The 57,671-nt window shown below is 41.2% G+C and carries 52 protein-coding genes and 4 pseudogenes (1 of these 56 running past the window's edge); 29 read left to right on the top strand and 27 right to left on the bottom strand.

The window, feature by feature from the left end; translation table 11 throughout:
* Positions 1–290: 290 nt before the first annotated feature.
* Positions 291–479 (top strand): annotated as a pseudogene (locus tag FTV27_RS17245) (DUF6508 domain-containing protein); the annotation flags it as partial.
* A 27-nt stretch (positions 480–506) separates the two neighbouring features.
* On the top strand, positions 507–1,310 hold the full coding sequence (locus FTV27_RS13155; protein ID WP_249749055.1) for a GIY-YIG nuclease family protein: 804 nt from the start codon (positions 507–509) through the stop codon (positions 1,308–1,310).
* A gap of 69 nt (positions 1,311–1,379) precedes the next feature.
* Here FTV27_RS13155 and nadS read toward each other — a convergent pair whose 3' ends face one another.
* The 4 genes from nadS to FTV27_RS13175 form a co-directional block, all read right to left on the bottom strand.
* Complete coding sequence (gene nadS, locus FTV27_RS13160) at positions 1,380–1,652, bottom strand: NadS family protein (protein WP_180078947.1); 273 nt, start codon at positions 1,650–1,652, stop codon at positions 1,380–1,382.
* Positions 1,645–1,965: a type II toxin-antitoxin system RelE/ParE family toxin gene (locus FTV27_RS13165; protein WP_002126330.1), complete on the bottom strand. Its 321-nt coding sequence runs from the start codon at positions 1,963–1,965 to the stop codon at positions 1,645–1,647. The genes nadS and FTV27_RS13165 overlap by 8 nt, the downstream gene beginning before the upstream one ends.
* 109 nt (positions 1,966–2,074) lie before the next feature.
* The gene (locus FTV27_RS13170) at positions 2,075–2,704 is read right to left on the bottom strand and encodes a hypothetical protein (protein WP_180078948.1); all 630 of its coding nucleotides are present in this window, start codon (positions 2,702–2,704) and stop codon (positions 2,075–2,077) included.
* Positions 2,705–2,907: 203 nt separating this feature from the next.
* Entirely contained in the window at positions 2,908–3,489 is a 582-nt protein-coding gene (locus tag FTV27_RS13175; RefSeq protein WP_180095400.1) for a hypothetical protein, read from the bottom strand.
* A gap of 351 nt (positions 3,490–3,840) precedes the next feature.
* Here FTV27_RS13175 and FTV27_RS13180 point away from each other — a divergent pair, with 351 nt between their 5' ends.
* Entirely contained in the window at positions 3,841–4,578 is a 738-nt protein-coding gene (locus FTV27_RS13180; protein WP_180024816.1) for a sulfite exporter TauE/SafE family protein, read from the top strand.
* A gap of 3 nt (positions 4,579–4,581) precedes the next feature.
* Here FTV27_RS13180 and FTV27_RS13185 read toward each other — a convergent pair whose 3' ends face one another.
* The 4 genes from FTV27_RS13185 to FTV27_RS13200 form a co-directional block, all read right to left on the bottom strand.
* The gene (locus tag FTV27_RS13185) at positions 4,582–5,490 is read right to left on the bottom strand and encodes a LysR substrate-binding domain-containing protein (RefSeq protein WP_180078950.1); all 909 of its coding nucleotides are present in this window, start codon (positions 5,488–5,490) and stop codon (positions 4,582–4,584) included.
* A 115-nt stretch (positions 5,491–5,605) separates the two neighbouring features.
* Positions 5,606–6,910 carry a solute carrier family 23 protein gene (locus FTV27_RS13190; protein ID WP_078191643.1) on the bottom strand — a complete coding sequence of 435 codons (1,305 nt, stop codon included), beginning with the start codon at positions 6,908–6,910 and terminating at the stop codon, positions 5,606–5,608.
* Between the two features lie 297 nt (positions 6,911–7,207).
* Positions 7,208–9,892 carry a phosphoenolpyruvate carboxylase gene (gene ppc, locus FTV27_RS13195; RefSeq protein WP_180078951.1) on the bottom strand — a complete coding sequence of 895 codons (2,685 nt, stop codon included), beginning with the start codon at positions 9,890–9,892 and terminating at the stop codon, positions 7,208–7,210.
* A gap of 152 nt (positions 9,893–10,044) precedes the next feature.
* Positions 10,045–10,668 (bottom strand): TetR/AcrR family transcriptional regulator, encoded by a 624-nt coding sequence (locus FTV27_RS13200; protein ID WP_180078952.1) that lies wholly within the window; start codon positions 10,666–10,668, stop codon positions 10,045–10,047.
* Positions 10,669–10,819: 151 nt separating this feature from the next.
* On the opposite strand from FTV27_RS13200, the pseudogene FTV27_RS13205 reads away from it, so the two are divergent.
* Positions 10,820–11,653 (top strand): annotated as a pseudogene (locus tag FTV27_RS13205) (efflux RND transporter periplasmic adaptor subunit); the annotation flags it as partial.
* 61 nt (positions 11,654–11,714) lie between these two features.
* On the opposite strand, the gene tnpA reads toward FTV27_RS13205, so the two are convergent.
* Complete coding sequence (gene tnpA / locus FTV27_RS17370) at positions 11,715–12,113, bottom strand: IS200/IS605 family transposase (RefSeq protein ID WP_152873595.1); 399 nt, start codon at positions 12,111–12,113, stop codon at positions 11,715–11,717.
* 39 nt (positions 12,114–12,152) lie between these two features.
* On the opposite strand from tnpA, the gene FTV27_RS13215 reads away from it, so the two are divergent.
* The 4 genes and pseudogenes from FTV27_RS13215 to dnaJ all read left to right on the top strand — a co-directional run bounded on the left by FTV27_RS13215 (position 12,153) and on the right by dnaJ (position 15,620).
* Positions 12,153–13,370: an RNA-guided endonuclease TnpB family protein gene (locus FTV27_RS13215; protein ID WP_180047579.1), complete on the top strand. Its 1,218-nt coding sequence runs from the start codon at positions 12,153–12,155 to the stop codon at positions 13,368–13,370.
* Between the two features lie 121 nt (positions 13,371–13,491).
* Positions 13,492–13,884, top strand: a pseudogene (locus FTV27_RS13220) (efflux RND transporter permease subunit); the annotation flags it as partial.
* Between the two features lie 133 nt (positions 13,885–14,017).
* Complete coding sequence (locus FTV27_RS13225; protein WP_180003650.1) at positions 14,018–14,395, top strand: hypothetical protein; 378 nt, start codon at positions 14,018–14,020, stop codon at positions 14,393–14,395.
* Positions 14,396–14,501: 106 nt separating this feature from the next.
* Positions 14,502–15,620 (top strand): molecular chaperone DnaJ, encoded by a 1,119-nt coding sequence (dnaJ, locus tag FTV27_RS13230; RefSeq protein ID WP_111885156.1) that lies wholly within the window; start codon positions 14,502–14,504, stop codon positions 15,618–15,620.
* A 93-nt stretch (positions 15,621–15,713) separates the two neighbouring features.
* Here dnaJ and FTV27_RS13235 read toward each other — a convergent pair whose 3' ends face one another.
* The gene (locus tag FTV27_RS13235; RefSeq protein WP_180078953.1) at positions 15,714–17,357 is read right to left on the bottom strand and encodes a PglL family O-oligosaccharyltransferase; all 1,644 of its coding nucleotides are present in this window, start codon (positions 17,355–17,357) and stop codon (positions 15,714–15,716) included.
* 198 nt (positions 17,358–17,555) lie between these two features.
* Between FTV27_RS13235 and dapB the strand changes: the two genes are divergently transcribed.
* A complete protein-coding gene (gene dapB / locus FTV27_RS13240) occupies positions 17,556–18,377 on the top strand; it encodes a 4-hydroxy-tetrahydrodipicolinate reductase (RefSeq protein ID WP_078194102.1) in 822 nt (273 codons plus the stop codon).
* A 58-nt stretch (positions 18,378–18,435) separates the two neighbouring features.
* On the top strand, positions 18,436–19,080 hold the full coding sequence (locus FTV27_RS13245) for an START domain-containing protein (RefSeq protein WP_180066868.1): 645 nt from the start codon (positions 18,436–18,438) through the stop codon (positions 19,078–19,080).
* Positions 19,081–19,112: 32 nt separating this feature from the next.
* On the opposite strand, the gene FTV27_RS13250 is transcribed toward FTV27_RS13245, so the two are convergent.
* Positions 19,113–19,541: a hypothetical protein gene (locus FTV27_RS13250; protein ID WP_257224738.1), complete on the bottom strand. Its 429-nt coding sequence runs from the start codon at positions 19,539–19,541 to the stop codon at positions 19,113–19,115.
* A gap of 107 nt (positions 19,542–19,648) precedes the next feature.
* On the opposite strand from FTV27_RS13250, the gene FTV27_RS13255 reads away from it, so the two are divergent.
* Entirely contained in the window at positions 19,649–21,085 is a 1,437-nt protein-coding gene (locus tag FTV27_RS13255) for a PLP-dependent aminotransferase family protein (RefSeq protein WP_180078954.1), read from the top strand.
* A gap of 70 nt (positions 21,086–21,155) precedes the next feature.
* Here the strand turns inward: FTV27_RS13255 and FTV27_RS13260 are convergent, their stop codons facing one another.
* From FTV27_RS13260 to FTV27_RS13300, 9 genes are all read right to left on the bottom strand, one after another.
* Complete coding sequence (locus FTV27_RS13260) at positions 21,156–22,178, bottom strand: NAD(P)-dependent alcohol dehydrogenase (protein WP_180078955.1); 1,023 nt, start codon at positions 22,176–22,178, stop codon at positions 21,156–21,158.
* A gap of 24 nt (positions 22,179–22,202) precedes the next feature.
* Positions 22,203–22,772: a DNA-3-methyladenine glycosylase I gene (locus tag FTV27_RS13265; protein ID WP_180078956.1), complete on the bottom strand. Its 570-nt coding sequence runs from the start codon at positions 22,770–22,772 to the stop codon at positions 22,203–22,205.
* A 19-nt stretch (positions 22,773–22,791) separates the two neighbouring features.
* Entirely contained in the window at positions 22,792–23,037 is a 246-nt protein-coding gene (locus tag FTV27_RS13270; protein WP_180078957.1) for a hypothetical protein, read from the bottom strand.
* Positions 23,038–23,052: 15 nt separating this feature from the next.
* Positions 23,053–23,580 (bottom strand): M23 family metallopeptidase, encoded by a 528-nt coding sequence (locus tag FTV27_RS13275; RefSeq protein ID WP_218949567.1) that lies wholly within the window; start codon positions 23,578–23,580, stop codon positions 23,053–23,055.
* A gap of 67 nt (positions 23,581–23,647) precedes the next feature.
* Positions 23,648–24,694, bottom strand: a complete 1,047-nt coding sequence (gene mutY, locus FTV27_RS13280; RefSeq protein WP_180078958.1) for an A/G-specific adenine glycosylase — start codon at positions 24,692–24,694, stop codon at positions 23,648–23,650.
* A 156-nt stretch (positions 24,695–24,850) separates the two neighbouring features.
* Positions 24,851–25,210: an HIT family protein gene (locus tag FTV27_RS13285; protein WP_180078959.1), complete on the bottom strand. Its 360-nt coding sequence runs from the start codon at positions 25,208–25,210 to the stop codon at positions 24,851–24,853.
* Positions 25,211–25,261: 51 nt separating this feature from the next.
* Positions 25,262–26,002, bottom strand: a complete 741-nt coding sequence (locus FTV27_RS13290; RefSeq protein ID WP_180078960.1) for a dienelactone hydrolase family protein — start codon at positions 26,000–26,002, stop codon at positions 25,262–25,264.
* A gap of 193 nt (positions 26,003–26,195) precedes the next feature.
* The gene (locus FTV27_RS13295; protein ID WP_180011068.1) at positions 26,196–26,888 is read right to left on the bottom strand and encodes an FKBP-type peptidyl-prolyl cis-trans isomerase; all 693 of its coding nucleotides are present in this window, start codon (positions 26,886–26,888) and stop codon (positions 26,196–26,198) included.
* A gap of 54 nt (positions 26,889–26,942) precedes the next feature.
* Positions 26,943–27,656 carry an FKBP-type peptidyl-prolyl cis-trans isomerase gene (locus tag FTV27_RS13300; protein WP_078191625.1) on the bottom strand — a complete coding sequence of 238 codons (714 nt, stop codon included), beginning with the start codon at positions 27,654–27,656 and terminating at the stop codon, positions 26,943–26,945.
* Between the two features lie 418 nt (positions 27,657–28,074).
* Here FTV27_RS13300 and FTV27_RS13305 point away from each other — a divergent pair.
* Positions 28,075–29,240, top strand: a protein-coding gene (locus FTV27_RS13305; protein WP_180078961.1) for an IS3-like element ISAba22 family transposase whose coding sequence is annotated in 2 segments (ribosomal slippage) — positions 28,075–28,333 and positions 28,333–29,240 — 1,167 coding nt in all. Because the reading frame shifts where the segments join, the coding sequence is not laid out codon by codon here.
* 42 nt (positions 29,241–29,282) lie between these two features.
* Positions 29,283–29,531 (top strand): annotated as a pseudogene (locus tag FTV27_RS13310) (hypothetical protein); the annotation flags it as partial.
* A gap of 98 nt (positions 29,532–29,629) precedes the next feature.
* On the opposite strand, the gene FTV27_RS13315 reads toward FTV27_RS13310, so the two are convergent.
* The 4 genes from FTV27_RS13315 to FTV27_RS13330 form a co-directional block, all read right to left on the bottom strand.
* On the bottom strand, positions 29,630–31,072 hold the full coding sequence (locus FTV27_RS13315) for a capsule assembly Wzi family protein (protein WP_180078962.1): 1,443 nt from the start codon (positions 31,070–31,072) through the stop codon (positions 29,630–29,632).
* Between the two features lie 145 nt (positions 31,073–31,217).
* Positions 31,218–33,404: a polysaccharide biosynthesis tyrosine autokinase gene (locus tag FTV27_RS13320; RefSeq protein ID WP_180078963.1), complete on the bottom strand. Its 2,187-nt coding sequence runs from the start codon at positions 33,402–33,404 to the stop codon at positions 31,218–31,220.
* Positions 33,405–33,421: 17 nt separating this feature from the next.
* Positions 33,422–33,850, bottom strand: a complete 429-nt coding sequence (locus FTV27_RS13325; protein ID WP_005181218.1) for a low molecular weight protein-tyrosine-phosphatase — start codon at positions 33,848–33,850, stop codon at positions 33,422–33,424.
* Positions 33,850–34,953 (bottom strand): polysaccharide biosynthesis/export family protein, encoded by a 1,104-nt coding sequence (locus FTV27_RS13330; protein WP_180078964.1) that lies wholly within the window; start codon positions 34,951–34,953, stop codon positions 33,850–33,852. The genes FTV27_RS13325 and FTV27_RS13330 overlap by 1 nt, the downstream gene beginning before the upstream one ends.
* A gap of 316 nt (positions 34,954–35,269) precedes the next feature.
* Between FTV27_RS13330 and tviB the strand changes: the two genes are divergently transcribed.
* The 16 genes from tviB (at position 35,270) to galE (ending at position 53,346) form a co-directional block, all read left to right on the top strand.
* Positions 35,270–36,568 carry a Vi polysaccharide biosynthesis UDP-N-acetylglucosamine C-6 dehydrogenase TviB gene (tviB, locus tag FTV27_RS13335; RefSeq protein ID WP_180078965.1) on the top strand — a complete coding sequence of 433 codons (1,299 nt, stop codon included), beginning with the start codon at positions 35,270–35,272 and terminating at the stop codon, positions 36,566–36,568.
* A 28-nt stretch (positions 36,569–36,596) separates the two neighbouring features.
* A complete protein-coding gene (locus FTV27_RS13340) occupies positions 36,597–37,547 on the top strand; it encodes a Gfo/Idh/MocA family protein (protein WP_180078966.1) in 951 nt (316 codons plus the stop codon).
* The gene (gene wbpD, locus FTV27_RS13345) at positions 37,544–38,125 is read left to right on the top strand and encodes a UDP-2-acetamido-3-amino-2,3-dideoxy-D-glucuronate N-acetyltransferase (protein ID WP_168407453.1); all 582 of its coding nucleotides are present in this window, start codon (positions 37,544–37,546) and stop codon (positions 38,123–38,125) included. The genes FTV27_RS13340 and wbpD overlap by 4 nt, the downstream gene beginning before the upstream one ends.
* Before the next feature lie 2 nt (positions 38,126–38,127).
* Positions 38,128–39,213, top strand: coding sequence for a DegT/DnrJ/EryC1/StrS aminotransferase family protein (locus tag FTV27_RS13350; RefSeq protein ID WP_180078967.1), 1,086 nt, complete (start codon positions 38,128–38,130; stop codon positions 39,211–39,213).
* 3 nt (positions 39,214–39,216) lie between these two features.
* The gene (locus FTV27_RS13355) at positions 39,217–40,503 is read left to right on the top strand and encodes an oligosaccharide flippase family protein (protein ID WP_180078968.1); all 1,287 of its coding nucleotides are present in this window, start codon (positions 39,217–39,219) and stop codon (positions 40,501–40,503) included.
* 43 nt (positions 40,504–40,546) lie between these two features.
* Positions 40,547–41,767 (top strand): hypothetical protein, encoded by a 1,221-nt coding sequence (locus FTV27_RS13360; protein WP_180078969.1) that lies wholly within the window; start codon positions 40,547–40,549, stop codon positions 41,765–41,767.
* A gap of 10 nt (positions 41,768–41,777) precedes the next feature.
* Positions 41,778–42,875, top strand: a complete 1,098-nt coding sequence (locus tag FTV27_RS13365; protein WP_180078970.1) for a glycosyltransferase family 4 protein — start codon at positions 41,778–41,780, stop codon at positions 42,873–42,875.
* Between the two features lie 6 nt (positions 42,876–42,881).
* Positions 42,882–44,015, top strand: a complete 1,134-nt coding sequence (locus tag FTV27_RS13370) for a glycosyltransferase family 4 protein (protein ID WP_180078971.1) — start codon at positions 42,882–42,884, stop codon at positions 44,013–44,015.
* Positions 44,016–44,618, top strand: a complete 603-nt coding sequence (locus tag FTV27_RS13375) for a sugar transferase (protein WP_180078972.1) — start codon at positions 44,016–44,018, stop codon at positions 44,616–44,618.
* Positions 44,608–45,273: an acetyltransferase gene (locus tag FTV27_RS13380; RefSeq protein ID WP_180078973.1), complete on the top strand. Its 666-nt coding sequence runs from the start codon at positions 44,608–44,610 to the stop codon at positions 45,271–45,273. Before FTV27_RS13375 ends, FTV27_RS13380 begins: the two co-directional genes overlap by 11 nt.
* A gap of 40 nt (positions 45,274–45,313) precedes the next feature.
* Positions 45,314–46,483, top strand: coding sequence for a DegT/DnrJ/EryC1/StrS aminotransferase family protein (locus FTV27_RS13385; protein WP_180078974.1), 1,170 nt, complete (start codon positions 45,314–45,316; stop codon positions 46,481–46,483).
* A 140-nt stretch (positions 46,484–46,623) separates the two neighbouring features.
* The gene (locus FTV27_RS13390) at positions 46,624–48,498 is read left to right on the top strand and encodes a nucleoside-diphosphate sugar epimerase/dehydratase (RefSeq protein WP_180078975.1); all 1,875 of its coding nucleotides are present in this window, start codon (positions 46,624–46,626) and stop codon (positions 48,496–48,498) included.
* Positions 48,499–48,522: 24 nt separating this feature from the next.
* A complete protein-coding gene (gene galU, locus FTV27_RS13395) occupies positions 48,523–49,398 on the top strand; it encodes a UTP--glucose-1-phosphate uridylyltransferase GalU (protein WP_180078976.1) in 876 nt (291 codons plus the stop codon).
* An 18-nt stretch (positions 49,399–49,416) separates the two neighbouring features.
* A complete protein-coding gene (locus tag FTV27_RS13400; protein ID WP_160255779.1) occupies positions 49,417–50,673 on the top strand; it encodes a nucleotide sugar dehydrogenase in 1,257 nt (418 codons plus the stop codon).
* Positions 50,673–52,337 (top strand): glucose-6-phosphate isomerase, encoded by a 1,665-nt coding sequence (gene pgi / locus FTV27_RS13405; protein ID WP_180078977.1) that lies wholly within the window; start codon positions 50,673–50,675, stop codon positions 52,335–52,337. Before FTV27_RS13400 ends, pgi begins: the two co-directional genes overlap by 1 nt.
* Complete coding sequence (gene galE, locus FTV27_RS13410; protein WP_168382163.1) at positions 52,330–53,346, top strand: UDP-glucose 4-epimerase GalE; 1,017 nt, start codon at positions 52,330–52,332, stop codon at positions 53,344–53,346. The genes pgi and galE overlap by 8 nt, the downstream gene beginning before the upstream one ends.
* 57 nt (positions 53,347–53,403) lie before the next feature.
* Here the strand turns inward: galE and FTV27_RS13415 are convergent, their stop codons facing one another.
* The 3 genes from FTV27_RS13415 to FTV27_RS13425 form a co-directional block, all read right to left on the bottom strand.
* A complete protein-coding gene (locus FTV27_RS13415; RefSeq protein ID WP_180078978.1) occupies positions 53,404–54,774 on the bottom strand; it encodes a phosphomannomutase CpsG in 1,371 nt (456 codons plus the stop codon).
* Positions 54,775–54,862: 88 nt separating this feature from the next.
* Positions 54,863–56,452 carry a Tn7-like element transposition protein TnsE gene (locus FTV27_RS13420; RefSeq protein WP_180078979.1) on the bottom strand — a complete coding sequence of 530 codons (1,590 nt, stop codon included), beginning with the start codon at positions 56,450–56,452 and terminating at the stop codon, positions 54,863–54,865.
* Positions 56,445–57,671 carry the 3' portion of a TnsD family Tn7-like transposition protein gene (locus tag FTV27_RS13425; RefSeq protein WP_180041275.1) on the bottom strand. 315 nt of this gene lie beyond the right edge of the window, so the window shows 1,227 of its 1,542 coding nt (coding positions 316–1,542); its start codon lies off the right edge, out of view; it ends in the stop codon at positions 56,445–56,447. Before FTV27_RS13425 ends, FTV27_RS13420 begins: the two co-directional genes overlap by 8 nt.

Consider the following 57,671-nt stretch of genomic DNA (forward strand, 5'->3'; position numbering starts at 1 on the left):
CAATGGCTTTTATGGCTTCAGCTTTAAATTCTGCGGTGTAAGTCTTCTGTTTCTTGCTCATGGTAAACTCCTAATGAGTATGTATAGTTTACCAAGTTAAACCCTCCTGTTTTTTAAGCACACATCATTTTTATTATAAATTATTAAAAATTAGTTACATTGAAAAAACGATTATGACTACATATACATCTTTATTGCAATTAATAAGTGATTTAGAAGAGTTAAAATTAGATCAGAGCTTACCTATAGAAAAAATTGAAAGTCGTTTCATTGAAGCAATGAAAGATAAGATGGTTTTCAATTATCAAGAAGTTTTATCAAAATACGTAGAGATAAGTGAAGATATAATCGCTACTTTTGATCAAAATAAAATCCTAGCTTTTTTAACTTCGGTTATTCGTAATGAACGTTTTATAGAGGGTACTCTCTCTCATAGTTTACGTTCAGGATTAGTTTTAGTGGCATTAGAAAAATTAGCTGTATTAGTGAATACAAAGCATAAAGTCATGTTAAATGATATTTTACAAATCAAAAACTTAGATAATGTAAAAATTAGACTGAATGTTATGTTTGGTGGAAATTGGAATCCAATAGAAGTATTTAAAGATGGGAATATGGATGAGATTCTGAAGGGGCATTATTGGAACTATAGTTCCAAAAAATCATATAAAGATGGTCAAACAACTATAGGGCTTATCCGAATCAAACCAAATGAAGATTTATGGTTATTGATTCATGTTGGGAAAATTACAAAGGATCTGAATAAGTTCAATGATGTAGGCTATGAGTTTGAGGTTTTAGAACAATATCGTAAGTATTTTGGACGAATTATTGTTAAGTATAAAAATTCATCACAGACACTAATACGGAATGCTCTAACGATCATTAATGATTGTGAAATTCATCAAATATTGCCTGATGTTTTTGATAATGATCTTTTCCCTGGATATGAAAGTGTGAATGTCTCATGGCAAGAATTAACACGAGTAATTGATAAAGAGTCGTGGAAGACTGCACTACAAAATCAAAAAGCAGTGTATTTAATCACTGATATTTCGAATGGGAAAAAGTATGTTGGTTCGGCATATGCTGAGAATATGTTGCTTAATAGATGGCAAAATTATGTTAAAAGTAGACATGGTGGGAATGTTCAACTAAAGCAGCTTTCGAAGGAACACATTGAAAGTAACTTTAGATATTCGATATTAGATATTTTTAAATCGACAACAGATGATAAAGTTATATTAGGTAGAGAGAATTGGTGGAAAGATACGTTATTAACAAGGAAATTTGGTTACAATTCTAATTAGAAAATTAAAATAATACACATTATACGAAGTCAAAAAATGGGAGCTAAGCTCCCATTTTTAATGAATTTTTTAAATAAGATTAGGATGTGTATCTAAAATTCGAATCAATGTTGCAGCTGGTCCTGTTGGATAGCGTCGGCCTTGTTCCCAGTTTTGCAGAGTACGATGGCTAATGTGGAGACGTGCTGCAAATTCGCTTTGACTTAAACCAGTTTTTTCTCGCACTTCCTTAATATCTGGTAATTCAAGTTCGGTCGTTCGACTAGCTTGGATCTCTTTGCGCTTGATTGCTCCTGCTTCTTTAATCGAAGCAACTAAGTCATCAAATAAGTTGTTATCCATGAAATTGCTCCTTCACGAGTTGGCGCAGAATGGCGGTTTCTTTATCCGTTAGATTATCTTTTACAGATTTTGGATAAGCCACCAAGAAAAAGATTTGATCATCCTCATTTACCCAATAGTAAATTACTCTGATACCACCACTTTTGCCTTTATTCCCTTGAGCACAACGTACTTTTCGAATACCACCGCCATTCTTGATTAAGTCACCTTTATCTGGCTGAACCAATAGATCTTGTTGAAGTTGACGATATTCCTCATCAGATACAAGGTCTTTGATTTGCTTGGTAAAGATACTAGTTTCAATGAATAACATAGATTCTGTATACGTCAATGGCGTACAAGTATTCTAGCAGTTTCCACATTAAAAAACGAGAGCTGCTGCTCTCGTTTCGTATAATCGCCATTATGTTAAATGAAAGGCTTTATAAACTACTAATTTTAAAGTCTTCTAATGTTTTGCCTTTTTCATTTAATAAATTATGAACAAACTCAGGATCCAACTTGAGCATAAGATCAATAGCATCATGTATTTTCCAAAAATGTAGTTTAGGATGATCAATTATTTGAGTTAAATGATTTTTTATCAAAGGAATATATTCACTATATTTATACTTTTCAATTACCCAAAATACACCTGCGATATCAAATGGTTGAGTGTTAGATTTTTCGATAATTTTTTGTATAGGAGGGAATATTTTACTTCTAGCCTGCTCACTAAATCCTAAGTCAGCTTGGGTTGCCCAATAGCTGACAAAAGCGCGAAGTACATGCTGCAGTGTATCATCATAACCATGTAAACGATGATCTATATAACCGTCTAATTTATTCTCATTTAATAAATTTACTAATACATCAAAACCAGATGACTGTCCCCAATGAGTCAAAAGTTTTGCTGCTTCAAAGACAGTATTTTCATCAGAAGAATTTAATAAATTTATGACTTTTTCTATACGATCTTCAGGAATATCTTCTAGATCTAAATCGGTTGCATCACATGCGTAATCTGCATGAGTAGGAACGTCATGCAGTAATACAGAAATTTCTTTATTCATTAAGCCACTCATTAATAATTATCTTAAGATTTCCTAAAATTAACATAATACACGTTATACGAAGTTTTAAAACAGAGTATATGATGCTGATTTTTATTTATTTTTTAAATTTTAAAGCCTAGACCAGTGTCTAGGCTTTTTCATTTTGTATAACAGCTATTATGTTAAATAGGGTGCTTACATACTTCATTCCTCTTTAATTTCTACTGTATAGAATGAGCGTGTGAAAGGCACTGTGCTGTAATTTCATCAAGGTTTTTTTCGATCTCGTTCCAACTATCGAGATATTCTTGAAATTTCTCATTCATAAAGTTTGAATGTAATGCTACCTGCATATAGTAGCCATCAATAACCAGGGCTATAAAATTTAGGTTGCTTTCAACAATGGCATATCCACCATTTTGCATTTGCAGAAAAGAGCGAGAAGCATAATCTAAATACTTGGCTTCTATTGGGGTCTTAGCAATCATTGCTGGAGAATATGCGGCAAAGATATTTTCACTCTTTACATTGTTCATAGGTAGCCAATAGAGATATCCATCTGTTTGCTTTAGGCTCTCACATAGCAGCTCATATAAGGCTTGATTACATTTTTCTTTATATCTATTTGAAAAATCTAATAAATTTAATTTTTTGTTTTTAGAAATTATTGAAGGATCAATATAATTCTTATGATTAATCCATAAAGTAAATATATTAGAAATATCGGTATATTCCTTATTACTCAATTTTCCATAATAGGGCTTTAAGGGATCATTATCCTCAATCCAAGGTTCAGTTTTCATATTCATAGAACCATTCTCTAGTGTATTTAGACATTCATTTTAAAGTAAAGAAAAACTAAAATTAACATAATACACCTTATACGAAATTCTTGAAATTTTCCTATAAGTATCAATTTTTTATTAAAAACCGTTCTAGTAAACAGCATATTGGAACGGTTTTTATATCACTATTCCACCAATACGCTTATAACTTATTCGAAATCAAAAGAGTTTGTTTAGCCCATCTACGCTATCTGCTTTAGACGCTATAACCTAGCCTCAACTTTTTATTGAGGCTCTATTCCAAAAACACTGATTTTTCAAAGTGCCTGAATTGCATAGCATAGAGCCAATTCTTCAGCGAGTTTCGCCATGATTTGGTTCGTCATCACAGTTTTTGCAATCGCAGGTCTAATTAAAGGCACGATTGGGTTAGGCCTGCCTGCGGTATCGATGGGCTTACTCACCATGGTGATCAGTCCATTTCAGGCAGCGACGTTATTGATCATTCCATCTATGGTCACCAACTTTTGGCAATTATTTGCCGAAGGGCAGGTGCTGCGCCTGATTAAACGTTTTTGGCCCTTGCTGCTCGGTATTATTGTGGGTTCAATTTGGAGTATTTTTCCAACTTTAGGACATGGTGAATTTAAAAGTGAAGCTTTACTGGGGGGCATGTTGGCACTATACGGACTGTATGGGCTTTATGCCAAAAGCTTGCCGAACTTTGCACCACATGAAAAATGGCTATCTCCAATGATCGGTTATCTCGGTGGAGCGCTGACTGTTGCGACCGGTGTGGTGGTGATCCCTGTGGTGCCATATTTGCAAGGTTTGCAGCTCAAACGTGATGACCTCGTACAGTCACTCGGTTTAGCCTTTACCACATCAACCATTTGTTTGGCAGTGTTCTTACAGCAAAATCCAGTTGAAGATCTCCCGATTGATTATGCCATGTCAGCCATGGCACTGATTCCAGCGCTCATTGGGATGTGGGCAGGGAAAAAAATTCGTTACCGCATTCCAGAACAAAAATTCCGTAAGGTGTTTTTTATCGGGTTGATTGCCCTCGGTGGCTATATGATGCTGCACCAGTTTGGTGTGATTTAAAGCCTAGACTTGGCCATCTAAAGTAGATTTTTGTGATAGTAGAAACTGACTGAAATGCTGATAATTTAAGGGTAAATCATCAAAATTACGTGCGGTAAGGAGCAGTTTTCGATTGGCCCAGTCACCGCTGAGCTCAACTTGTGCAAAGGCATACAAACTGATTAATCGTTGGGCCGCACGTTTTGGCATGATGGCAACGCCCACACCATTCGCCACCACTTGCGCGATCGCGGCAAAATTCGGCAAACGCAGCCGATACTGAATTTCACAGCCGAATAATTTGGCTTGAGCCTCGATCGATTGTTGCAAGGAATGATATTGCATCAGACCGACAAAGGGATAATTTAAAATCTCTGCGGGTTTGATGCTAGGTGTGGCGGCCAGTTCATGGGTTATAGGGCAGATCAGAACCAAAGGATCATCGGCAAACTCAAGTGTTTGTAGTTGTTCGGATTTAAAGAAACCTGAAATTAAGCCTAGTTGTGCATTACCTTGCTCTACCGCTGCAATGATGTCTTTAGACTCGGCTTCATGCAGCTCAATTTGTGTGTTGGGATTTTCTAGCAAATAACGTGGTAGTAAGACCGGTAAATATTCACTTTGTGCAGATGAATTACACCATAAGGTCATATTGGAACTTAGCCCATGGGCAAAGGGCAGCATCGCGTGTTCTAATTGTTGCCCCTCACCTAAGATGCGCTGTGCATGTTCAACCAAGGTTTGACCGGCAAGGGTCAGTTTGACCCCTTTGGCTTGGCGAGTGAACAGGGCTGTGCGGTAATGCTGTTCGAGTTTTTTAATCCGTTCACTGGCTGCTTGTAGCGAGATGGCAGAACGAGCAGCGCCTTTGGTTAGACTGCCGCTGTCTACAATGTGCAGTACCAATTGAAGGTCGAACAAATCCAGTCGCATATGGTGTATTCCTTGGCTAATGCCTTATCTTACCGAAAGAACAGCTATAAAAAAAAGCGACCTTTCGGCCGCTTTTCAAATGAATGTTGTATTCTTTTTTAAATGCTTTGGAGGCTTATTCTGATTTATCGCCCAAGCTAAAGAACCAGTTCAAAATCAGCGCTGCAAATGTAGCAGTACCAATACCACCTAAGTTGAAGTTACCGAATTGAAGTGCAAAGTCACCTGTACCTAAAATAATCGTGACTGCTGCAACCATCAGGTTCTTGTTTTTAGAGAAATCAACTTTGTTTTCAATCCAGATTTTAGCACCGGCAATGGTAATCAAACCGAACACTACAATAGAGGCACCGGTCAAAATCGCTTGTGGAATGGTATGAATAATCGCGCCAAATTTTGGTGAAAGACCAAGGAAGATGGCGAATACACCTGCAAATACAAACACGATGGTCGAGTAAACACGCGTTACTGCCATCACACCAATATTTTCGCCATAAGTGGTCATACCCGGACCGCCGACACCGCCTGAAAGTGTAGTCGCAACACCATCTGCAACGAAGGCTTTACCAATGTGCGGATCGAGGTTTTCACCTGTCATCGCGCCCACAGCTTTGATGTGCCCAAGGTTTTCTGCAACCAAAATCAACGCAATCGGTGCAATGATCAGCATGGCATTGAAGTCAAAGACGGGTGAATGGAAGTGCGGAACACCAAACCAAGCCGCTTCTTGTACGGGAACGAAGTTGATTGGTGTGCCATGACCCATGACATTGGAAATGATGTAATACACCAAATATGCCAGTAATAGACCGACCAACAGTAATAAGCGTTGTAACAAGCCCTTCGTGAACACTGCAATCGAACCCATACACAGTACAGTGACTAATGCCATCCACATATTAAAGTTGTTGCCTGCAACCCCTTTAATGGTCACTGGGGCTAGGTTCAGACCAATAATCATCACCACTGCACCTGTAACGACAGGCGGCATGAGTTTTTCAATCCAACGTGTACCCGTTGCCATCACGATAAAACCAAAAATGGCATATAAGATACCGCAGGCCATGATCCCGCCTGCTGCCATCGCGATATTGGCATTTGGCGCGCCAGTACCTGATGCTGCATAACCGGTTGCCGCGATCACCACACCAATAAAGGCAAAACTAGAGCCTAAATAACTTGGTACACGACCACCTGTCATAAAGAAGAACAGGATGGTACAGATCCCCGACATTAAAATCGCAAGGTTGGCATCAAAGCCCATCAAAAATGGCGCAAGGACAGTTGCCCCAAACATTGCAAAGGCATGTTGTATCCCCAATACAACACTTTGCACCGGAGGTAGGTACTCATTTGTACCTACAGGACGTGCATCAATATTGCCTTCGTACGGGCGCCATTTGGGAAACCAATTGGACATAAAATGAGCACTCAATAGATAAATTGTGCACATCATACTCTTGTTTTTTAGAAGATTTAATCTCTTTTAAAAATATTTTGTTCAAACTAATTACATGACTTTACATGTAAATTTACCAAATGGTAAAAGTTTTAAAGGTGTAAAAAAGGCATTAAATCATGCAATTAATCCAATAGGATAAGAGTCAATACTTCATAAATTTTTCTTATTTTATATATTCCAAAATAAATTAAAACCAATATGAATGGTCAAAAAAAAAGCACACAGTTCTGTGTGCTTTTTGAAAACTTGGAAGATTTAGCCAGTGTTACGCAAACCTGCCGCAATACCTGCGATGCTGACCATCAACGCATGGTCGACTGGGGTATTTTCAGCCTGACGCTCGGCAAGGTATGCACGGCGGCGTTTCATCAGTTCGGCTTGTAGTAAATGTAGCGGCAATAAATAAGGCTTACGCACCTTCATGGATTGGTCGAGCACATCGTTACTGCTAAGTAATTTCGATTCACCTTTGAGTGCTAATAGCGTTTGTACCGCATCACGTAAACGCTGACGTAACTCTTCGCCCAATTGTTTGAGGTCTGCGTCATCCGTCAGATGAGACTCATAATACAGCGCCACATGACCATCGGCTTTGGACAAGACCATTTCCAACATATCAATCAGGGTTTGGAAATACGGCCATTGCTCTAACATTTCTTCGAGTGTCTGCTTTTGACCTTGATCAATCACTTGATTAATCGCAGCACCTGTACCGAGCCAAGCAGGTAGCATCAAACGGATTTGCGTCCATGCGAACACCCAAGGAATCGCACGTAATGACTCAATCCCACCGCTAACTTTACGTTTGGCTGGGCGTGAACCGAGCGGTAACATTTGTAGTTCCAGTTCTGGCGTTACAGTCCGTAGATATTTTACAAAATGCGGATTTTCACGCACGGTTTGACGATACACCTGTACCGACAGATCCGTCATGCTGTGCATGAGCTGACGCCATTCCTGTTTCGGTTCAGGCGGTGGCAATAAGGTCGCTTCTAAGGTCGCTGCGGTGTAAATTTCCAAGTTTTGTAAGGCAATGCCTTCTAATCCAAACTTGAAGCGAATCATTTCCCCTTGTTCTGTGACACGAATCGCTCCTGAAATCGACCCCGGCGGCTGTGAAAACAGCGCTTGCTGTGTCGGCGCACCACCACGGCTGATTGAACCGCCACGGCCATGGAATAATGTCAGTTGTACATCATGTTTTTTCGCAACTGCGGTTAATTCTTCCTGTGCACGATACTGCGCCCAGTTTGCCGACATAAAGCCCGCATCTTTGGCTGAGTCTGAATAGCCAATCATCACCTCGTGTTTACCCTGAATATGCTGCTTATACCAATGCATATTGAATAGGGTATTCATGGTACGGGCTGCACCATCCAAATCTTTTAAAGTTTCAAACAGTGGCACGACGCGTAGCGCTTGTTTGATGCCGGCTTCTTTTTGCAGTAACAATACAGCCAAGACATCACTCGGATGTTCGGCCATAGAAATAATATAAGCCCCTAAACTTTCAGGTGGCTGTTCTGCCAAAGTGCGCATGGTCGCAAAGACTTCTTGTACATCTGGATGTTCAATCAGGCTTTGTTTTGGCTCATTTAAAAACTTCGGTAGCAGTGGACGTTTGCTTTGGAGTTCCTGAATCAAGAAGTTTTGACGGGCTTGCTCCGTCCATGTTTCAAAATTGCCTAAACCTAAATATTCAGTAATGGCAGAAATCGCTTGGCGATGACGAGTCGACTCCTGACGAATATCGAGTTTGAGTAATTCGATACCGAAACAATTAACTCGATGAATAAAGTCGAGTAACTGACCATTGGCAATTTCAGGTAAACCGCTGTCAATCAGTGAACGGTAGCAAACCAATAGTGGATCGAGCAGCTCATGGCGGCTTTTAATGACTTGGCTATCGTCAGCCTCTTCACCACGGAGTTTCAATGCCAACCAGTGACGAGTGGCTTTAAGGCGTTCACGCGCATCACGTAGATATTCACGATAGGGTTCAGGGTGGAAATGGCCCAAGGCATCACTAAGTTCTTTACTGCATTCTTGAATCGAAAGTTCCCAACGTAGGTCTTCGATATCGCGTAAATACAAGTCGGCAGCTTTCCAACGTGAAAGCCACAGCACTTCTTGAGTAATGTTATGGGTGACATTTGGGTTGCCATCACGGTCACCGCCCATCCATGATGCAAAGCGTACAGGGGCAACATGTAAAGGCAAGGTCTTGCCACAATGATCTTGGACCATGCCATCCAATTCACGCATGAATTTGGGTACAGCATTCCACAGGGTCTGTTCAATGGTCGTGAAGCCCCATTTTGCTTCGTCGACAGGCGTCGGGCGATGTTGACGAATTTCATCCGTTTGCCATGCCGAGCAAATCAGTTGTTTTAAATCATCCAGTACGGCTTTGCGTTCGCGTGGCGTAAGTTTTTGTTGATCCATTTTAAACAGGCAATCATTAATACCATCATATTTTTGGATCAAGGTACGACGGCTGACTTCGGTTGGATGTGCAGTCAGTACCAATTCAATTTTTAATTCACAAATTTGTTGGAACAGTTGTTCTGCACTGATGTTATTGCTTTTAAATTTTTCAAATAAATGATCCAGTGGATTCGGTGAGGGTGCCTGCTCATCAAACTCACTTTGGCGACGGCTGCGCACCACATTGTATTGTTCGGCAATATTGGCAAAGTTGAGAAAGTGCGTAAATGCACGGGTCAGAGGCAGAATTTCTTCATCTTTTAAATTTAAAAATAATTGTTCTAACTGTTTTTCAGCTTCAACTTGTCCATCGCGCGCGCCTTTAGACAAAGCACGAATTTGCTCTACCTGATTAAACAAATCTTGTCCTGCATGCTGCTTTAGGGTTTCACCCAATAAATTGCCCAGTAAGCGCACGTCTTCACGTAATGGAGCATCAATTTGTTGAATCATTTGTTATTTCTCCGCGTATTCCTGTCTCGACTATACCCCGAAAGTGCCGTGGCAAAAGGGGGTACAGACAAAAGTCGGATGACTTTTCTAGGTAAATGAGCAATAGCTATGCCATTTGTTTCAGTTTAGCGTTGAAATATTTCAGAAAATGCTTAGCTCTGTGCGCTGAGTTGATATTTCAGCATAAAGATGTCGATGGCAGAGTGAATAATGGCCTGTCGCTCTGCTGCTTCAGGTACTGGGCGCATGCCCAATAAAACCTCTTGATGGCGTAGTCCCATCAGTAGCGACACAATCAGTTCAGTTTGTCGGGCAGGGTGATCCTGCTGAATGAAATTTAAAGCTGCTGCATCTTGAAAAAAGTTTTCCCAGACTTGGCGCATTTTCAAATGTGAGGCACGGAAAAACTGTTCCACCAAGGGACTGTGTTCGGCAGCCAACTCCAAAAGTAATAAGTCCAGTTTAATGGCTTCTGGCAAATTCATGATGTTCAGCCCCAACTCACAAATTTCAACGAAAGCCTGCATAAAATGACTTTCGCTGTGCAGATGTCGCGGGCGAGTATTTAAAATATATTCACAGGTATCTTCAATTGCACTGGTAAATAAAGTGGCTTTGTCCTGAAAATGGTTATAGACCGTCAGTTTGGTGACCCCTGCATGTTGCGCAATCTGATTCATGCTGCAACCGTGATAGCCCATTTCTAAAAATAATTGTTTTGCAGACTCTAAAATCCGTTGTCGTTTTTCTAAGTCTTTCGGGCGGCCGACATTCATTTGCTGAAAAAATTCCAAAAAAGGCGAAAAGGTCATTGATTTAGGATAATTAATCTAATTAATGTACCGCATGGTTTATTAATTAAAAAATAACCAAATTAATTGAATAATATTCTGCCCTAAAAAAGACTTTTTATTAAGAGCGAACTTCATGAGTACGATTAAGACCACAGTTGTCAGCATGATTATCGTTTGCAGTGTGACCTTATGGGGATGCAGCAAGGATAAAGCCCAAACGGAACAGGAAGTGCCATTTGTGATGGTGACTCAGCCGGGCGCCACACATTTTGAACAAAAAAGTTATGCGGGCGCTGTACAAGCACGCCAGCAAACAGCTTTAGCTTTTCGGGTTGGCGGCCAAATCACTGAGCGCTATGTCGATGTTGGAGACCAAGTCCGAGTCGGGCAAGTCTTGGCAAAATTAGACGTCAAAGATGCACAGTTGCAACTGAATGCAGCACAAGCGCAGCTTGAAAGTGCGCGTTCCGCTGCACAAATTGCTGAAGATGAATTAAAACGATTTAAGCAATTATTGCCAGTCAATGCCGTGAGTCGTTCGCAGTACGATGCGGTGGAAAACCAATATAAAGCAGCACAGTCGAACTTAAAGCAAGCCCAATCAAACTATGATGTGAGTCGTAATCAGACTGGTTATAACCAATTATTTGCCAATAAAAATGGGGTCATTACTGAGCGTAATATTGAGATTGGTCAAGTGATTGCAGCAGGACAACCGGCATTTCAATTGGCGATAGCAGGTGAACGTGACGTGGTCATTGGTGTGCCTGAACAAGCGGTTACTGAAATTAAAACAGGGCAGGATGCATGGGTTACCTTGTGGTCGAAACCACAGGAAAAATTTGCAGGCTATGTACGTGAAATTAGTCCTGCTGCCGATCAGTCTCGTACTTATAGTGTCAAAGTGGCATTACGTGAAGGCAATAGCGCCATTCAACTGGGGCAAAGTGCACGGGTATTTTTAACTAAATGTGCGGAATTCTCCATCTATAATCTGTGATTTAGATGGAGATGGATAGCACGCCTTTTCAGTCGGGTCTCTCTTGGTTTTGGATGTATTCTCGAATTACATCAATTGTCGCTCCACCTGTTGTAAGTAGACAGTATGCCCTCGTCCAAAGCACAGGTTTCCAATAATAAGGTTTTAGTTCTTCACCGAACTCCTTGCGTATCAGTCTGCTTGATACAGTTTTTAGATTATTGATGAATTTACTTGGCATGATGTTCGGGTGCATATCTAACAATAAGTGAATATGATCAGCTTCACCATTGAACTCAATCAAGTCAATCTCCCAATCAGCACAGTTCTTTTTTACAATTTCTTCAAGCCGATTGATCATCTCATTTGAAAGGCATTTCTTGCGATATTTTGTTACCAACACTAAATGATATGTAAGTTTATAAACACAGTGATAATGTGACTTCATTACATTTACACTAAGCAATTAATTTGCTAAATTATAACCATGAAACAACCTTTTTTGAAAGCGTATAAATATCGCATCTATCCTACTTCTGAGCAGAAAGTGCAATTTGAAAAGCACTTCGGATGCACTCGCTTTATTTTCAATTGGGCTTTAGCACTTCAAACTAAAGCTCATTCTGAAACTCAAAAATTATTATCAAAAAAGGATATTCAAGACCAATTAGTTGCCATGAAAAAACAACCTGAATTCGAATGGTTGAACGAGGTGAATAGTCAATCACTTCTTAGTGGGTTACTTCACCTACACACTGCTTACAACAACTTTTTTCAGCGATTAAAGAAAGGCAAGGTTGAATTCAGAAAGATCAAAGGATATAAACCAAATCCTGATGAAAAACGCCCATTAAGTCATCTTGTCGGCTACCCACGGTTCAAATCCAAGAAAATACCGCAACGGTCTTATCAATGCCCTCAGCACGCAACAGTGAGCTTTGAGAACGGATTACTTCATCTACCTAAAATTAAAGGGATAAAAACTGTATTTAGTCGGGTATTTAATGGGAAAATCAAAACTGTCACCATTAGCAAAACAGCGACAGGTAAGTATTATGCTTCGATTTTGGTCGAGTCAGAGTTAGAACTTGTTGCATCAACAACAATTCAAGCTGATCAAACCATCGGAATTGATATGGGTTTGAATCACATGCTCATTCAATCCGATGGTAATAAGGTTGAAAATCCAAAATACTTGCGACAGGCTCAAAACCGACTATCCATACAGCAGAAGATATTTGCTCGAAAGAAGAAAGAATCAAAGAATTATCAACGTCAAAAATTAAGTGTTGCATTCATCCATGAAAAAGTGCGCCTGCAACGCTTAGACCTACATCACAAACTCACGCATTACTTGATCTGTGAAAACCAAGCGACCACGTATGCTGTAGAAGATTTAGGGATAAAAAACATGGTAAGAAATCGAAAATTAGCCAAGTCCATTTCGGATGTGGCTTGGGGTCAATTTCTTACGATATTGCAATACAAGGCAAAATGGTTCGGTAAGAATGTGCTACAAATTGGAAGATTCGTTCCAAGTTCTAAAGCATGTTCATGTTGTGGTTATACTATGACAAAATTGCCACTAAGCATAAGAGAATGGCAATGTCCTGACTGTGAAACAGTGCATGATCGTGATTTGAATGCAAGCTTGAATATACGCAATTTCGCTTTAGCTGATGCACTAGGACATAGTGCTGTATAAAGAGTTCCTGTACCGCCATACTGTCAGCGCAGTGCGGTATCGAAAGGTGCAATCTCTAAGATTGCATGGGTCGCAAAGATTCCCCCACCATAGCTCTTAGCTTGGTGGTGGGAGTATGTCAACTGCACCTTTGGGCATTATTGGCGTGGTGTTATTCCTGTTATTGTTCAATAAACCCTTTGGTTTTGTGGCAATGCTCGGCACGATTGCACTGTCAGGAATGATTATGCGCAATTCACTGATTTTGATTGATCAGATTGAACAAGATATTCAGTCCGGGGAGTCGGCTTGGGATGCGATTATCAATGCGACGGTACGTCGTTGCCGTCCCATTGTGTTGACTGCATTGGCCGCTGTATTGGCGATGATTCCACTTTCTCGCAGTATTTTCTTCGGTCCAATGGCCGTGGCGATTATGGGTGGATTGATCGTGGCGACCCTGCTGACCTTGTTCTTTTTACCTGCGCTATATGCACAGTGGTTTAAAGTGAAAAAAACTCAGCAGAATCCTTAAAAGTGTCATAATATTGGGTGCGAAATATTGAATTTTTCTCTATAGTAGCACCTGATCTACAAAGACATTTTTAAAAAGTAAAACTACCACAAGTGCAGCGCGGCATATTGTGGTGTACGGGGTTGAATCACAGATGACAGCAGAGAGTTTAGCTAAGTATCGCCGTTATATTGCGATTTCTTATGTCTTCATGTTTTTCGCTTTATTTACCCTGATTAGTGGTGTATTTGCCTACGGTTTTGCACGCAAAGTGACTCAAATCGATTCTACAGAAGTTTGGCTACAAGCCCAAGCGCTTTGGGTCATGCGCACCGTCGTGATTTATTCCATGATGGCCATTTTTGCCGCACTGTGGTTTATTCCTTTATTTTTCTATTATTGGGACACCTATCTTTGGGTGACTGCATGCACGGTAATTGGTGTGATCTTTTCTTCGATTGCCTTTTTGTATCTATTAAATGCATGGATCCAAGGTCTATCCAAATTCGTTAAAAATAAGGCTGTTTTCTAAGTCGATTTATTTTTTTCCTGCCTACCCCTTGAAAAAATGGTTTGATTCCCCAATTTCAGACCACAGTTAAGTATTAAATTAAATTCCGTGAGGAGCATCGCCAGACATGGCTAAACGTGATTATTATGAGGTTTTAGGTGTATCTAAAACCGCAAGTGATGATGAAATTAAAAAAGCCTACCGTAAGTTGGCGATGAAGTATCACCCTGACCGTAATCCAGATAACCCAGAAGCTGAAGAAAAATTCAAAGAAGCTGCAGAAGCATATGAAGTTTTATCGGACAGCGAAAAACGTAGTATGTATGACCGTATGGGACATCAAGCTTTTGAAGGCGGCATGGGCGGCGGCGGTGGCTTCGGTGGCGGTTTTAGCGCAGAAGATATCTTTAGTCAGTTTGGTGACATATTCGGTGGCGCATTTGGCGGTGGTGGCCGTGGTGGTCAGCAACGTGCACGCCGTGGTTCAGACTTACGCTATGTTATGGAGCTTACCCTTGAGGAAGCTGTGAAGGGCGTGAAAAAAACCATTACCTTTACTGCGCCAGCGCCATGTGATGCCTGTGATGGTAAAGGATCTAAAAATCCGAATGACGTTGAAACCTGTAAAACCTGTCATGGTGCCGGTCAAGTGCGTATGCAACAGGGCTTCTTCTCTGTGCAGCAAACCTGTAGCACCTGTCGTGGTCAAGGTAAAATCATTAAGAACCCATGTAATAAATGTCATGGTTCAGGGGTTTCTGACCGTCAGCAAACTTTAGAGGTGACCATTCCTGCAGGTGTGGACAATGGCGACCGCGTACGTTTAAGTGGCAAAGGCGAGGCGATCCGTGATGGCCAAGCAGGCGACTTATATGTAGAAGTGGTGGTACGTGAACACGAAATCTTCCAACGTGATGGCGCTGACTTGTATATGGATGTGCCTGTAAGCATTGCAGATGCTGCATTGGGTAAAGAAATTCAAATTCCGACACTCGATGGTCGTGTGAGCTTGAAAGTGCCTGAAGGGACTCAAACTGGTAAATTGTTCCGCTTACGTGGTAAAGGTGTGAAACCTGTACGTACCAGCATGACCGGTGATTTACTCTGTCGTATCGTGGTGGAAACGCCTGTGAATTTAACGGCTCGTCAACGTGAGTTGTTAAAAGAGTTACAAGACACGATGGATGGCGATGATAATAAATCATCTCCGAAGAAAAAATCATTCTTCGACCGTTTGTTTGATTAATTGACTTGATTCAATCAATTTTCCCGAGTTCGCTGTGATGTGAACTCAGGTATAAAAAAGCCTGCATAATTGCAGGCTTTTTTATTGAGCATTTTAAGGTTTCGGAGGAGTTATCGGCGGTAATAAACTCTCATAGCTCATGTCGAGACGATAAATATTTTTAAGACGCTGTAGCTGATGACGTGCTTCAGCCTCACGACCATTAAAGGCCAATAAACGTGCATATTTAATGATGTGGTATTTCGCTGGGTAGCTGCGAACCAATTTTTCAGTATCCTGAATGGTTTGTTCAGAAACGATGGAATATGGATTTAAACGAATAATCGCTACCCGATGTCTAAATTCCGTGAGTAAATAGATCGGCTCATGGTTGGTGATTTTCTCCGGTGTTTTTTCATATTTTGATGCCTGACCCAGCTGAATCGCTGCATTGGCATAATCACGATAAATCACCGTGATCAGCACTGCGCCAATCACGAAAACAATGCGGATAAACCACGGAGACAGACTCAAAGTAGCCGTCTGTGGCTTCGCTGCTTGAAGAATCCCGATAATAAAACCCGCAGGCAGTAAGAAATATGCGTAGTTTTGCGGAAACTCCAACATGGCATGAATAACGAAGACACCGACCATCAATAGGCCAATGACAGATAATGCAGACTTAGCTAATTTCTGTAATTGGATGCCCCAATAGGCGAAATAGGCCAAGAACGGCACACCAATAATGGCGCCATTCCACAATAAGAAATCCAAAATAAAATTGTGTGAGCTACGAATCCAAACAGGCCCTTGCACCGTGTCAGAGATCGAGACAAAAGCGCTACTGGTTTGATGCCAACCATAGCCAAACCAAGGCTGTGCAGCTACGGCATGCGCCATTTGTTGCCAAATGGCTAAACGAGACATATCTCCACCAGCACGTTCAGCTACGTCACGACTTTCTTGAATATTCATGTCGGATATTTGGCTCATGATTTGACTTAATTTTGGCATCAATACAATCAGTGCCACAAAGCCGATAAACCAGGCCAAGCTGTAAAACCAGCGAAGACGGATATAATCTTTGTACTGTGCATAAGCCAAATAGACTAGGACACAGATACTTGCCACCCAAGAGGTGCGAGATTGGCTGAGCACGACCCCAATTAAAATAGGAATTGCACAAGCGACCAAATAGCGGGTTTTAACTTTTTGCTGTTCATAAACATATAAGCAGGCTAACAAGGACATGAGCAGAAACGTGGCCATGTTATTCGGCTGAGCAAAATTTGCAAATGGGCGCGTAGTTCCACTAATTTTCATCACAAAAGGAAGAAACGAGTCAAAATCTAGCCACTGACATATTGCGATGAGTCCGGTCATGACCCCCGAAGCAACAAAGGTATAGCTCAGGTATAGGAAGGTTTTTTCGCGTTTTTCCGTACCTTGCGAGAGGCTGAAACCAAGATTGATACATAGCCAGAAGCTGAACACAAACAGCATACAGAGTAAGGCAATACTAAAATAATACACCTGCCCAAAAGCCAATTGGACGAAGGGAATCAGCGCTAAGAGCAACAGGGGCAAGGAAATTTTTGCCACTATGAGCTTTTCTTTAAAGAACGTTGCCGCTAAGGCAAACAGGGCAAAGAAGGTATAAAGCTCACCGGTATACGTGGCCCAAGGTCGGTAATGAATCGGAATCAGCCATGCCAGTGCAATACAGACTGCCGCACAAAGATACAATAGGGTTTTCATGAATATTCAAGATCAATAGAACGCGCCTATCATACCGTGAAAATGCTCAAACTTGGTGAGGGAATAGTCAGCGTCTGTGGTAGAAGTTGATTTGCAAAAGTCTTTCGGAAAATGCAGGATTTTTTTGTTTGTAACTTAGCCTGCGCATGGAGTTTTGATATAGTAAGACCAATTTCGAATCAACATTAGGAAAATGTTATGTCAGCAGCTCCACGTATTGGTATCTTGGGCGCAGGCGGTCGTATGGGACGCATCTTAATTCAGGCGGTTCAGCAAGCTGGTTATCAATTAGCTGCTGCGGTAGAACGTCCTGAAAGTAGCTTGGTCGGTGCGGATGCCGGTGAACTTGCAGGGATTGGCGCGGTTGGCGTAAAGGTTGTCGGTAACCTAGCTGAGGTTTTAAAAGATTGTGATGTCGTAATCGATTTTACTGCACCTGCAGCAACAGCACAGCATCTTAAACTTTGCCGTGAAGCAGGCGTTGCGATTGTCATTGGTACCACAGGTATGAATGATGAGCAAAAAGCTTATCTCGATGAAACAGCAACAGAAACTCCAGTGGTCTATGCAGCGAACTATTCTGTCGGTGTAAACGTTTCAATTAAACTTCTAGAACTCGCATCAAAAGTGTTTGGCGATACTGTGGATATTGAAGTGATTGAAGCTCATCATCGTCATAAAGTTGATGCACCATCAGGTACAGCGCTCATGTGGGGCGAAGCCATTGCCGGTGCTTTAGGACGTGACTTAAAACAAGATGCTGTGTATTGCCGTGAAGGTCATACGGGTCCACGTGAACGTCAAACCATTGGCTTCCAAACGATTCGTGGTGGTGACATTGTCGGTGAACATACTGCGATGTTTATTGCGGATGGCGAACGTGTTGAAATTACCCATAAAGCGACTAACCGTATGAACTTTGCCTCTGGTGCAGTACGTGCAGCTGCATGGGTAGTTGGTCGTGAAGCACGTAAGTACGATATGAAAGATGTACTGGGTTTTAACGATATTGACGTATAAAAGCGCGTTAAAATCCGTTATAACAACAGCATAAAATTAAAATAAGACGATCAATGGAATGAAAAAAGTCATCTTTATGGCCTGTGCTGTCGCATTCACTGCGGCAGTACAAGCGAAAACTATGGATAATGCCAAACTCACGATTAATAAAAATAATATTAAAGTTTGGACCTACCAAAATGCTCAAAATCCTGTCTTTCAATACAAAGCTGAAACTAGTTTTGATGTGCCCATCGAAAAAGCGGTTTCCCTGATTTTAGATGTGGAAAATGCAGTGAATTGGGTCCCTTATATGGGCAGTGTCAAAGTCTTATCCCGTGATGACCAGAAAGGTGAATTCAGCTTATATATGGTGCTGGATTTCCCTTTTCCCTTGAAAGACCGTGATTTAGTGGTACAAGGCAAAATGCGTAAAGATGCACAAGGCATCATTAGCATCCAAAATAAAGCGGTGAAAAAAGGTTATCCGATCAATCCCAATTATGTACGCCTCACCGACTATGAGGGCGATTGGACCTTCCAGCGTTTAGGCAATCAAAAAGTCAAAGTGTCGACCTATGGCTACGCCAATCCGGAAGGCTCCATTCCGCTCAGTTTCGTGAATATGTTCGTGCAGCAACAGCCTTATCAAATGCTACAAAAAATGAAAGTGCAGTTGGGTAAAAGCAAAACTGTTGCGACCTTTCCCGAAATTTTAAAATAAGCACCAGTAATGATTCAGTTCAATATGAACGATCAATGACTTTGCATCTCAGGCAGGCGAAATGCAGTCAACTGCTGCATGTGCTGTGCCTCAGGGAGTTCGATGCTGAGTAAAGCCTGTTCTGGAAATGGATGCGGATGTAACTTGATTTGAAATTGCCGCGCGATCATTTGTTCACAGGCAAAGCGAAGTTTGGCTTGCTGCGGCATGATATTCATGCCGTTTTCAGATTTGGCTTTATAAATATATAGCTGCTGATGTAACCCGCCGCTAGTGATCGGTTGGATCTGCTCAAGTTCATATTGCGTCAGTTTTTGGGCACTCAAAAAGCCTTGAATTAAAGATTTACAGATAAAATTTTGCTGGCTTTGAGCTTGAGTGTGCTGATCGGGTTGGCACGCCATAAGCGTGAGTGTGCTGAAGATGATTAGACCTGCTCGAAACTGCGTGAAGTCATTCATTTAATTGTCCCCCTATCGTTATTTTTGAGATATCAACCTGATGCATTCAGCTTAAATCTGTTAACTTAATGGGTACAGATACAAAAATGATTAAAAAAAGGGTACAGATGGCTTTTCAATATCAGCAGCTTGCGCAGCAGTTGGCACAGAAAATTTATAGTGGTGAATTGGCCGCAGGGCAGCGTCTTTATGCGCTACGTCAATTTTCACAGCAGCATCAGATCAGTTTAAATACCGCGAAACGCTGCTATGAATTACTTGAAGCCAAAGGCCTCATTTATGTCAAAGAAAAGTCTGGTTATTTTGTACAATCCTCACAGAAAGCCCAGCAAATTGCCGTGCCGAATCATCCTGATTTTGATTCCCGACCTCGTGAAATTTCGAATTTAGAATTGCAAATTCAGATCCATGAAGCATCTGCAAATAGTCGCCTGATTCATTTGGGTTCAATTCAGTTGTCCCCCAATTTTGTTCCTGTTGAAGCAATCAGACGTTCAATCCAAAGGGCATTAAAGCATTGTAAACCAGAAGATTTTTTATATAACAATCGGCAAGGTCATCCACAATTGCGTGAAGCTTTGTCGGCACATTGGGCTGAAGATGGTTTTTACATGCCTAAGGATGATATTTACATCAGCAATGGTTGTATGCCTGCTTTGTCAGTGATGTTGCAAAATCTAAGTGCGGAAGGGGAGAGTGTCATTGTTCCGACGCCGAACTATAACGGGCAATTGCAATTATTGGCTTTATTGAAGCGGAAAATTGTTGAAATTCCTGCCAATACGGAAGGTTTTGATTTAGATCGTTTAGAGCAGGCGATGCGGGATTCAGGCGCGAAAGTATGCTTATTGACTGCAAATTTTCAAAATCCTTTGGGTTTTTGTTTAAGTAATGAAGATAAGGAACGAATTGCACAACTGGCTGAAAAATATCAATGTTATGTGATTGAAGATGATATTTATGCTGAGTGTAGTTTCAATGTAAAGCGACCATTGCCTATCAAATATTGGGATCGGGCGGGCTATGTGATCTATTGTGGGTCGATTTCAAAATCTTTATCGCCTTCTTATCGGGTGGGGTGGTTTTGTCTTCCACCACATTTGCAACATTTGCGTCCGAAATTACTTTTGCAAAATGATTCGGTGAATACGCCTTTGCAGTTAGGACTTGCCGATTTGATTTTTAGTCGTGCGTATCGCCAACATCTTGCTGAATTGCGTCCTAAATTAATGGTGCAAGTCGAGCAGTATCGTCAGTATATTTACGATGCTTTTCAAGGGGTTGATATCCGTCTAAATCGGCCTCAAGGCAGTTATGCTCTGTGGTTGCAGATGCCTGAACAAATAGACAGTTTGGCGCTGTATTACCATGCGCAAAAACATGGCATCAATATTGTGCCAGGTTTAATTTTTGGTGAGGACAATCGTTATAACAATTGTATTCGCCTAAATGCAGGGCATGAGCTGTCGACAGAAATTCAGCAGGCTATTTTATTGCTCGCAGATTGGGTGCGTAAGGAATGCATAAATACAAACACCGTCTAATTTTGATGAGTGTATAAAGGGCAGAAGAAAGCCTGCATGCAGCAGGCTTTTTGGGCTTAGATTTTTAGCGTTAAAAATCAGCTTTCAGCACAATTCGATAACGAACATTTCCTGAATGCAAACGTTCAATCGCTTCATTCACCTGAGACATTGGATACATTTCAATTTGTGGTGCAATATTTTGACGTGCGGCGAATCGAAGTAATTCACGCAGTGCTGCAGGAGAGCCTGTTGATGAGCCAGTGACAGATTTAGCACCACTGATCAGCATACCTGCGGGGATTTGCATCGGCTCAAGTGCTAGGCCGAGCATGTGAACGCTTCCATTCGGTGCCAAAGTTGAAAGATAGGCTTGCCAATCCAACGTCACATTGACCGTGCTTAAAATTAAATTGAACTTACCACGTTGTGCTTTAATCGCGGCAAGATCACGACTATTCACCACATGGTCAGCCCCCATAGCTTTAAGTTCATCGGTTTTATCTAAGTTTGAGCTGAATGCGGTAATTTCACAGCCCCAAGCTTTGAGCAATTTAATCGCCATATGACCTAAACCACCAATGCCGATCACGGCAACATGGTGAATGGCCTGAATTTGGTGCTGTAATATGGGATCAAATACCGTAATCCCACCGCAGAGCAGAGGGCCAGCACTGGTTGGATCGAGATCATCTGGAAGCGGAATAACCCATTGCCAGCCAGCACGGACTTTGTCGGCAAAGCCACCTGCATGACCGACGATTGTCGCTGTCTTGGTTCCAGTACATTGCACTTGGCGACCATCGATACATGGGTCACAGTGTTGACAACTTTCTGCTGTCCAGCCTATGCCCACACGTTGTCCGATTTTCAGTCCTTTGGCTTCGCTGCCGAGTTGGGTAATGGTTCCAATCACTTCATGCCCTGGGACCACAGGATAAACCGAAGATTTCCAATCATTTTGGATAATAGAAATATCTGAGTGACAAAGACCGCAATACTCGACTTTGACTTCAACCTGATGGGCTTGTAATTCACCTGGATCAAATTGGTAGGGAACAAGGGCTTCACCACTGTTCATTGCTGCATAGGCGTGGATTGTATTGTCACTCATTATTCTATCCTTTATGTTTTGAGGTCATTCTGCGTGCGTGTATTTAAAGTCACAGTGATTTTCATGATCATTGACCATGCCGATAGCTTGCATCAGAGCATAGCAAGTCGTTGGGCCGACAAATTTAAAGCCATGCTTTTTTAATGCTTTGGACATGGCCTGACTTTGAGCGGTTTGTGCAGGGGCGCTACGATATTCAACTACATCATTATTGGCAATGTGACCTTCGACAAAACTCCAAAGAAATTCCACAGGATGAATCCCTTGGGCTTTTAACTGTTGCCATGCTTTTGCATTATCTCGAATGGCAGTGAGTTTGCCGATATGACGAATCAAACCTGAATCTTGTAATTTTTCTTGTAATTGAAGGTCACTCAACGCTGCGATTTCGGCAATGGGATATTGAAAAAAATGCTGCTGATAACAAGCCCGCTTTTTCAGCACAGTGATCCAAGACAGCCCCGCTTGTTGTCCTTCAAGACACAGCATTTCAAAGAGATGCTGCTCATCAAAACTAGGTTTAGCCCACTCAGTGTCGTGGTAGGCAATATATAAAGGATCTTCGGAGCACCAAGCACAGCGTTGTGTTGTCATGTTGAATGCTCCTTTTGAATTAAATTTTAAAAGCTGTCCATTGGTCGTTTTTATTGTCCCAATACAACAGTTCCGCTTGATCGAGATCGGCAAATTGAATCCATACATCTTTACCCGATTTGTCTGCGTAGCCGGTACTGATGAGTAATGCATCTTCAGTGATCTCCATGATCCAGCCCTGATAAGACTGTCCATTGAGGCTGATTTTTTGTTGATTACCAGATTCTGCAAATTCCACCAGACGATTGATCAACGCTTCTGACATGTATGTTTCCTAAAATTAACGTAAATACGGATAGGGGTTAACGGCATTGCGACCTTTACCACCCAAGTAAATGCCATAATGCAAATGTGGTGCAGTATGTCGAGCATTGCCAGTATTACCTACATAGCCGATGACATCACCTTTTTTGACATAGTCGCCGACGTTTAAGCCACGCTTATGACCATCAAGATGCGCATAATAATGCCAAGAACCTGCGGGCCCCATAATCCATATCACTTTACCACCCAAATTGTTATTACGTAAGTCAGCAACTAAACCTTCTGTAGCACTGAGGACTTTTGTTCCACGTGGAACAATAATATCAATACCTTCGTGGCTTCGTCCTTGGCTACGCGCTGCGCCCCAAGTATCCTTGAGCGCACTTCGTTTGACTTGATGAACAGGAACAGGCAATTGATTGGATAAACGCATGTTTTGTAATTTTTTCACTTCATGAGCAGGCAATGTACTGCCTGATGGTTTGGGTGGAGTCGACGTACAGGCGCTGAGTAAAAGCAAAATAAAACCAATACCGCTGAACAACCCTTTGCGAAGCTGAAAAAATCCTTGAGTCACATTTGTCCCTATTCAATTGATGAGCAGTTCAAAACTATGGCATAGAATGGCTTTCGAGTTCTAGCGTAGAAATGAGTTTTTTCATGGCGGTTGGAATACCGAGTGCAGTGGCTTGTATCGGGGTATACCACTGTGCGTTGCATTCAATGGCTAAATGTTCTTTTTGATCGGCGGCAACGCTAAACACTGTAGCCTCTAAAAGCCAAGTGAAGTGGGTAAAACTATGCGATATTTGCACTTGAGTAGTGGTAGGTTTCAGTCCAAGCTGCTGAGTGTGGGATTGAAACTCATGGGGTTGATCAAAAATAGGTAAACACCACAGACCGCCCCATAGACCGCTATTCGGACGTTGTATCCACAGCCATTCTCCTGCAGATTGAATCAGCATGACTTGAGCCTCTCTCACTGGAACAGGCTTTTTAGGCTTTTTATAAGGTAATTCAGTTTCTAAACCCTGAGCATGTGCTTTGCAGTGCTGTTGCATGGGACAATATAAACAGAGTGGTTTTTTCGGCGTGCATACCGTTGCACCCAGATCCATAATCGCTTGGGTATAATCGTGGTTGCGTTCAGTGGGGCAGAGCTCTGTCGCCAGTTGCCACATGGACCTTTCATGTACAGGTTTCGATAAATCATCTTCAATAGCAAAGAATCGAGACAATACTCGCTTGACGTTGCCGTCCATAATCACGCCATATTGTCTTAAACCCAAAGACATCAGCGCACCTGCGGTAGACGGGCCGATGCCCGGTAGTTCCATCCACTGCTCAAGATTGCTTGGAAAATGTCCCTGACGTGCAACAATACCTGCGGCTTTGTGTAAGTTCCGAGCCCGTGCATAGTAGCCTAAGCCAGCCCAATAGGGTGCCACATCATCCCAAGAAGCATGACCTAAGTCTTCAACAGTTGGAAATCGTTGAATAAATCGATCAAAATATTGTAGGACAGTTTTGACTTGGGTTTGTTGCAGCATAATTTCTGAAACCCACACTTTGTAAGGGTCATCCTTCACTTGCCACGGTAAGTCATGACGACCATGGACATCAAACCAGTCGAGAAGGGCATCAGAAAAGTTAAACATGCAATACAGTCAAAATTGAAAAAACCTGCCTAGTATACATCTTTCAATAGGTATTCTTTTTGTTCAAAACGAAATCTGTATATCAGGGGAAATGCAAAAATAGTGGCTATCAAAAAAAGGAGCCGAAGCTCCTTAGTGAGTGTCAATTTTTAAATTTTAGCTTTTAAAGCCCCAGCGGGTATCAAGCGCCAATGTTTGGTTTTCATAACGTGGAATAATGTGAATATGCACATGTTCAGTGGCTTCGCCAAAAACTTGTCCATCATTAAACCCAATATGAAAGCCAGTGGGTTGATAGCGTAAATTTAATTCATTACGCGCTTGTTCAAGTAAGGACATTAAACTTTTACGTTCTTTTTCAGTAATTTCAAAAAATGAACCAACATGACGTAGCGGGACAATGACAGCATGCCCTTTAGACAGTGTATGTGGTTCAGGAAGTACAACACCAAAATCATTTTTTGCAATCACGTCATATTCGTCAAAATTGCAATATGGACAATTGAGTTCTGTCATTGTGCTCTCCTCATTTTTATAAATTCAATATTGGTAGTGGTTCTTATGGCTTTAAGAACCAAGCTGGCGTGCTAACAAGGCATACATGCCCGCTAAGCTTTGCTGTTCTGCAGCAGCGTTATAAGCTAAATCTACGCCGTTGGCTTTGGCACGTTCATCCGCCATCGGGTTGCTAAAGCCGTGTTTTGCGCCTTCAAAAATATTGATTTGATACTGCACTTGGGCAGCATCCATTTCATTTCTAAAGGTCGCAACATCTTCTAAGCTCACCATCGAGTCGAGCTCACCATGTTGCACTAAAATCTCTGCTTGGACTTGTCCTGTTTGTGCAGGAGTCGCTGTAGCAAGTGTTGCATGGAAGGTCACCACTGCTTTTAATTCAGCACCTGAACGAGCTAAATCCAGCACGACTTTTCCGCCATAGCAAAAGCCTATAGCTGCGAGTTTATCTGCATTTACTTCCTTTTGCTGTGCCAAAGTGTGTAATGCAGCAGACGCACGGGTCACGATGGTGTCAGCATGATCAAAAGTCTGCATCATCCATTCATAAGCTTGTTTGGCATCAGTGGTGACTTTTTTGTCACCATACATATCCAAAGCGAAAGCAGCATAGCCTTGTTCTGCCAATTCGCGCGCACGTTGTTCGGTATATTCATTGCGTCCCCACCATTCCGGGGCAACTAACACACCTGCGATCGCAGTGTCTGACTCTGGTGCGGCAAAATAGCCAAAAAGTTGAGTTCCATCAGCTGCGGTATATTGAATTTCGCGAGTCTTAATTTTAACGGTCATGGTCAAATCCTTATGTGCGGCTACACAGTTGATGGAGATTTAAAATAAAGGGAAATTGGTTTTTGTGAAATAAATATAAGATATCAATGTGAATTTTAAGTCAAATCAATCAAAAAAATTGTAAAAGAAAATAATGGAAAGAAGAAATATTGAGGAGCACCGAGATTTGTCGATGCTCCTAAAGAGAGTATTGTTATTTCGGGAGAACTTCAATGAGCTCTACATCAAAAATCAGCGTGCTATTTGGCTCAATGACGTCTGCTGAACCAATTTGACCATAGCCTAAATTTGCAGGAATGAAGAAGCGATATTTTGCACCTTCTTTCATCAACTGTAGACCTTCTGTCCAACCCTGAATGACTTGACTCACTTGGAACATCGCAGGTTGGTTACGTGCAATTGAACTATCAAAAACAGTGCCATCAATTAAGCGACCTTCATAGTGAACTTTCACTGTTGAATTGGCTTTAGGTGACTTACCTTTGCCAGCTTGAATGACTTGATACTGCAGGCCAGATTTCGTGACCTGAATGCCCGGTTTTTTGGCATTTTCAGCAAGGAAAGCTGAACCAATGGTGGCATTCGCATCCGCTTTTTGCTTCAGTTCAATCAGTTGTTTCGCTTCGGTTTGCTTTTTATATTGGGTTAAGGCACGGGTCATTTCTTCATCTGTTAGTGACGAAGCTTGACCTTTAGATGCTGCCTTTAAACCTGCAACAAATGCATCAATATCTAAGTCTTTAATGGATTCAGCATTACTGCGTCCCATTAAATAACCAAAACTATAACCGACTTGTTCTGCAGCACTACTTTTATTACTGACATCTTTGGCAAATACAGTGCTTGAGCAGAGTGCCAAACACAACATACTGATCTGTAATTTCATGACCGAGTCTCAAAATAAAGCAGGAGAGCGAAAAGCTCTCCTGTACCGGTTTTATTATTTAACTTCAATGAGTTCTACATCAAAAATTAAAGTACTGTTCGGTGGAATCGTTCCTGGAACACCTTGAGCACCATAACCTAGGTTTGAAGGAATATACAAAGTGGCTTTACCACCTTCCTTCATTAACTGTAGACCTTCAGTCCAACCCGGAATCACTTGGTTCAACGGGAATTCAATTGGCTCGCCGCGCTGTACTGAGCTATCAAATACAGTGCCATCTACTAACTTACCTGTGTAGTGAACTTTAACAACTGATGTAGCTTGCGGTTGTTTACCTGTACCTTCTTTCGTTGTTAGGTACTGTAAACCAGAAGCAGTGGTTTTAACCCCCGCTTTGCTTTTGTTTTCCGTTAAGAAATTATCACTGCTACTTTGTGCTTGCTTATTGCTTTCAAGCTGCTTGTTTTGCATTTCTTGCTGGAACTCAGCATATGCTTTTTGTAATTCTTCTTCAGTATATGCAGGTTTTGCACGAGCATGGCCTGCACGAACGCCAGTGACAAAGCTATCAATATCTAATTCTGGAGGCGTTTGATGGGCAACTTCATAACCAAGGGCGTAACTGATTTTAGCGACAGCAGAAGCATTTGCAGCTGGTTGAGTTGATGTTGCTGATTGCGTAGCAGGTGTTTTAGTTGCATAGTAAACAGGAACAAGTGCGGCACCGCCGAGTAATACAGCGACAGCGATAGGTAGGGCCTTACTCATATATTTTCCCACAATTATTTTATATGTAAAAAGTTGCTGAAATTCTAGCAGACTTTTCCTGTTCAGCGCTTACCTATCTCTATGATCAGGTAAGGTGTAGGAAAGATCATCATAGTCATGTTCTTATTTTTATACTATAACGGTATGAATATATAAAACATTTTTTATACAGAAAGATGTATGCAATATAAATTTCGCACATAAAAAAGCCACCGTATTCGGTAATGCCAGTCAGTTAAGCAAATTTTAGTAAAATGTAGTAAAAATGAGTGTATGTAAATACGCTCATTTTTTATGTCTTTATCTGAACATTTAGAATCCACTCTTGAACATTCTCTCCCATCACTCAACCTGATGTGTGCTGAAAAAACAGGAGGTTTTAACTTGGTAAACTAAACACACTCATCAGGAGTTTACCATGAGCAAGAAACACAAGACTTACACCACAGAATTTAAAGCTGAAGCCATCAAATTAATTGAAGCCAATCAAGGCAATGTCTCGGAAACAGCTAGACAACTTAGCATTTCAATGCAAACTCTTTCAAATTGGAATACCAAAGCAAAGGCTGGAACTTTAGCAGGTACAAAACAGTATTCACCTGATCTAAACGCTCTACTCGAAGAAAATAAAAAACTCAAACAACAGCTCAAAATAGCTGAAATGGAACGTGAATTTTTAAAAAAGGCAGCAGCGTACTTTGCCAAAGAAAGTCAGTAAGGTACGCCTATATGAAACAAAAAAGATATTCTTTTCCAATTACCTTAATGGCTCGATTACTTCATGTTTCAGTTTCATGTTTTTATGATTGGCTCAAGAGAGGCGTGAGCAAAAGAACGATTCAACGAAATCAACAGACGATATTGGTGAAAATAGCCCATGAGGAGACAAGGCAGAGCTATGGTTATATTCGATTAACCAAATACTTACAAGCTCAGGGTATAAAAATGAGTATGTACGCTGTACGTCAGATAAAAGCGCTGAACCACCTGTATTGTAAGCGACACAAGCGTTTTAAAAGGACTACGAATAGTGACCATAATCGAGCGATCTATGAAAACCTGCTGGAGCAACAATTCTCAATGACTAGACCAAATCAAGCATGGTCAAGTGATATTACGTACATATGGACTGTTGAAGGATGGCTGTATTTAGCAGCGGTAAAAGACCTTTACACGAAGCAAGTGGTTGGCTATAGCTTAAATGAGCGCATGACAACACAGCTTGTTTGTAATGCGCTAAATATGGCTATTCACAATCAAAAACCAACTAAAGAACTGATTGTGCATTCAGACAGAGGAAGTCAATATTGCAGCCATGAATATCGAAATATACTTGAGCAATATGGTTTTCAAGGTTCAATGAGCAAGCGCGGAGACTGTTACGATAATGCACCGATTGAAAGCTTTTGGGGAATACTGAAAAATGAGTTAGTGCATCATTACAACTATCAAACCAGAGAAGAAGCCAAAGCAGATATTATAAAATACATTGAGTTATTTTATAATCATCGAAGAATTCAAAAGGGTTTGGGTTTTAAGACATCAAATCAAATGGCCGAAGACTTTTATAAGTTGGCTGCCTAGAATCTCCCAAGGGAAAGTCTCCTGATAATTCAGCGTATATCAAGTCAGGGCTATCCCTTAAACCCGAGCTATGTGCGTTTAACCCATTATGAAGGCGACTGGACCTTTCAAAAACTGGGCGCCAACCGGGTTAAGGTCTCTACCTATGGCTATGCAGATCCGGCCGGTTCGATTCCAACCAGTTTTGTGAATATGTTTGTGCAGCAGCAGCCTTATCAGATGCTGCAAAAAATGAAACTTGAGCTGAGTCTGCCGAGCCTCGAGCGACCCTTACCAGCGATTTTAAGATAAAAATAACCGTCTGGTGCTAGATGGGTCAGGTATCGGCAGACTCAGAAAGCGTATTCAGATAGTGCTAATCTGAGTCTTTAAAACGACATTTAACTGCCTTAGTAGCTAAACAGTCCTTTTTCTAGTGGGAATTCAATGCCGATTGAGGCACCGCCATCTTTACCATGCAGGTCTGAATCCCCCAGCCAGCCATTCAGTTTAAGTGGAATATCTGGACGTAGGTAATGCGTCCAGGTGATATCTAAAGCTGTTAGCTCATCTTGCTCAGGGAAAGCCGCGTTGGTGATCCGACCCGACCCATTCAGTTTAGCAAACAGTACCCGGCCATGCAGACGGTTTAAAGGATCAAAACGGATATCGCCGCCTACTGAGATCATTTGACTATCGCCACCCATTGCATGGGCCAATGGATAACCATGCTGATAGAAGCCATCGGTATAAACACTATGATTATAGGAAATCCCTTGTGCCTTGCCATTGGTACGGGTATCAGCCCATTCGGTATACAGCTGGTAGGGCATATTCTGGTAACTGGATGAATAATCCACCCCGGCCAGATACATTTTTTTCGCGGGCAGGCCGCCGGCTTCATCTTCACCGACATACTGGGCATAGACACCCAGCGGCATTTGCACTAAAGGTTGTAAGCTTAAACGGGCATCAAAACCGGCAATCTGATTCGATGGATCTGGTTCACCCGTGCCACCATTGTCTTTGTTGCCAACAAACGCATCCCAGAGTGAGCTCAAGCTTTCCGGACGTCCTTCACCCCCCCACTGAATGGCGCGTGAAGCCCCCAGTTCCAGATAGGGAAGCGGTTGAGCAGTGACACGCAGGCCAATCAGTTTGGCATCCGGAACCGCATCATAATGGTCCAGCTGACCGGCAAAGGCCTGATATTGCCATGGTCCAATCCAGGACAGCCATTTGCTGCTAAAAGCAGTCTGTTCTGCCCGCTGCGCAGTAATGCCATAGACTGGGCGGCTGGCATCGCCACGAATCAGACTCCCCTCATGACCTGGTCCCCAATAGGTCGGAATCTGGCCGGCAATCAGCCACTGATTCCAGAGTTTCCCGGCAATATAAGAGCCTTCTACATTCACATCCTGATCATGATCAATCTGTGGATCTTTTTCAGCATTGACCCGTAATCGGGCATCCCATTGGTTACCGCCAGCATTCAGTTCCAGACCGGCCTGATATTGTGATTTTTCCTGATCACCAAAGGCTTGAGGCAGATACTTGTGATCAGTTTCTGCAAACAGCGCAGCTTTCAGAAGCTGATTATCGGCATTTAAATGAGTGAGGACTGCATCCACTACTTTTTGCTGGACAGAGTTGCTGATTTTCGCCTGAGACAGGGCACGCTGAATTTCATCGCCACTCATGGGCCAGGTGGAGGTGCTGATTTGAATCACCCCTTGCTGGTTCAGCCAATTCAGGTCGGTACGCAGGTTCTGGTCATTCAGCACAATCCCTTGAGCAAAGGTCAGGGATGAGCTGAGGGCAAGGGTCGCAAGCAATATTTTTGATAGACGCATTTTTGATTCTCAGGAGTTTTTTGCTCTCCACACCATAGGCGGACGAGTTTATTTTTTCAATGCAAACTGTTGAGTAGAGTTGTAATCTGGAAAGATTAAAAATCCCGCCGTAGCGAGATTTTTAAAGCAATTGGTCACTGCAAAATTAGTCATTATCCTTATTGGCTTTATAGGCATAGGAATAGTTATAGCCATAACCATAGCCTGCACTGGAGCGCTGAATATCATTCAGGATAATACCATTGACTTTCACACCCACCTGTTCAAAACGGTTGATGGTCAATTCAAGCTCTTTCATTTGTGTCTTGGCATAGCGGGCAATTACCAGATTCACCCCGGCATGCTGGGAAATAATAATCCCGTCTGTGACGGCTAGAATTGGTGGAGTATCAATCAGAATATGATCATACTGTTCTGATAGCTGATTCAGCATGGCACTAAATTGTGTGGTACTCAGCAGTTCAGACGGGTTGGCTGGACTCTTGCCACGGGCAATTACATCTAGACCAGATACTTCCGTAGCTTTAATGACCTGGCTTAACTCAGTCTGGCCATTTAAGTAGTCTGCCAGACCAAGTTGGGCTTGCTGATTAAAGTATTTATGCAAATAACCGCGGCGCAAGTCAGCATCAATAATCAGTACCCGTTTCTGGCTTTGCGCCAGAATGGTGGCCAGGTTGGTTGAAATAAAGGATTTACCAACTTCCGGTGCAGGACCAGAAACCATAATAATATTGTTCTTGGCGCTGCTTAAGGCAAAATGAATGGCAGTACGCATACTGCGTAAGCTTTCAATGGCAATATCATCACTATTTTTAACCGCAAGAATAGGAATATTTTTTTTCTTCTTCAGCAGTTTAATCCGGCTTTCCTGTACAGGAGAGCGCGGCACAGTGGCATACACCGGTAGGTCCAGTTCATTTTCAATTTGGGTAGAATCTTTAACGCCACTACGCAGCATATTACGTAATAAGGCCAGCAGTGTGCCGAGGAAACCTCCCACGAAAATAGACAAAATCAAAACAATTAATTTTTTTGGCTTAATCGGTTCAATCGGTTCAACTGCAGTATCGACAATACGCACATTACCAATTTCACCGGCTTTGGCAATACGTAACTGCTGATAAGAATTAAGCAGGCCGGTATACAGCTGTTGCTTCACTTCCACTTCGCGGAACAGTTGCAGGTACTGGCGTTGCAATTCTGGTAAGCGTCTTAATGTTCCATCTAGCTCATTAATCTTTTTATTAATTGCTGATAATTGCGCATTCATTTGCTGCATGATTGGGTGTTCAGCCGTATATTTGGCCGATGCCTCAGCCACTTTTTGTTCCAGCCCGGCTTTTTGAGTTTCCAGGGTCACGCTTTGGGTCAGATACAGCTCTGATTCCTTGGTGACATCGACCGTATTGTACTGCTGGCGGAAACGGTTAAATTCACGTTCAGCGACATCGAGTTGCTGTTTGAGTTCAGGCAGCTGATCTTCCAGGAATTTTAAGGTTTGTGCGGTTTCAGCCGAGCGACGTTCAATATTCTGTTGACTATAGGCTGCTAAAATGGCATTGAGCACCTGGGTAATATGCTGCTTGTCGGTACCCTGGTAGTTGAGACCGAGTACACCGGTCAGTTTGCCTTTTTCGGCCACCGAATAATCAGCGAGCAAGCTACGAACTGCGGCAGGCAGGCTTTGCTTTTGGATCAGATAAGTGCTATCAAAGCTGTCCTGACTATAAATACCGACTTTCCATAGGCCATATTCAGACTGTAACTGGCTGGTCTGGTTCAGTGGTGCGGAAAAGACCACCTGTTCTGTGGCTGAATCAGTTAAACGGTATTGACCTTCTGCAAAACTAAGTAGCAGATTTTTATCGCGGTAGTAATCTGGAATCTCAAAGCTGCGTACATCAAAGCTTTTCTGGTTGTCTTTAAACAGCACCGATTTGCCTGAATATTCACTGTCATACTCATGCTTATTCAGTAAGCGGCTCCAGAAACTGTCTTCTGTACCATGAATGCGAATATTTAAATTTAGGCGGTCAATTACAGTACCTAGGACTAAGCGTGATTGTAAGATTTCTATTTCTGCTTGAGCCGGTGATTTCTGCTCAATCATATTGGACAAATCGCCCAATAAGGCGGCAGATGCTCCTTTATTTTCTTCGACCTGAACCAGCGCATCGACCTGATAGGTGTCTGGTGTGGTTCTTAAATAAAGTAAGGCACAGACCAAACTTAAAATGACACAGAGAGCAATCAGTTTCCACTGGGCAATTAAGGAGAAAAACAATTCCTTCAGGTCAATGGTATCTTCTGTATTGGTATTTTGGCTCATAGTCTTTTGTTCGAAAGTTAAATATATTTTTTCCAGTCTGCAATGCAGGCCTGAATCAGCTGGCAGGTGTCATCAAATACCGCCTGATCATGCTGGTAAGGATCGGCCACATTTTTACTTTGCCAATGGCCGAGTCTAAAGGTTTTTCCTTTGGCAAAGGGCCAGGTCTGTTCCACATGTTTTTGCTGATTCTGACTCATCACTAAAATCAGGTCGGCTTTCTTGACCAGCTCGGCATTCAGCTTTCGGGCCACATGCGGGCTCATATCAATCCCTAAACGCTGCATGCACAGGCTGGCTTTGTCATCGGCTGCATGACCGACCAGCCCGGAAATACCGGCAGACTCAATTTGTAAATGCGGAAATTCCTGTTTTAAAAAGTATTCCGCCATCGGGCTACGGCAAATATTGCCAATACAGACCACCAGAATATTGTTAATTTTCATTAGTTCCCCAAACGGTCTAAATTATATAAAGCATTTGAGAATGGAATAATCTGATTCACCACACGTTGCCAGCGCGCCAGGCCAGATGCATCGACATAGACAATATCATTACTGCGCATTTTAAACTGATTGGCCAAACCAAAGTCGGCAATACTGGTTAAGTCCAGATGATAGACTTCGGTTTGTGCACCACTTGGCTGACTACGTAACACATAGATTTTACTACGGCTGGCCGACAATGGATTTAATCCCAGACTTTCACCAAGTACATCACTCAGACTCATGCCCTGATCTCGAAGCGGTAAAGACTGGTTTTTACCCGATTCCCCCATCACATAGATTTTCTGGTTTTCTCGGCTGTTCACATACAGCGTGTCATTCGGTTGAATCAGCAGATTATGTAAAGAAAAACCGGCTTGTTCCAGTTCAATACTGTTTAAATGATAGGTCTGTCCCTGACGCACCAAGGTAATAGAAGCATTATTGCCTTGCTGGGCATTGACCCCACCCGCCAGACCTAAAGCGGTATAGACACTGGTTGGCTGGTCACTTAAATAGAACTGGCCGCCTTTCATTACATTACCCTGTACCGAGTAACGCTGGCCCTGATAAGACAGAACCCGTGCTACTACATCAGGCGTTTTTAAATAACGCGATAACTGACTGCGCAGCTCACGGTTTACCTGACTTAAAGATTTGCCCGCAGCTTTATAGCGACCAATAATCGGGAATTGAATATAACCACTTTGGTCAATTTGATAGCCATTGGCCTGAATGGCCTGTTCATTATTAATAGTATTGGTAGGTGGGGTAATTTCTGGGTAGGCCCATAAATAGATCGACAGAATGTCGCCTGGACTAAGGCTATAGTTACGGTGTGACTGGGTAAACAGGTGAGCATAATCTTGCTGAATATTTTGTACGGCCGGTTGCAAACCGAGTACAGTATCTTGAGTGAGCCGGACCACATTCACCGAAGTCCCCAAGTCTGTTTGATAGACACCCTCAGAAGGTAAGTCATAGGTCTGTAAGCCGGAGGTGACCGCACACCCGCTTGCTGTCACCAAAAAAGACAGTAGAATTATAGATTTAAATTGTCTCACACGTATTCCCGTTCTCGATTTTTCTAAAATCATAAAAAATAAAAAATAGTTTACCGAAGTTATTTTAAGGGTATATAACAAATTGTAAGTAGATTGCGAAAGTATACGCAAGCACAGCCAGAAAAATGAGGCAAAAAGTATCTAAATTGTGAGATATAGCAAAATTAAACAAAGATCATTTGCAAAAAACTGACACAAAAGGAAGCATTTTAGATTTTTTGGCTAAAAATCATAACAGAACGTTCATGATTTTCTGTTAACATTCCCGCCGAAAGATTTACTCTTCATAAGTATAGTATATAAATAAGGCGTTAAAATGCTAAAGCTCTCTGACCTGAAAATTGCCGTAATTGGTTTAGGCTATGTTGGTTTGCCACTTGCCGTGGAATTTGGAAAAAAGGTTCCGGTAATTGGATTTGATATTCACAAAAAACGGATTGAAGAATTACAAAGTGGTCAAGACCATACTCTAGAAGTATCACCAGAAGAGCTGCAACAGGCGAATCACCTTTCCTATTCAGCCAATTTGGATGATTTAAAAAGCTGCAACTTTTTTATTGTGACGGTTCCGACCCCCGTTGATCATGTCAATAGACCTGATTTAACCCCTTTACAAAAGGCCAGCGAAACGATTGGTCAGGTATTAAACCCAGGCGATATTGTGGTGTATGAGTCTACTGTGTACCCGGGTGCGACTGAAGAGGTTTGTATTCCTGTTTTAGAGAAAATGTCGGGCTTAAAACTTAACCAGGATTTTTTTGCCGGTTATAGCCCAGAGCGAATTAATCCGGGTGATAAAGTCAACACCCTGACTAAAATTAAAAAAATTACCTCAGGTTCTACCCCAGAAATCGCTGAGCTGGTAGATCAGGTCTATAGCAGTATTATTACTGCAGGTACACATAAAGCTTCGAGTATTAAAGTCGCAGAAGCAGCAAAAGTCATTGAAAATACCCAACGTGACTTAAATATTGCCTTGGTGAATGAGTTATCGGTTATTTTTGATCGGCTTGGTATTGATACTTTAGATGTGCTAGAAGCCGCAGGCAGTAAGTGGAACTTTTTGCCATTCCGTCCAGGCTTGGTTGGTGGGCATTGTATTGGCGTCGATCCCTACTATTTAACCCATAAAGCTGAAGAAGTGGGTTACCATCCACAGGTGATTTTGGCCGGGCGTCGTATTAATGACAATATGGCACGTTATGTGGCGCGTAATACAATTAAACATATGCTTAAAAATGGTATTGATGTTCCGCGTGCAAAAATTGGTGTATTAGGGATTACCTTTAAAGAGAATTGTCCAGATATCCGTAATAGCAAGGTTGAAGACCTGATTAAAGAGTTTCAAACCTGGGGTGCACAGGTTGTGGTCTGTGATCCATGGGCAGATGCAGAAGAAGTACGACAAGAGTATGGGGTGGAGCTTTCAATTATTGATGCAGAGCATCCTGTAGACAGCTTGGTTGTTGCTGTCGGACATAATGAGTTCCGCCATCTTAGCCCCGAGCAGCTACGTAGCTATGTAAATAATCCTAAACCTGTGATTGCTGATGTCAAAAGTCTGTTTAACCGTGATGAACTAACAGCACAAGGTTTTACTGTATTCCGTCTTTAACATAAATTAATCAATTGTAGTGAACAACATGAAAAAATTTGCCCTTATTGGTGCTGCAGGATATATCGCACCACGTCACTTAAAAGCAATTAAAGAAACAGGTAATACTTTAGCCGTTGCTATGGATGTGAATGACTCTGTTGGAATTATGGATAGTCATTTCCCTGAAGCCGAGTTTTTTACTGAATTTGAAGAGTTTGAGGCTTATGTAGAAGATCAAAAACTTAAAGGTGAAAAGCTGGATTATGTTGCGATTTGTTCACCAAACTATCTACATGCACCTCATATGAAATATGCCTTAAAAAATGGCATAGATGTGATTTGTGAAAAACCATTGGTACTTAATTCAGAAGATTTAAATCTGTTATCTGAATATGAAAAACAATATGGCGCAAAAGTAAACTCGATTTTGCAGTTACGTTTACATCCTTCAATTATTGCATTACGTGATAAAGTCCAAGCTGCGCCAGCAGATAAAATTTTTGATGTAGATTTAACTTATCTTACGTCACGGGGTAAGTGGTATTTAAAATCATGGAAAGGTGTTGATAATAAATCGGGTGGTGTAGCAACCAATATTGGTGTGCACTTTTATGACATGCTGCATTTTATTTTTGGCAAAATTATGAAAAATGAAGTGCATTATCGTGATGAAAAAACAGCATCGGGTTATTTGGAATATGAACGTGCCCGTGTGCGCTGGTTCTTGTCGATTGATGCCAATAATTTACCTGAAAATGCTGTACAGGGCGAGAAACTGACGTATCGTAGTATTACCATTGAAAATGAAGAGCTTGAATTTTCAGGTGGTTTTACAGATTTACATACCCAAAGTTACCAGCGTATTTTGGAAGGTAAAGGCTATGGGGTAGAAGAAAACCGTGCTGCGATTGAAACCGTTGAAGTTATTCGTGTTGCACCTGTAGTTGAGCAGCCAGAAAATCCACATCCATTATTGGCAAAGGTGAAATCTGTATGAGTTTTTATCAACACGAAAGCGCCATTGTAGATGCAGGTGCACAAATTGGTGAAGGTTCACGAGTCTGGCATTTTGTACATGTATGTGGTGGTGCAAAAATTGGCCGTGGCGTTTCATTGGGGCAGAATGTTTTTGTGGGCAATAAGGTCGTAATTGGCGACTATTGCAAAGTACAAAATAATGTGTCGGTTTATGACAATGTCACCCTTGAAGAAGGGGTGTTTTGTGGGCCGAGCATGGTATTTACCAATGTATATAACCCTCGCTCACTCATTGAGCGTAAAGATGAATACCGTAATACGCTTGTGAAAAAGGGTGCAACATTGGGTGCTAATTGCACTATTGTTTGCGGTGTTACGATTGGTGAGTATTCATTTGTCGGAGCTGGTGCGGTAATTAATAAAGACGTACCGGCGTATGCATTGATGGTAGGTGTTCCTGCAAAACAAATTGGTTGGATGAGTGAGTTCGGTGAACAGTTAGATTTACCGTTAACCGGTAATGCAGAATCTGTGTGTTCACATACAGGTGCGATATACCGATTGTCTGGTAGCACTGTAATCAAAGAACAGGCATAAAAATGATTGAATTTATTGATTTAAAAGCTCAGCAAGCTCGTTTAAAAGATAAGATTGAAGCGGGTATTCAAAATGTATTAACCCATGGTCAATATATTTTAGGTCCTGAGGTAAAAGAGTTAGAAGAAAAACTTGCTGCTTATGTAGGTGCAAAATACTGTATTACTTGTGCCAATGGCACAGATGCTTTGCAGATTGTGCAAATGGCATTTGGAATTGGTCCGGGTGATGAAGTAATTACGCCAGGATTTACCTACATTGCAACGGCAGAAACAGTCGCAATATTAGGTGCGACACCTGTATATGTAGATGTAAACCCTAAAACATATAATCTGGATGTAGGAAAGCTCGAAGCGGCTATTACACCCCGTACTAAAGCGATTATTCCTGTCAGTTTATATGGCCAATGTGCTGACTTTGATGCCATTAACGCGATTGCTGCTAAACATAATATTCCAGTGATTGAAGATGCTGCGCAAAGTTTTGGTGCAACTTACAAGGGGCGTAAAAGCTGTAATTTAAGTACTGTAGCTTGTACAAGCTTTTTCCCAAGTAAGCCTTTGGGCTGCTATGGAGATGGTGGAGCGATCTTTACCAATGATGATGAGTTGGCAAAAGTGATTCGTCAAATTGCGCGTCATGGTCAAGACCGACGTTATCATCACATTCGTGTAGGTATGAATAGTCGTTTAGATACTTTACAAGCTGCGATTCTTTTACCAAAACTTGAAATTTTGGATGAAGAAATGCAAGCACGTCAGCGTGTTGCTGAAAACTATACCAAGCTGTTTAATGAAGCGGGTATAGATACTACGCCATGTATTGAAGTACATAATCAGAGTGCTTGGGCGCAATATACGATTCAGGTAGATCACCGTAATGAAGTTCAGGAAAAGCTGAAAGCTCAAGGTATTCCAACTGCGGTGCATTATCCAATTCCGCTAAATAAGCAGCCAGCTGTAGCAGATGCAAATGCAGTATTACCTGTCGGTGATGCAATTGCTGAACGTGTAATGAGCTTACCGATGCACCCTTATTTAAATGTTTATGCTCAAAAAAAAATCGTTGCAGCGCTGTTGAGAAATTAAGTTGTGAAAAGCCTTGTTGGTAAAATTAATGCAAAATTGAATGCACAAGGAGGCTTTTTAAAAGCTGTATCAATTCTCGTGGGTGGTACAGCCTTTGCTCAAGGTATAGCACTACTTGCTTTGCCAATCTTAACACGGCTATATAGTCCTGAAGAGTTTTCTTTATTTGCTATCTATACATCTTTATTACTAACTTTATCTGTAGCAAGTTGTTTACGTTTCGAAATAGCTATTCCTATATCGGAAAATAATAATGAAGCAATTCATTTAGTTTTATTAGCTTTATTGAGTAACCTCATAATTAGTTTACTAATAGGTCTGATTATTTGGATATTTCACTCAAATATTATTTTACTTTTAAAGCAGCCAAGCTTTACGAATTTGATTTGGTTGGTACCTATAGGTGTCTTTTTTTCAGGTCTATATAATACATTACAATATTGGGCCACTAGAAAGAAACAATTTTCTGTTATTGCTAAAAGTCGTATGGTGCAATCCATTAGTGGTATATCTGTGCAATTTGTAATGGGTGTAATGGGATTTGCAGCATTAGGTTTGATCATTGGTCAAATTATCAAAGTTTCAGCAGGAATTTGGCATTTAGTAATAAATTTTTGGAGTGAGGCCAGTAGAGTAATTCAAGGAGCTAAGATATATCAATTAAAACAAACATTTAAGAAGAATAATCAGTTTCCAAAATATTCTGCTTTAGAAGCCTTAGCGAACTCAGCAGCCATACAATTACCTATTATCATTATTGCTGCTTTTGCAGTAGATGCTGAAGCTGGTTTCTTGATGCTAGCAATGCAAATTATGGCAATACCGTTAGGATTTATTGGACGAGCTGTTGCTCAAGTTTATTTAGCATATGCACCAGAAAAGTATAGTGCAGGGGAGTTAGGTCAATATACTTATCAATGTATTTTTAAGTTAATGAAAATTGGAGTTATTCCACTAATAATTATCTGTTCTTTTGCATCCAATATAATACCATTTATATTTGGTGAAGAGTGGCAGAGGACTGGTGAAATGATGTTTTGGATGTTTCCTTGGTATGTAATGCAACTTATTTCTTCACCGGTTTCTATGTCTCTTCATATAGTTGGTCAGCAGAAGTTAGCACTTCTACTACAACTTTTTGGACTTTTATTAAGAGTTGGTGGCATAATTTTAATCGGTATTTTTTTAGGAAAATATTTGTTTGAGTTTTATTTGCTATCTAGTTTTTTATTTTATTTTATTTATATAGTTATAATTTTTATTATAATAAAAAAAATAGAAGAAAAATAAAATGAGTTATTTAGCTGAAATTTTTATTTGAGGTGTGCTAATAATGAAGGTGAAAAATATACTAGAAAGCTACTATTTTATTTTTATTTTTATTTTTATTTTGGGGTGTTTCTCTCAGATATATTTTACTTTAGTATTTTATCATGAGTTTTTTAAAAATTTATTTCTAATTTTAATGGTTTTTTTGTCTATAGTTTGTTTGTTTATGATTTTTACAATCAATAAATTTGTAGTTAATAAGGGTTTTTTATTTATTTTTTCCTTTATAGGTTTTGTTGTTATTTCATTATTTTTTCAATTTCTTTTTTTGCCAAACAAGGTGGATAGAGATGGTGTTTATGCTCTAAACCATGCATTAACTACAGGGGTTTCTGGTGTTGCATGGATTATTATGGGTGCTGCTTTAAGCTTTTGTTGTCAAAGTGTGAGAAGAAATAATTATATAGGTTTTTTATTGATAGCCATTATGTTTTTGGTTTTATTTCCTTTAATTAGCAGTGGTGGGATTAATTATTGGGAATTAAGTAAAGAAAATGAAGGGATGAAATTAACACATTTAACAATTGCAATATATAGTTCGATAATTTTATTGCTAGCCAATGCTTTTATTTTTAGATATGAAGTAGTGGCCTTAGTCTTTTCAGTTATAATATTATTTATATTAGGGGGGAGGAGTGATCTAATTATATTCTTTTTGACATTTATTGTTTATTGGGTTATTTCTGGAAAATTAAAAATTTCACATTTTTTTGTTTTATTACCTGTTTTTGTTTTCTTACCCATTTTAGCTTTTTATTTTGGGCTTTTAGATGGTATTGAATGGGGAGGGTTTGAAAATTTAGTAAAAATTACAGAAGATGAATCTTTTGTGGCTAGATTAATATTGATGAAACATTCTTTTGCAAATCTCCCAGAGCAAATTCTATTTGGGAATCCAAATCTATTATTGTTAGATAATGTTGAAATTCCTGCTTTATATAATACGATTGGAGCAAATTTTCATAATATTTTGGGGTTTTGGCAGTACTATGGTTTTATTGTTTGGCTTTTATGTGTTGTATATATTTTTTACACTATAACTATTTTGCCAAAGTATTTAAATACTCCTAACCTTGACTTTGTTAATAAGTTTGGTATTCTTCTTTTTGTATTTACCACTTTATCTGTTGTTTTAACAAAATCAATGACTTTTTATTTATTTTGGATGTCATTAGGGTTTTGGAGTGTTAAATTTTTTGAAAAAATAGATAAATTAGTTGAATAAAGGTTTTATTGTGAAAGTTTTACATAGTGCAAGTATGTTGTCATTCTCTCCAGGTATATACAAACAAATGTCTTGGGAGAATGAATCATCTCTTAAAATGCATATAAACTTTACTTCTAAAATATTTTGTCCTGTGGGTGTATATCCAGATAGCGAAATTATAGAGTTTGCGAGTTTTAAAAAGCCAAAAAATATAATAGAAAAATTTATATATTGGATTAAATTAAAATATGAGTATTATAACTGGTTGTCTGAACAGCAAAATAAATTTGATATAATTTTATTGCGATATAGTGTTCATGATCCGTTTTTATTGAAATTTCTTAAGGAAGCTAAAATCCCTATCTATTTAGTCCATCATACCTTGGAGCTTCCTGAGTTAAGAAGTTTTAATACTGTAGGGAAAATTCGTGGCTTCTTAGAGGAAAAAATTGGTGGTAAATGTATTGATGAAAGCTATGGAATAATTTGCGTAACAAATGAAATTAAAAAATTTGAAATTTCTAGACTTTCAAAGGCTAATGTTAATAAGCCTACCTATATATATCCTAATGGAATTCTATTAAAAAACAATACAAGCTTAAGTGATAAAAGAGAAGATATACCCGAGTTGCTATTTGTAGCTAGTTATTTTTTTGACTGGCATGGTCTTGATCTAATTTTAAAAGATATTATTAATAATAATGATGATTTTATTTTACATATTATTGGTAGAGTTGATGATTGGCAAAAAGATATCATTAAAGTAGACTCTAGAGTGAGATTTCATGGATTAAAAAGTACTAAAGAAATACAAGAAATTGCAGAAAGATGTTGGGTAGGATTGTCTTCTTTTTCGTTAGATAGGAAAGGGATGACGGAAGCTTGTACTTTAAAGGTAAGAGAATACTTAAGTATGGGGTTGCCTGTATATGCTGGCCATAAAGATGTTTTTTTAGAAGATTTTAGCTACTATATGTTTGGTAGTCCAAAGATAGATTTTATTTTGGCATATGCTAAAAAAATGAGAAATATTAATCGTATTGAGATAAGGAGTGAAGCAAATGAACTTATTAATAAGGAAATATTGCTTTTGAATTTATATAGTTATTTAGGTAAAAAAGATTAATAGCATATGTCAAAAATTGTATTAATTGGAACAGTAGCTTCAAGCATTTATGGTTTTCGAAAAGATTTTATTCTTTCTTTACAGAAACAGGGACATATTGTTTATGCTTTCATATCTGAATATAAAGATATAAAAGAAATAGAAAAAATTAAAGACTTAGGTGTAGAAGTAGTGATGTATAGTTTAAATCGGAGTGGTTTAAATCCTATTTCAGATATTATTTCAACTTATCAGTTAGTAAAAAAAATAGAAAATATAGCTCCTGATATAGTTTTTTCTTATTTTTCGAAACCTGTTATTTTTGGTACTTTAGCTGCAAAATTAGCTAAAGTGCCACGTATTGTTGGTATGCTTGAGGGTTTAGGCTATACTTTTACGGAACAACCTAGAGGCTTGAATAAAAAAACACAACTAATTAAAAAAATTCAGGTTTTTTTGTATAGAATAGCTTTGCCACAACTTGATCAACTTATTTTTTTGAATCCTGACGATCCAAAAGACTTATTACAACAATATGGAATTAAAGTAAAAAAGGTAGAAGTTTTGGGTGGAATAGGTTTAAATTTAGAAAATTATAAATATTCTGAAAATTTTAATTCGGATATATCCTTTATTTTTGTTGCAAGACTATTGGCTGAGAAAGGAGTTCATGATTATATAAGAGCCGCTAAAATTGTAAAATCAAAATATCCTGGTATTAAATTTACTGTATTAGGTGCAATTGATAAATCAGCTTTAGGTAGTCTTAAAGAGGAGGAGTTACAAGACCTAATAAAAGCTAACATTATTGAATATCCTGGATATGTTAATAATGTTGCTGATTGGATAGAGCAAGCAAGTGTATTTGTATTACCCTCGTATTACCGTGAAGGCGTACCACGAAGTACTCAAGAAGCAATGGCTATGGGGCGCCCTGTTATTACAACAGATGTTCCAGGTTGTCGAGAAACTGTAATTGATGGCATTAATGGCTTTTTAGTTCCTAAATGGAATTCTAACGCCTTGGCAGAAAAGATGATTTACTTTGTTGAGCATCCTGAAATAATTAGTGTTATGGGTGCCGAAAGCCATAAAATAGCAGTTGAAAAGTTCGATGCAGAGAAAGTTAATCAAAGATTAATGAGAATTTTAGGTCTATAAATGTTAAAACGCTTACTTGATATTATCATTGCTTCTGTAGCTCTGATTTTACTTTCTCCTTTATATTTATATGTCGCCTATAAAGTACGTAAAAATCTAGGATCACCGGTTATTTTTCGTCAGGTTCGTCCGGGTTTAAATGGTAAACCTTTTGAAATGATTAAATTTCGTACTATGACGGATGAGCGAGATGCTCAGGGTAATTTATTACCCAACGAACAACGTTTGCCAAAATTTGGAAAAATGCTGCGTGCAACAAGCCTAGATGAAATGCCAGAGCTTTGGAATGTGATTAAAGGTGATATGAGTATTGTTGGACCCCGACCATTACTCATGGATTATTTGCCATTATATAATGAAGAGCAAGCGAAGCGTCATAATGTACGTCCAGGCATGACCGGTTATGCTCAGGTAAATGGAAGAAACTCTATCAGTTGGGAAGAAAAATTTAAGCTTGATACATGGTATGTCGAAAACCGTTCCACTTGGCTTGATTTTAAAATTATGTTTCAAACAGTAAAAAAAGTTTTGATTAAAGAAGGTATTAATCAATCTGAGGAAGTAACCATGACTCGTTTTACTGGAAACAAAGATGAACAGTAATAAAATATTGTATGCTATTTATGGGGCAAGTGGCTTTGGTCGTGGTGTTATGCCTTTAGCTAGAAAACAATTGAGTCATCTAGCTGCACAAGATTATGAACTTGTATTTATTGATGATGGCGAAAACAGCGCCTTTATCAATGGCCATAAAGTATATAACTTTGAGGAATTTACAGAGTTACCTGCTCAGGAAAAATATGTTGCTATTGCAATAGCCAATAGTAAAATCCGAGAAAAGCTTGTCTTAAAGCTTGATTTATTAGGCATTAAAGCTTGGTCTATTTATGCAGATACAATGATTATGATGGATGAGGTAAATATAGGTGAGGGGGCTGTTTTATGCAACCATGTGCACTTTACCTCAAATATTCAAATTGGTAAGTATTTTCATGCCAATTATTTTAGTTATGTCGCGCATGACTGTGTGATTGGTGACTATGTCACTTTTGCCCCTGGTGTAAAGTGTAATGGCAATATTCATATTGAAGACCATGCCTATATTGGAAGTGGTGCTGTCATTAAGCAGGGTACCCCAGACCAACCGCTAGTTATTGGTAAAGGAGCTGTGGTGGGTATGGGAGCTGTTGTCACAAAAAGCGTACCACCCGGTGTAACTGTTATTGGCAACCCAGCGCGTATACTTGAAAAGAAGTAGTTTTTAATATTTAAAGAATCAGATTATTCCAGGATAAACCATGCTAAATACTGCCTTTGAACCATGGCCAAGCTTTACTCAACAGGAAGCAGATGCCGTATCTCAAGTATTGCTCTCGAACAAAGTAAATTACTGGACCGGGCAGGAATGTCGTGAATTTGAAAAAGAATTTGCCCGCTTTGCAGGGACTCAATATGCAGTGGCGCTGGCCAATGGTACAGTGGCGCTAGATGTTGCGCTTAAGGCATTAGGCATAGGCACTGGGGATGATGTGATTGTTACTTCACGTACATTCTTAGCATCTGCCAGCTCGATTGTGACTGCCGGGGCCAACCCGGTTTTTGCCGATGTAGAGCTCGATTCACAAAACATTTCTGCCCGTACCATTGAAGCGGTACTGACTCCAAATACCAAAGCCATTATTTGTGTGCATCTGGCCGGCTGGATGTGTGATATGGACCCGATTATGCAACTGGCAAAAGAAAAGGGTCTGTATGTGATTGAAGACTGTGCCCAAGCGCATGGTGCCATGTACAAAGGCAAGCCTGCCGGATCAATTGGACATATTGGTGCATGGTCGTTCTGTCAGGACAAAATTATGACTACCGGTGGCGAAGGTGGTATGGTCACCACCAATGATGAACAGCTCTGGAAAAAAATGTGGTCGTACAAAGACCATGGTAAAAATTACGACAGCATTTATCACAAACAGCACCCACCAGGGTTTCGCTGGTTACACGACTCTTTTGGCACCAACTGGCGCATGATGGAAATGCAAGCAGTGATTGGACGTATTCAATTACAGCGGATGCCAGAATGGACGCAAAAACGCACCGAGTATGCTCAACGTATTTTGAAGGCATTTCAGGACAGTCCTTATTTTAGTGTGCATTATCCGAACAGTGATTATGTCCATGCCAACTATAAGTGCTATGTACAGGTCAATACGGCACAGTTGCCAGAAGGTTGGTCACGTGACCGGATTATGGCGGAAATCAATGCACTGGGCGTGCCTTGCTTTAGCGGTTCCTGCTCAGAAGTGTATTTAGAACATGCATTTGATGGTACGCCATGGCGACCCGCCCAGCGTCTAGCCAATGCCCAGCAACTGGGTGAAAGCAGCCTGATGTTCCTGGTGCATCCAACCTTATCGGAAGATAATATTCGCACAACTGAACAGGCCATTGCTCAGGTGATTCAGCGTATATAATTCAATATACGCTACAATAATGTCATATAAAAAATGCATCAACTGATGCATTTTACAAACTGAGTTTAATTTGCAGTTTAATCATTCCAATATTAATAATTGAACTGAGCTGTACTATTCCTATTGAGAAGACACATCAAGTGAAATCCGTCATCCTACCTCTTGTCGAATCCCCCCGTGCTGCCAAATTGGCTTTTCTGGTCATTCTGGATTTCTGTGTATTTCCAGTCCTAATCTGGCTGTGTTATGCCATTCGTCAGTTTGACCTTGGTGCAGAGGTGGTGCCGAATATTCCGTTTGGTTCACTGTGGGTCAGTGCAATTGCGGTTATCCTGCTGTTTGTGTTCGGGGTGTATCGCTTTATTGTACGTACCTACAATGAAGTATTTATGGTCAAACTTGGTCTGGCGACCTTTCTGGCGGTGGCGGGACTCTATGCCTTGGCCTATTTAACAGATGCTTTTATTCCAACCTCAATTCCGCTGATGTTCGGCTTTATGATGTTCGCCTGGGTGTGGTTTAGCCGTGGGATCATCCGTTTTATTGTCCGTTCTTATGTGCAGGCGGGTATCCCAAAAAAACGCATCGCGATTTATGGGGCAGGTAATGCCGGTCAGCAGGTGGCCGCGACCTTAAACCGCTCTAATGAACATTTACCCATTTTCTTTATTGATGATAATCCGTCTTTAAGCGGACAGAATATCGGCGGTATTGATGTCTATTTGCCGGAAACAGCACTTAAATGTTTTGGCAAATTGCGGATTGATGAAATTTTAATTGCCCTACCCTCTGTGGGGCGTAGCCGCAAAAGTGAAATTGTTAAATTTCTGGAACCGGCACATTTAAAAATTACTGAAATTCCGGGCCTGACCAAACTGGTGGATGGTGAAATTCGCGTCTCCGATATTCAGGAAGTCGATATTATTGACTTGCTGGGGCGTGATCCGGTGCCGCCTGTAGCAGAGCTGCTGGAAAAAAATATTAAAGACAAAGTGGTGATGGTTACAGGTGCTGGTGGTTCAATTGGTTCCGAATTATGCCGTCAGATTATTAAAAACCAGCCACAGAAACTGGTGATTTATGAGCTGACCGAATTTGCCCTGTACAGCATTGATAAAGAGCTGCGTCTGGCATCAAATATCGAAATTATTCCGATTCTGGGTACGGTCCTGGATCAGGCTAAACTGGAACGGATTATTGAACAATATGCGGTGCAGACGGTCTATCATGCGGCGGCGTATAAGCATGTACCGCTGGTAGAATGTAACCCGATTGCCGGCCTGAAAAATAATGCAATTGGTACCGCTTTTAGTTTAAATGCAGCCGTCAAAAATGGCGTTGAAACCTTTGTGCTGATTTCAACCGACAAAGCGGTACGTCCGACCAATGTCATGGGTGCATCAAAACGTATGGCCGAGCTGTACTGTCAGGCCATGGCGGAAGCGCAGGATCAGACCCAGATCAGTATTGTACGTTTTGGGAACGTGCTTGGTTCATCGGGGTCTGTGGTGCCATTATTTAAACAGCAGATTGCCAAGGGCGGCCCGATTACTGTGACCCATCCGGATGTGACCCGTTTCTTTATGACTATTCCCGAAGCTTCACAGCTGGTAATTCAGGCCGGTGCCTTGGGTCATGGTGGCGATGTGTTCCTGCTGGATATGGGCGAGCCGGTACGGATTCAGGACCTGGCCCGTCAGATGATTGCGCTCAGTGGCCTGAAAGTTCGTGAAGCCGATAGTCAGGACGGCGATATTGAAATCCAGTACTCCGGTTTACGTCCTGGTGAAAAACTTTACGAAGAATTACTGATTGATGCTGATAATACCGAAGTGACGCAACACAGCCGGATTTTGCGTTCTTATGAAAAAATGTATCCTCTGGATGAGTTATTGCAGGTTTTTGAGCGCTTTAATGAGTTAACCGCAGTGCAATCGGATATTGATTGGGCATTAAGCCAGCTGGAGCACTATGTTGATGGCTATCAACGTGGTAAAGAAGTCAAAGTAAATTAAAATATTGAGATCAGGTTAAAGTATATGATTAAGAAGGCGATTTTACCTGTTGCAGGTTTGGGTACCCGTTTTTTACCAGCCAGTAAATCTATTCCCAAAGAAATGGTGACGGTGGTCGATCGTCCAGCGATTGAATATGTGGTGCGTGAAGCGGTTGCTGCCGGTATTGAACAGATTATTCTGGTCACGCATTCTTCCAAAGCGTCAATTGAAAACTACTTTGACCGTAACTTTGAACTGGAAACCACATTAGAGCAGAAGCAAAAGTGGGATTTGCTAAAAGAAATTACCGAAATTTTACCGCCACAAGTCAGCGTGGTTAGTGTGCGTCAGCCACAGCCACTGGGCCTGGGTCATGCGGTGCTGTGTGCCAAAGATATTGTCGGTGATGAGGCTTTTGCGGTATTACTGCCAGATGTGCTGGTCAAAGATCAGGCAGAAAAAAATGATCTGGCCTTGATGATTGAACGTTTTAATGCCACACAGGCGACGCAGATTATGGTTGAGGCTGTGCCGGAGCATCTGGTTGATCAGTATGGCATTGTGGATGTTGCTGCTGTGCCCGCAGAAGGCCAGAGTGCGGCCATGCAGGGCATTGTCGAGAAACCGGCGGTCGGTACTGCACCTTCTAATCTTTCCGTAATCGGGCGTTATGTATTGCCAGCCAAAATTATGCAGCTGTTGGCCACCACACCGAAAGGGGCCGGGAATGAAATCCAGCTGACTGATGCCATTGCTGCATTACAGCAGCTGGAAACCGTCGAAGCCTACCGCATGAAAGGCCAGACCTTTGATTGCGGCAGCAAACTGGGTTACTTAAAGGCGGTCTTGCATTACGGGGTGGACCATCCAAGTTTAGGTACAGCATTTAAACAGTTGATTCAAGAGCTTAAAGACTAATACGGGGCAGAGGTCAGCATGAAGGTTGCAGTTTTTGGTCGAACGCTTTATGCCGGGGTGATGGCGGCGCTATTGGCAGAATGTGGGCACAAGGTCTACTGGTGTGACATTTTCCAGCAAGATAGCCCGGAAGCGCCTGATTTTCAGGATGAGGCAGTCAACCGGCTGCTGCAGCAGCAACATGCGCAAGGTTTTCTGCATTACTGTAGCCTGAAAGAGCTGGGTCTGGAGATGGATGTTTATCTGTTTAGCCTGAATCCGGCAGAAGAGCCGCTGCTGATTGAACTGTTGCAGCAGCTCCAGCAGCGCCCGATCATTCATCCGAAACTGATGATCAATGCCTCGACCCTCGGCTTGCAGGGTACGGCACGTTTGAAACAGCTATTACCTGAAGATGACTGGGTGTATTTGCCGGATATGAGTCAGGAAGGTAATGCGCTGGCCAGTATCACCCAGGCGGAGCAGCTGACCGTGGGTTGTATGAACCCGCAGGTACAGAGCAAAGTGCAAGAGTTTTTACGTCCACTATTTCCACGCAAGCAGCAATATCTGTTTATGCCGGTGCTGGATGCAGAATTTACTAAGCTGAGTATTTCCGGCATGCTGGCAACCCGGATCAGTTATATCAATGACTTGGCTGTGGTGGCCGAAAAACTGGGCATTGATATTGAGCATGTGCGTCAGGGCATGGCCGCCGATAGCCGGATTGGCGCGTCCTATATGTATCCGGGCGCCGGTTTTGGCGGAGAAAACTTCTCGCATGATGTTTTAACCCTAGCCAATACCGTTTCAACCACCGGGGTCAAGAGCCAGCTTTTGGCCCAGGTCTGGGAAATTAACGAGCAGCAAAAAGAGCTGCTGTTTCGCAAACTGTGGAACTATTATCAGGGTGATTTAAAAGGCAAAACCATTGCCATCTGGGGTGCAGCCTTTAAGGAAAATACCTCACGCGTACACCATTCACCGATTCACGCCATGCTCAAGGCGTTATGGGCACAAGGGCTCACGGTTAAATTACACGATCCGCAGGCCTTGCCGGAAATTCAGGCATTGTATGGCGAACGCGATGATCTGATCTTGTGTCAGGACCAGTATGAAGCCGTCAAAGACAGCCATGCGCTGTGCCTGTTAACCGCCTGGAAACATTACTGGAGTCCGGACTATAAAACCCTGCTCAACAGTATGCAGCATCCACTAATTCTAGATGGACGTAATATCTATGATCCGCAATTTGTCAAAGCGCAAGGCTTTGCCTATATGGGAGTAGGACGCTAATGAGCAGTTCAGCAGCGGTACATACGCGTGATTCACTGTTATTGCAGTTACAGACTTTAAAAAATCATTTTGAACAGCGCCATTTAACCGATTTATTTGCACAGGATGCGCAGCGTTTTGAACACTTTTCTGTAGGTTTAAAATCGCTGGTTTTTGATTATAGCAAGCAGCGTATTGATGCCGAGGTGCTGGCACAGCTGATTCGCTTTGCTGAAGCACATGACTTATCGGGCTGGATCAACACCCTGTTTTCCACCGATACGATTAACTATACCGAACAGCGTGCAGCGATGCATTGGGCGCTGCGTTTGCCGGAACAGGACAGTACTCATCCGGAACTGGCGCAGCAGGTACAAACCCAGCTACAGCGTATGTATCAGCTGGTGGAAAAAATTCATGCCGGACAATGCCGCGGTGCGACCGGTGAAGTAATTCAGGATGTGGTCAATATTGGCGTTGGCGGTTCGGACTTGGGGCCTTTGATGGCGACTCAGGCACTGTCTGATTTTAAACATCCAAGTGCCAAGCCGTTGAGCGTACATTTTGTTTCGACCATGGATGGCAGCCAGCTCTCAGATTTACTGCACAAGCTGCGTCCGGAAACCACGCTGTTTATTATTTCCTCCAAGTCTTTTGGTACCATTGATACCTTGTCCAATGCACAAACCGTCCGTTTATGGCTGGAAAAAGCCTTGGGCAAACAGGCCCGTGTATTACAGCATCATTTTGTTGGGGTCTCGACCAAGCCCGATAAAATGACCGCATGGGGCATCGCGCCAGAAAACCAGTTCCTGCTGTGGGATTGGGTCGGAGGCCGTTATTCACTCTGGTCCTGTATCGGCTTGCCAATTGCGCTGATTATTGGCGTGGAAGGTTTTAAAGCCTTTCTGGCCGGGGCCTATGCGGTGGATCAGCATTTCCAGACCGCGCCATTTGCACAGAATATTCCGGTGTTGATGGGCTTATTGGGTATCTGGAACAATAATTTTCTGGATATTCAGACCCATGCGGTTTTGCCCTATGATGGCCGCTTAAAATATTTTGCCTCTTATCTGCAGCAGCTAGAGATGGAATCGAATGGTAAATCGATTCAGCGCAGTGGCGAAGCGGTCGAACTGGATACCTGTCCAATTGTTTGGGGAGAAGTCGGACCGAATGCCCAGCATGCGTTTTATCAGCTGCTGCATCAGGGCACACAGGCGGTCAGCTGTGATTTTATTGCCCCAGTCAAACGCTACAATGCCAACCAGTTTACCTATGCAGAAAGTGCAGAGGCGCTGGTCGAGCAGCACCATCTGGCCCTGTCTAACTGTCTGGCACAATCACGCTTACTGGCTTTTGGTAATCAGGCGCTAGATCAGGCCGAGCTGGGCAGTCTGCCACCGTATAAGCAATATGCCGGTAATCAGCCGAGTTCAACCTTTTTAATCCAGGAATTAAATCCATATAGCTTGGGGATGCTGATTGCCTTGTATGAGCATAAGGTGTTTGTCCAGTCGGTGATCTGGAATATTAACCCCTTTGATCAGTGGGGCGTGGAAAAGGGTAAGGAAATTGCCAATCAGCTGTTGCCAATTTTAAATGGCCAGCAGCAGGATGTATCGGCACTGGATGCTTCGACACAGGGTTTATTACATATTTTATTAGGAAAATCAGATGGCTAATATTCTGGTCACCGGTGGCGCCGGTTATATTGGTTCGCATACCTGTCTGGAGCTGCTCAATGCCGGGCATCAGGTGGTGGTGCTGGATAATTTGTCGAACAGTTCGGCAGAATCATTACAACGGGTACAAGCCCTCACCCAGAAAAGTCTCCATTTTATTGAAGGTGATATTCGGGATGGTGCCGGTCTGGATCAGCTGTTCCAGCAGCACAAGATTGATGCGGTGATTCATTTTGCCGGTCTTAAAGCGGTGGGGGAAAGTCAGCAAATTCCACTGGCTTATTTTGAGCATAATATTGCGGGTTCTATCAGTCTGGCGCAGGCAATGCAGCGCGCAGGGGTGTTTAAACTGGTCTTTAGTTCCTCTGCAACGGTGTATGATGAAGCTAATACCTCTCCTTTAAATGAAGAAATGCCAACGGGGATGCCAAGCAACAATTATGGCTATACCAAACTGATTATTGAACAGTTATTGGAAAAACTGGCAGTTGCTGATGAGCGCTGGTCAATTGCCTTATTACGTTATTTTAATCCGGTTGGTGCGCATAAAAGTGGCCAGATTGGTGAAGATCCGCAAGGCATTCCAAATAACCTGATGCCTTATGTGACCCAGGTGGCTGTCGGTCGTCGTGAAAAGCTTTCAATCTTTGGTAGCGATTACGATACCGTCGATGGCACAGGCGTCCGCGATTATATCCATGTGGTGGACCTGGCCAATGCACACTTATGCGCACTGAATAACCGTTTAAATGCCCAGGGCTGTCGTGCCTGGAATATTGGAACCGGAAACGGGATTTCCGTGTTACAGGTGAAAAATACCTTTGAACAGGTCAATGGGGTACAGATTCCATTTGAACTGGCGCCACGCCGGGCGGGCGATGTGGCAACCTCTTTTGCAGACAATCGGCGTGCTATTGCCGAGCTAGGCTGGCAACCGCAGTATGGTCTGGAAGATATGCTGGCCGATAGCTGGAACTGGCAAAAACAGAATCCAAATGGCTATCGTTAAGTAGGTTCAGATCCTCGTACAATAAAAAAATGGAGCATTTATGCTCCATTTTTTATGTTAAGCCTGAATCAAACGGGTCAATTCATCGACATAGTCTTGCATTGGTTTGGGTTGCTGGTCACGGCGGCTTTCAATATTCAAACGTAACAAAGGCTCGGTATTGGAGGCACGCACATTAAAACGCCAGGCGCCAAAATCCAGACTTACGCCATCGGTCTGATCAATGGCCGGGTTCTGATCGGCATAGTGCTCAAAGATCTTTTGAATGGTGGCTTGGGTATCCGCCACTTTAAAATTAATTTCACCTGAGCATGGGAACTTGGCAATCATCTCTTCAACCAGACTTGATAAAGATTGACCGGTTTCAGACAGTACCGCAATCGCCAGTAACCACGGAATCATGCCGCTATCACAATAGGCAAAGTCACGGAAATAGTGGTGGGCACTCATCTCCCCGCCATAAACCGCATTGTGCTCACGCATCACATCTTTAATAAAAGCATGTCCAGATTTGGACTGAATTGCTTCACCCTGATACTGTTCCACCACATCAAAAGTGTTCCAGACCAGACGCGGATCATGCACAATTTTTTCACCGGACTGTTTCAACAAGAAGGCTTGGGCTAACAGACCCACGATGTAATAGCCTTCAATAAACTGGCCTTTTTCATCAAACAGGAAGCAGCGGTCAAAGTCGCCATCCCAGGCAATGCCCAGATCTGCACCATGCGCCAGTACTGCCTCGCGGGTGCTGTCGCGGTTTTCTACCAGAATTGGATTTGGAATGCCATTCGGGAATGTACCATCTGCTTCATGATGAATTTTGACAAACTCCACCGGAACATTCAGGGCCTTGAATTTATCTTCAATTGCATCAATCACATGACCGGCAGCACCATTGCCGGCATTCACCACCAGCTTCATTGGGCGAATCTTGGCCGGATCAATATAGGTCATCAGATGATCTACAAATTCTGGCAGAATATTGTAGGATTGCGTGGTTCCTTTGACTGCAACTTCGGTAAATGTACCGGCTTCGGCTAAGGCCTGAATTTCTTTTAAGCCAGTATCGGCACTGATTGGACGTGCATTTTCGCGGACCAATTTCATGCCGTTATAGTCCATCGGGTTGTGGCTTGCCGTGATTTCGATCCCACCTTGAACATCTAGATGAAAGGCACCGAAATAGACTTCTTCAGTCCCCGTCATACCTAAATCTAATACATCAACACCCGCATCATTCAGACCTTTGATGGTGGCTTGTTTTAAATCTTCACTGCTGAGACGGATGTCGCAGCCCACAACCACTGTTTTAGGTTGATAAATTTGCCCATAGGCACGGCCAATTTTATAAGCAATCTCTTCATTGAGTTCTGTACCAAGTTTGCCGCGAATGTCATAGGCTTTAAAACAAGTAAGTTGTGTCATCTAAATTCTCGAAATAATTCCTGCGAAGTAAGGAAGGTATGATTATAGAAGGAAAATCGCTCCTATATGCCAAGATACTGTTTAACCTTTATATTGATTTTACCTTTGCTAAGATTCGTTGAGCCCAGTCAGCGTAATAATTTACATCTTCTAGTTGTTTCTGTTTAGAAGGATGATTAATTGTAGTAAAGGCAGTAATACCTCTTATCTCAGATAGAAACTTTTTAGGCCAACTGAGTGATTGAGACAGTATCGAATTGTTTAATATATCCAAATCTGTCTCAATTAATCGTTGAGTTTTTTCTTCATATGGGAGTAATAAGGTGGAGATATTTTTTTTACCATCTGAAGTATCAATTTCACACAAATAAAATTGATGGTTATTTTCTATATTAAAAATTTTATAGACATAAAAGTAGCGTAATTGATTGTTTGCAAACTTATGGCCTCTGAAACGTTTATATATTTTAAAAGGTGAGTTCTTGATTTCTTTGGTTTTATATCCCTTTTCTTCAATTTGCTCCAATAGTTTAATCAAGTCTTTATAAGTGACTCGCTCTAGTTGAATTTCTGATTCTGTTGTAAATCCAGACACTGTACCCTCTATATCTCCTTCTCCACCAGCAAATCCTTCTTCTTGATTTTGATCTTTATCCATTTGCTTTCGTCTTTTACGTACTACAGTTTTAGCAGGAGGTGTCTCTAAAGAAATTTTTAATTCTTCAATTGTATAAATTTCTCCAGGTAGGTTTCTTAGCTTGGCCAGTAGTTTATCGATATCTGCCTCAGCATTTTTATTCAATTTCTCTTTAGGTTGACTCGCTGGTTTTGGTTTGTTTGAACCTTGCCCTTGAGCATTTTTGACCTGTTGTATGATTTTTTTTGAAGTGAAATGAAATTGAATAGGACGGTTGATAGCTGTATCAAGATTTTTGAAAGATGTAATGCGCTCAATTCTGTAAATACCTGTTTCTTTATCATAAATTCCATCTACTGTTAGATCAATTTTTTTAAGATCAGGCACTTCCATGTCAAAATTAAAACTTTTAGCGCCTTTTTGATCAATAATTGTTTTCTGATAAATACTAAGGAAGGCTTTATTTAAATCAGGCTGTAATAAAATTAAAGCGAGCTTCTTCAAAAAATGAGGATCAGAGACATCTGCGTTCATAATTTTTTTGTTTTTTGCTATATTAATATGAATAGCCTTTTCATCATTTCTATCCACTAAAACATCGGTTGAATAATTTTCTGCAAAAAGTGCCGCCCGAATTAAATAAGGATGAGAGAAAAATAAATCGCGGGCCAAGATAAGCTTAGGTATTTGAATAGTAATATTTTTCTTTAAAACTGTTGAGTAGTAATTAAATTCAAAACATATCCGGCCTTCATGTATTTTTTGATCCTCACCCTCCGGTAAAATAATAGTTCTAAATGTTGTGAAATTTACATGTTCAAGTGTGTGAGTGAATAATTTTGTAGGAGAGGCATCAATTTGGGTTCTATAGCGGTATAGAAGAACACTCTCAATCGGTAATTTAAGTTGAATAGGACGGTTAATAATAGGGTTAAACAAATGAGTATCAATATCAAACCGAGTTTGACCGCGTCGACTAATTTTTGTCGCAGTATAGTAAATCATCTCTTTTGGTAAAAAGTCGGTTGAACAATCACTCATTTTTTATTTCTTCCCAAATATTATTAAAAAATCGACGTGCTTCTGGCGTTAATCGCTGCTCACTTAATCCTGATACACGTAAAAAAACACTCGGTGGATAGTATTTATTCTCAGTTTGTTGACGAATATATGTTCGTGTCAGACGACGTATTTGATAACAATCCACCGACTCAGCGTAGCGCTCCAAAAATGCTTTGGTCAACGGCAGAAAATGCCAGTTTTTTTCAATTAGGCTGACATGCCCAAGTTGTTTAATTAAAAACTTTTTGGTCCATTGTGGGGAGTCTAAGTCTTCTAATAATTCATCACGTATTTTAATCAATTGTTTCATAAACTGACGATCCCGAATACTCCAATCGACACGTGGTTTGGGTAGAGAGAGTGGTGTCATGATAGCGGTTTGATTGATTTGTAACAGCCAATCTTTATGATTGCGATATAAACGTGCGTACAGTGCACCATCATGTTTACGAGCTAGTTTGACTGACATATCCTGAATCAATTGTATCCATTTCAGTTGATCATCTGACAGGACTTGGTAAGTCTTGTGTTTTACAGTGACAGGAATGGCTTGTTCCTCTATACCTACTGTCGCTAGATCCAAATACTGTTGGTATGTATAAATAGGACTTTGTTCGGGAACAAGTGCCTTTAATACGATGAGATGCTCAAGATAAGAAAATGCTTTACGATGTTTTCTACAGATATTCTTGAGCCAGCAGTTCTCAGAGCTCAGATCACCTAATTGATAATATTGAAGAAAACTTTCGCCCCAATAATCGACAACAAGCTGACGGACTTTTTCGTAATTGATATTTTTTTGACCTGACAGTAAGTCTCTGTCTTTCAATAGATTGAAGTAGGCATTTGATAAAATCGAAACATCTTGTACTGCATTATGGCTAGATTGAATAAGTAGATCCTCGATTATTTTTGCTAACTCTAGATGACGCTTTAAGTCTTGTGAATTAATAAAAAGTTGTGAGGAGTCAATAAGGACATTTAAATGAGCATTATAAAATCTTCGGTCTAGCCCATTGCAAGGAACAGAGCTGACAAAAAGGGCAGATTCATGCTTTATACAATATTCATATCCTGTAATCTGCCAGCTACGTTTCCAATACACTTCACCATATTGTTCCATCTGTTCTTGCCAACAATGCGGACAGAACCGAAAAAAATTCACAGATTTGATTCGCGACGCATTTTTTCCCAACTT

The organism is Acinetobacter sp. YH12251 (assembly GCF_013417465.1).
Lineage (GTDB): Bacteria > Pseudomonadota > Gammaproteobacteria > Pseudomonadales > Moraxellaceae > Acinetobacter > Acinetobacter amyesii.

Coding starts and splice junctions, on each gene's coding strand:
- FTV27_RS13155 (WP_249749055.1), top strand. CDS start 507: ATGTTAAATGATATTTTACAAATCAAAAACTTAGATAATGTAAAAATT.
- nadS (WP_180078947.1), bottom strand. CDS start 1,652: ATGGATAACAACTTATTTGATGACTTAGTTGCTTCGATTAAAGAAGCA.
- FTV27_RS13165 (WP_002126330.1), bottom strand. CDS start 1,965: ATGTTATTCATTGAAACTAGTATCTTTACCAAGCAAATCAAAGACCTT.
- FTV27_RS13170 (WP_180078948.1), bottom strand. CDS start 2,704: ATGAATAAAGAAATTTCTGTATTACTGCATGACGTTCCTACTCATGCA.
- FTV27_RS13175 (WP_180095400.1), bottom strand. CDS start 3,489: ATGAAAACTGAACCTTGGATTGAGGATAATGATCCCTTAAAGCCCTAT.
- FTV27_RS13180 (WP_180024816.1), top strand. CDS start 3,841: ATGATTTGGTTCGTCATCACAGTTTTTGCAATCGCAGGTCTAATTAAA.
- FTV27_RS13185 (WP_180078950.1), bottom strand. CDS start 5,490: ATGCGACTGGATTTGTTCGACCTTCAATTGGTACTGCACATTGTAGAC.
- FTV27_RS13190 (WP_078191643.1), bottom strand. CDS start 6,910: ATGTCCAATTGGTTTCCCAAATGGCGCCCGTACGAAGGCAATATTGAT.
- ppc (WP_180078951.1), bottom strand. CDS start 9,892: ATGATTCAACAAATTGATGCTCCATTACGTGAAGACGTGCGCTTACTG.
- FTV27_RS13200 (WP_180078952.1), bottom strand. CDS start 10,668: ATGAATGTCGGCCGCCCGAAAGACTTAGAAAAACGACAACGGATTTTA.
- tnpA (WP_152873595.1), bottom strand. CDS start 12,113: ATGAAGTCACATTATCACTGTGTTTATAAACTTACATATCATTTAGTG.
- FTV27_RS13215 (WP_180047579.1), top strand. CDS start 12,153: ATGAAACAACCTTTTTTGAAAGCGTATAAATATCGCATCTATCCTACT.
- FTV27_RS13225 (WP_180003650.1), top strand. CDS start 14,018: ATGACAGCAGAGAGTTTAGCTAAGTATCGCCGTTATATTGCGATTTCT.
- dnaJ (WP_111885156.1), top strand. CDS start 14,502: ATGGCTAAACGTGATTATTATGAGGTTTTAGGTGTATCTAAAACCGCA.
- FTV27_RS13235 (WP_180078953.1), bottom strand. CDS start 17,357: ATGAAAACCCTATTGTATCTTTGTGCGGCAGTCTGTATTGCACTGGCA.
- dapB (WP_078194102.1), top strand. CDS start 17,556: ATGTCAGCAGCTCCACGTATTGGTATCTTGGGCGCAGGCGGTCGTATG.
- FTV27_RS13245 (WP_180066868.1), top strand. CDS start 18,436: ATGAAAAAAGTCATCTTTATGGCCTGTGCTGTCGCATTCACTGCGGCA.
- FTV27_RS13250 (WP_257224738.1), bottom strand. CDS start 19,541: ATGAATGACTTCACGCAGTTTCGAGCAGGTCTAATCATCTTCAGCACA.
- FTV27_RS13255 (WP_180078954.1), top strand. CDS start 19,649: ATGGCTTTTCAATATCAGCAGCTTGCGCAGCAGTTGGCACAGAAAATT.
- FTV27_RS13260 (WP_180078955.1), bottom strand. CDS start 22,178: ATGAGTGACAATACAATCCACGCCTATGCAGCAATGAACAGTGGTGAA.
- FTV27_RS13265 (WP_180078956.1), bottom strand. CDS start 22,772: ATGACAACACAACGCTGTGCTTGGTGCTCCGAAGATCCTTTATATATT.
- FTV27_RS13270 (WP_180078957.1), bottom strand. CDS start 23,037: ATGTCAGAAGCGTTGATCAATCGTCTGGTGGAATTTGCAGAATCTGGT.
- mutY (WP_180078958.1), bottom strand. CDS start 24,694: ATGTTTAACTTTTCTGATGCCCTTCTCGACTGGTTTGATGTCCATGGT.
- FTV27_RS13285 (WP_180078959.1), bottom strand. CDS start 25,210: ATGACAGAACTCAATTGTCCATATTGCAATTTTGACGAATATGACGTG.
- FTV27_RS13290 (WP_180078960.1), bottom strand. CDS start 26,002: ATGACCGTTAAAATTAAGACTCGCGAAATTCAATATACCGCAGCTGAT.
- FTV27_RS13295 (WP_180011068.1), bottom strand. CDS start 26,888: ATGAAATTACAGATCAGTATGTTGTGTTTGGCACTCTGCTCAAGCACT.
- FTV27_RS13300 (WP_078191625.1), bottom strand. CDS start 27,656: ATGAGTAAGGCCCTACCTATCGCTGTCGCTGTATTACTCGGCGGTGCC.
- FTV27_RS13315 (WP_180078962.1), bottom strand. CDS start 31,072: ATGCGTCTATCAAAAATATTGCTTGCGACCCTTGCCCTCAGCTCATCC.
- FTV27_RS13320 (WP_180078963.1), bottom strand. CDS start 33,404: ATGAGCCAAAATACCAATACAGAAGATACCATTGACCTGAAGGAATTG.
- FTV27_RS13325 (WP_005181218.1), bottom strand. CDS start 33,850: ATGAAAATTAACAATATTCTGGTGGTCTGTATTGGCAATATTTGCCGT.
- tviB (WP_180078965.1), top strand. CDS start 35,270: ATGCTAAAGCTCTCTGACCTGAAAATTGCCGTAATTGGTTTAGGCTAT.
- FTV27_RS13340 (WP_180078966.1), top strand. CDS start 36,597: ATGAAAAAATTTGCCCTTATTGGTGCTGCAGGATATATCGCACCACGT.
- wbpD (WP_168407453.1), top strand. CDS start 37,544: ATGAGTTTTTATCAACACGAAAGCGCCATTGTAGATGCAGGTGCACAA.
- FTV27_RS13350 (WP_180078967.1), top strand. CDS start 38,128: ATGATTGAATTTATTGATTTAAAAGCTCAGCAAGCTCGTTTAAAAGAT.
- FTV27_RS13360 (WP_180078969.1), top strand. CDS start 40,547: ATGAAGGTGAAAAATATACTAGAAAGCTACTATTTTATTTTTATTTTT.
- FTV27_RS13370 (WP_180078971.1), top strand. CDS start 42,882: ATGTCAAAAATTGTATTAATTGGAACAGTAGCTTCAAGCATTTATGGT.
- FTV27_RS13375 (WP_180078972.1), top strand. CDS start 44,016: ATGTTAAAACGCTTACTTGATATTATCATTGCTTCTGTAGCTCTGATT.
- FTV27_RS13380 (WP_180078973.1), top strand. CDS start 44,608: ATGAACAGTAATAAAATATTGTATGCTATTTATGGGGCAAGTGGCTTT.
- FTV27_RS13385 (WP_180078974.1), top strand. CDS start 45,314: ATGCTAAATACTGCCTTTGAACCATGGCCAAGCTTTACTCAACAGGAA.
- galU (WP_180078976.1), top strand. CDS start 48,523: ATGATTAAGAAGGCGATTTTACCTGTTGCAGGTTTGGGTACCCGTTTT.
- FTV27_RS13400 (WP_160255779.1), top strand. CDS start 49,417: ATGAAGGTTGCAGTTTTTGGTCGAACGCTTTATGCCGGGGTGATGGCG.
- pgi (WP_180078977.1), top strand. CDS start 50,673: ATGAGCAGTTCAGCAGCGGTACATACGCGTGATTCACTGTTATTGCAG.
- galE (WP_168382163.1), top strand. CDS start 52,330: ATGGCTAATATTCTGGTCACCGGTGGCGCCGGTTATATTGGTTCGCAT.
- FTV27_RS13415 (WP_180078978.1), bottom strand. CDS start 54,774: ATGACACAACTTACTTGTTTTAAAGCCTATGACATTCGCGGCAAACTT.
- FTV27_RS13420 (WP_180078979.1), bottom strand. CDS start 56,452: ATGAGTGATTGTTCAACCGACTTTTTACCAAAAGAGATGATTTACTAT.